This is a genomic window from Crenalkalicoccus roseus, from assembly GCF_004761865.1.
Lineage (GTDB): Bacteria > Pseudomonadota > Alphaproteobacteria > Acetobacterales > Acetobacteraceae > Crenalkalicoccus > Crenalkalicoccus roseus.
The window spans coordinates 57672-115342 of record NZ_SJDM01000009.1 but is presented as its reverse complement, the minus strand read 5'-3'; the positions used below and the strand labels follow the sequence as shown (position 1 = coordinate 115342).

Sequence of the window (57671 nt, the reverse complement as noted above, 5' to 3'; positions counted from 1 at the left end):
TCGGCCAGCGCCTCGCGGAACTCGTGCGCGAGCAGGCGCAGCGGCGCCAGCGCCTGCCCGCTCTCCGCCGCCGCCAGGCGGTCCAGCGCCAGGTGGCTCTTGCCGCTGTTGGTCGGGCCCGTAACGAGGGTGATGCGCCGGTCGAGCGCGCGGGCGGTGGCGAAATGCGCGGCGTAGCGGTCGAGCGCCGCGACGCGCGCCACCGCGGCATTGGCGGAGCGGCCGAGATGCAGCGCCGGGGCGGCGGGCCGGGCGGGCGGATGCCGGCGGTGCTCCGCCGCCCGCCAGTCCGCGACCGCGGCGCGCAGCGGGGCGAGGGCGTCCGGGTCGAATTCCAGCCGCTCCCGCCGCCCGGCGACGAGGCGCCGCGCCAGCGGGATCAGCCCGGCGGCGACCCAGCGCCGCGCCTCCGCCAACGAGCAGCCGAGCAGGCCGGGCAGCGCCTCGATGCCGACCAGGCCGCGCTCCCATGCGCGCAGGCGGCGCACCTCCTCGCGCCGGCGCTCGCGGGCGGCGCGGCGCGCCTCGCGCAGCGCCCGGCGGCGGTCCGCCTCGTCGCGGAGGGCGGCCTCGCCGAGGCGCTCGGCCGCCTCCGGGCCGAGGCCGTGCGCGGCGGCGACGGCGCGTGCCAGCTCCCCGAGGCGCTCGGCGGAAAGGGCGCCGCCCGCCTCGGCGATCTCCGCCGCCACCGCGCGCAGCGCCGCCTCCGGCGTGCGGCCGGCGGCGCGCAGCCGCTCGGCGACGGCGCCCTCCAGCGCCGCGCGCAGCGCCGCCTCCGGCGCCTCCGGGTCGGTGACCGCCTCGGCGGCGGCCCGCGCCTCGGCCGGCGTGATCCAGGGCCGGCCCTCCCGCTCCGCCTCCTGCAGGAGGCGCGCCGCCCAGGCGCGGCGGCGGATCCGGCACAGCGCCCCGGCCACCGCGGCCGCGTCGGCGGGCATCCGCCGCGCCACCTCGCGCACCAGCCGCCGCCGCTCGCCCGGCTCGACCCGGAGGCCGGCGGCCGCGATCGCCGCCTCGGCCCTGCTGTTCCTGTCCAGATCCATATCCCTTGCCCAGATCGGCCGCGGCGCCCGTGCGGGTGGCGCGATGCCGCCCCCGCGGCCAAGGGGCGCGGACTCGTCCCGCCCGAGATGGTGCCTCCACCCCCGCCTGCCGATACCCTGCGGGTGCGGGGCAGGATTGATCCGGCCCATCGCGCCCGGCGCGGCATCCGCGCTACAGCGTGGCCGCATCCATGGATCACGCTTCCGCCTGTGCCGGGCGGCCGATCCGCCACCCCGGCGCCGTCGCCTCCGCGGATCGGGCGCCTCTTGCCGGGCGGCCGATTCACTGCTCCGGCGCCGTCGCCTCCGCGGATCGGGCGCCTCTTGCCGGGCGGCCGATTCACCGCTCCGGCGCTTTCGCCTCCGCGGATCGGGCGCCTCTTGCCGGGCGGCCGATTCACTGCTCCGGCACTTTCGCCGCCGCGGATCGGGCGCTGGCCCATGCCGGTTCCGGCCACATCTCGCCATGGAACAGGTGAAGCCGAGGCCCGAAGCGGCTCCGCCCGGCGCGGGCAGGAGGGGGCTGCCGCGGACCATGCTGCGGGGATTGATGCGCCGCCTCCTCCTCGTCCTTCTGGCCGCCGGCGCCGCGGCCGCCCTCTGGGCCTGGCTCGCCCGTCCGCCGCGGCTCGAGACCGCGCCCGCCATGCTCGGCCCGGCGGTGGAGGCGGTCTATGCCACCGGCAGCGTCGAGCCGGTGCACTGGGCGCGGGTCGGCCCCGCCCTGCGCGGGCGCGTCGTCGCGGTGCTGGCGGAGGAGGGCGAGCGCGTCGCCGCCGGCCAGCCCCTCGCCCGGCTCGAGGACAGCACGGCCCGCGCCCAGCGCGAGGAGGCCGAGGCGCGCGCCCGCTTCGCCGAGGAGGAGCTGCAGCGCCAGCGCCTGCTGCTCGAGCGCCAGATCGCCCCACGCGCCCAGTACGAGCGCGCCGAGAGCGAGGCGCGCGCCACCCGCGCCCTGGCCGATGCCGCCGCCCGCCGGCTGGAGGACTACGTCATCCGCGCCCCCGCGGACGGCGTGGTGCTGCGCCGCGACGTGGAGCCGGGCCAGATCGCCGACCCGCTGGACGCGCTCTTCTGGGTGGGCGAGCCCCGGCCGCTGCGCGTCACCGCCGAGGTGGACGAGGAGGACATCCCCCGCGTCGCTATCGGCCAGGCCGCGCTGCTGCGCGCCGACGCCTTCCCCGACCGGGTGCTGGCGGCCGAGGTGGCGCAGATCACCCCGAAGGGCGACACGGTGCGCAAGGCCTACCGCGTGCGCCTCGCCCTGCCCGAGGACACGCCGCTGCTGATCGGCATGACGGTGGAGGCGAACATCGTGCTGCGCCGCACCCCCGACGCCGTGCTGGTGCCGCCCGCGGCGGTGCGGGAGGGGCATGTCTGGGTGGTCGAGAACGGCCAGGCGCGCCGCCTTCCCGTGCGCCTCGGCGTGCAGGGAGCGGAGGCGGTGGAGATCCGCGAGGGGCTGGCGCCGGGGCAGGCGGTGGCGCTCGACCCGCCCGCCTCGCTGCGCGACGGGCAGGCGGTGCGGGCGCGGAGGGCGTCGTGAAGCTGCTGCTCGACCTCGCGCGGGGGATGCTGGCGCGGCGGCGGCGCCAGACCCTGGTCTCGGTGGCCGGCGTTGCCCTCGGCGTCGCCTTCTTCATCGCCATCGCCGCGCTGATGCGGGGCTTCCAAGGCTACTTCATCAGCCAGATCATCGACGTCGCGCCGCACATCACCGTCAAGGACGAGCTGCGCGCCCCGCCGCGCCAGGCCGCCGAGCTCGCCCATCCGGGCGGTGCCGTCACGGTTTCCGGCGTCAAGCCGCGCGACCGCGTGCGCGGCATCCGCGCCGCCGGCGACAAGCTGGCGATGCTCGAGGCGATGCCGGGGGTGGCGGCGGCGCCGCTCCTCACCGGCCAGGCGCTGCTGCGCTACGGCGCGCGCGACGTCTCGGCGACGCTGCTCGGCATCGAGCCGGCGCGGCAGGCGCGGGTCTCCAACATCGGCAAGGACATGATCGAGGGCCGGCTCGAGGATCTGCGCGCCACCGCCAACGGCGTCATCCTCGGCGCCGGCCTGGCGCAGCGGCTGGGCGTGCGGGTGGGGGACACGGTCAGCGCCGTCTCCCCCGCCGGCACGGTGCTGCCGATGCGCGTCACCGGCCTGTTCCGCACCGGCCTCACCGCCCTCGACAACGCGCAGGGCTACACCCTGCTCAAGGTCAACCAGGTGCTGCAGAACCGGCCGAACGTGGTGAACCAGATCCACATCCGGCTGCGGGACGTGACGCGGGCGGAGCCGCTCGCGCGCCAGATCGAGGCGCGCTTCGGCGACCGCACCGAGAGCTGGGAGGAGCAGAACGCCAATTTCCTGACCGTGTTCGTGATCCAGAACGCGGTCATGTACTCCGTCACCGGCGCCATCCTGCTGGTCGCCGCCTTCGGCATCTACAACATCGTCTCCACCGTGGTGTTCGAGAAGACGCGCGACATCGCCATCCTGAAGTCGCTCGGCTTCACCGAGCGCGACATCCAGCTCCTGTTCCTGGCGCAGGGGCTGGCGGTGGGGCTGCTCGGCGCCGCGCTCGGCTGCGCCCTCGGGGCGCTGATGATCGAGGGGCTGGCCCAGATCCGCTTCGGGGTGGAGACGCCGGCCGGGCAGGACCGGTTCATGCTGGTGAGGGACTGGCGGATCTACGCCGCGGCCTCCCTCTTTGCCGTCGCCGCCGCCGGGATCGCCGCGGTGATCCCGGCCCGCCGCGCGGCGCGGCTCGACCCGGTGCAGGTGGTGCGCGGCGCGGCATGAGCGCCCCCGCCCCCCCGCTGCTCGCCGCCGAGGGCGTGACGCGGCGCCTGCCCGAGGGGGTGACGCTGGTGAGCGACGTCACCCTCGCCGTCGGGCGGGGGGAGTTCGTGGCCGTCACCGGCCCCTCGGGCTCGGGCAAGTCCTCGCTGCTCTACCTGCTCGGCCTGCTCGACCGCCCGAGCGAGGGGCGGATCCTGCTGGAGGGGCGGGACACCGCGGGGCTCGATGGGGAGGCGCTGGCGGCGCTGCGCCTCGCCCGCATCGGCTTCGTCTTCCAGTTCCACTTCCTGCTGCCGGAGTTCAGCGCCCTCGACAACGTGCTGGTGCCGATGCGCCGGCTCGGGCGCCTGCCTCTGGTTGAGGCGCGGAGGCGGGCGCTGGCGCTGCTGGAGGCGCTCGGGATGCGGGAGGCGGCGGGGAAGCTGCCCGAGCAGCTCTCGGGGGGGATGCGCCAGCGCGCGGCGATCGCCCGGGCGCTGGCCAACGACCCCGCGCTGCTGCTGGCCGACGAGCCGACCGGCAATCTCGACACGCGCAACGCCGCGGCCGTGTTCGACATCTTCGCCGGGCTGGCGGCGGAGGGGCGGACGGTGATCGTCGTCACCCACGACCTGGCGCTGGCGGGCCGGGCGAGGCGGCGGGTGCACCTGGTGGATGGGCGGGTGGTCTCCGACGGGCCGCCCTGAGGGCGCCGCTCTATCGGAAATGCGTCTGTCGGGAAATTTTACGCGGACCCGTTCCGGTCCAGTTTCTGATCCCCCATGCTGCGAGAAACACTCATGAATTTTTCGTGGCATGGCGTTTGCATAATCCAGCGCAGGCAGGGCGTGGCTCCTGCGAGACGAAGGGACCGGCAGCGGAATGCGCAAACTTCATCTGGGAGCGGCCGTGGCCGCCCTGATCCTGGCGGGGGCCATGGCGGAGGCCAGGGCCGGCACGCTCTTCACCATCACCTCCTCGGGCTACACGGTGGGGTCGGGCTTCGGCAACGGCAGCAACCTGCTCGGCGTGACCTTCGCCTCGTCGCTGTCCAACCCGACCAGCTTCACCCTGGCCAATCCGGGCGACAGCGCGAGCTACACCTTCGGCCAGGTCACCTTCGACGACAATGAGGGCGGGCCGAACGCCGCGATCAGCGCGCAGGAGGCGGCCGGCAATCTCGGCGTGACCGCCTTCCTCACCTTCACCAGCCCGCTCAGCAGCACGGTGCAGAACGTCGCCGTCACCGGCGCGGTGGTCGGGCCGATCAGCGATCCCGACGTGGACTTCTTCATCAATTTCAGCCCGACGGTGGTGAATTTCGGCAATGGCGGGTCCTTCACCGTCTCGCTGAACAACCTGAGCTTCACGCAGAACAACCAGACCCGGACCAACACGGTCACCATCACCCTGACCGCCGCCCCGGCGGCGACCACGCCGCCGACCACCCCGGTGCCGGAGCCCACCTCGATGGCCCTGCTCGGGGCCGGGCTGCTCGGTCTCGGCATCGCCGCCCGCCGCCGCAAGGCGGCCTGACCCCCGGCGGGGCCATACGGATCCCGCCGGGCACGCGGCCGAGGCCCCGCCGCCAATGCTCCCGCTCATCGACGGTGCGGGCCTCTTCGCCCGTTGCGGGGGGCCACTTGAACGGGATCTGCCCCGGCGCCCGATCCGCGAAGGGGGGGCGGCCAAGGCGGATCGGCCGCGATCTGCCTTCGGGCGCTGGTATCAGTCCACCGCCACCCCGGCGGTGCGGGCCTGCTCCACCAGCCAGGCGCGCGCCGCCTGCATGTCCTCGAGCGTGCCGAAGGCGTTGGTGTAGCGGCCGCGATAGCCGCGCCCCTCCAGCAGGCGGAACAGCCCGCCGAAATCGACATCGCCCCGGCCCGGCACCAGGTGCTCCTCATGGCCGTTGCGCCGGCAATCGGCGAGGCGGACCTCCCTCACCCGGTCGAGCGGGATCGCCGCGACGAAGCCCTCCACCCCCTCGGGCAGCAGATGCGCGTGGTTGGCGGTGAAGGAAAGCGCAAAGGCGGGGGAGGCGATGGCCTCGTAGTAGTAGCGCCATTCCTCGATCGTGTGCGCGAGGTAGCGGATCTCGGCGTGCGGCGGCTCGGGGTTCAGGTTCTCGAGCAGCAGCAGCGCGCCTTCCCGCTCGGCATGCCGGGCCATGCGGTGCAGCCGCTCGCGCCCGGCTTCCATGCGCATCGCCCGGTCGGCGGTGAAGTGGTAGCCGGCGTGCACGACGACCCATTCCGCGCCGAGGCGCGGCGCCACCTCGATATAGGCCCGCAGATAGGCATCCACGGCCTCGGACAGGAAGGGCGAGTATTCGGCGACATTCACCGCGGAGAGGGTGTGCAGGGCGAGCCGCACGCCATGGGCCGCGCAGGCGGCGCGGATGGCGCGGCAGCGCGCCGCGTCGAAGGTGGTGACGGCGTTGGCCCCGGTGTCGAGCTGGATGTCGATGTGCGGCACGCCGTGGCGCGCCGCCCATTCGATGGCGTCCTCCAGCCGCAGATGGCGGCCGACATCCACGCCGATCCGCCCGATCAGGGACGTGTGTCGGCGGGGGGACGGGCTCAGGACGCCGTCTCCGCCGCGGCTTGGCGGCGCGCCGCCTGCCCCCCTGCCCGGCCGGACAGCTCGGCGATCACCTGCCGGGCCTTGCGCACATAGACCCCGTCATTGAACCGCCAGGAACCGATGAAGTGCAGCATCGTCGCCTGGTCGGGCGCGACGCCGGGATAGAAGCAGCAGTATTTCGGCCAGGGCAGCGCCATGCCGCCCGGGGAGTTGCACACGAGGTAGTTCGAGGTGACCTGCTCGCTGCCCCATTCCTCCCAGCGGGCGCCCAGCATGGCCTGCATCGCGGCGGAGAAGGCCTCCGCCGTCTCCCGGGTGGCGCCGCCGCGGGCGAAGCCGGCGAAGCCGGCCGAGCCGCGCACATAGCGCCGCCCCATCGCGGCGGGCAGGCGGGGCAGCGCCCGTTCCGCCAAGATTTGCATGTGATCCGAGGGGTGGTCGGCCACCGCCGCCGCCGCGGCCTCGAGATCCACGATCGGCTGGCCGGGGCCGGAGTTCAGGGTGAAGGCCCGGTTGTCGCGCACCGCCGCGACCACCTCGGGCACCGGGCCGGTGGTCAGCGTGTCGGAATCCATCTGGATCACGTAGCTGTCGTGGCTGAGGTCGAGGATGTGCAGCAGCCGCTCCCAGCAGCCGCCCCTGGGGCAGGGGTCGGTGCGGATCGACTCCAGGCGGACGAAGCTTGGCCCCCCGAGGTGATGCCGCAGCAGCTCGCGGTCCCGCTCGGTCAGCGTGCCGTCATCGATGATGACGATCTCGCCGCCCGGCAGGTGGCGGTAGAAGGACTTGATCGCGACCAGATACATCATGCGGTCCTGGGAGCGGACCATGCTGACGATGCGCAGCGGCGCCGGCCGCGGGCGGATCGGCGGCGTGTCCAGTATGCCGCGGCAGAGCCAGCCGAACCTCAGCTTGCGGGTCTTGCGGAGAAGGGTCTGGAACACGCGGGTCTCCTGGCGGGCGTTGCTGTGGGTGGGGGCGGTTCAGGAAGACAGGATCAGGGAATGGCGGCGCAGCCTGCGCGCCAATTGCGCCGCGCCCGAGAGCAGGCGCTGCTCGGCACCGGCAGGCGCGCCGGCAAGGCGCCATAGAAGGAGTTGCGCGCCGATGTGCACGGAGGCGCCACAGGCCGCCAGCATCGCCAGCTCGAGCATGGCCCGCAGGAAGCCCGGCGGGCCGGCCGGCAGCCATCCCTGCAGGAGGATGACGGCCAGCGCCATGGCCGCGGCCGCCGCGAAGCTCCGCCACACCTCGGCCGCCACGGCGCGGAGGGAATGGCCGAGCAGGCGGGAAACCTGCCAGTGCCACACCAGCGCGTTCAGCACGGCCGTGGCCAGCATCACGGCGACAACCCCCGTGACGCCCCCGTGGAGCGCCGCCACGGCGACCGCCGGAAGGCGCACCAGCACCAGGAGGCCCAGGGTCTTCACATAGGGCCGCAGCCGGTCGAGCACGAAGAAGACGTTGATGGTGAAGGCGGCCAGGCAGTCGGCGAGGGAATACAGGGCGCAGAGCGCGATCAGGGGAGCGACGCCCGCCCAATTCGGACCGAGGGCGAGCCGCTCCACCTGCGGCGCCGTCAGGGCGATGCCGACCGAGAGCGGCACCATGATGGCGGCGAGGAAGGCGAAACCGCCGATGAAGTGGCGGCGCAGCAGCGCCATGTCGTGCTGCACCTTGGCATAGCCGGCGTAGATGGGGGTGCGCACCGGCACCGCGACCTCATGCACCGGAACGGCGGCCACATGGTAGGAAACCTGGAAGGCGCCGAGGGCCGGCAGGCCGACCCAGCGGCCCAGGATCAGGTTGGGGCCATGGGCATCGGCGGTGTTGAAGGCGTTGATCACCAGCATCCATCCCGAGAAGCGCAGCAGGCCGCGGGCATTGCGCAGCGAGAGGCGGGGCCGGTGCGGCGCCAGCCAGTAGCTGTAGGGGACGCTCACCACCTTGGCCGCCAGGTTGCCGAGGACCAGGCACCAGTAATTCTGCAGGATGATCGCCAGGATGAGCGAGGCCGCGAAGGCCACCACCTTGTTCACGACCTGGAAGCGGAACACCCGGTCGAATTGCAGCTCCCGCTGCAGGCGGTACATGCCGATGCTGGTGAAGCCGTCGAGGGCGATGGTCAGCGCCACCACCATCAGCACGGGGGCGATGCGGGGGTCGTTGAGGAAGGCGGCCTGCCACTCCGCCGTGGCGGCGATCAGCCCCGCCAGCAGCAGGCAGCGCAGGATGTTGAGGGTCCAGGCCGTGTCGTAGAGTTCCCGGGTCGGCTCCGGCTGGCGCACCAGGACCATGCCGTAGCCGGTCACGCTCAGCACCTCGATGAAGGCGATGGCGGCCCCGGCCAGGGCGACCAGGCCAAAATCCTCCGGCACCAGCAGCCGCGCCAGCACCAGCATGCTGATGATGCTGAGGCCGCGGATCACCAGCCGGCCCGCGATCATGAAGGCGGCGCCGACCGCCACCTGCCGGACGACCGACTGCCCGGGCGCGGCACCCGCCGGCGCGACCGGAGCCAGGCCTTCCGTCACCGCGCCGATGGCCCGGCCGGCATCCCTCTCTGTGCTCATCCGTTCCGCCGCTGGGCCCGCGCCGGGTCTGGCGAGGTGCCTGCCATACTCGCGCCCGCTTCTTCCATCGGAATCTTCCCTGGCGGCTTCCCCCGGGGGGGCGCCGGAGAATCGGCCAGCACCCCAAATCCTCGCGACGCCGCATCTGTTGAACGCAGGTGGACCTCAACCAAGACTTGTGGTAGCCATTTTATCTAGCGCTCCACGCTGGCGCCATCGTGCTGGCATCGTATCGTAGTTGCGCCACCGCCCGGGAGATATCCCATGGGGCCTGAGAACGGACGAGGTGCCGAGGGTGTGAAGGCGATCCCGAACCGGATCGCCCCGCTGCGCCTGCCCGAACGCTTGGCCTGGCCGGCTGCCGCCCTCCTCATCCTCGGGATTTCCCTGCTGCTCTGGACGCTTCTGGGCTTCCTCCTTGTCGCCCTGATTGGGTAAGGCGAGGGCCGATCAGGATCGGCGGGGTCCCAGCTTCCCCTGGAAGGGCCCCAGCAGCACACCGGCAAGGGCGCGATTCACACACTGGCTACCGCTGGTAGCACCTTCTTCCGTACCGGTGCGCAGCGAGGCGGCGCGTAACGAAAGAGAGGGAAGCGATGAACTTAGACGATGCGATCCAGAAGCACGCCGAGTGGAAGCTGAAGTTTCGCAATGCGATTTCTAAAAAGGAACAGATAGACATAGCCACTATCAGCAAAGACAATTGCTGCCAGCTTGGCCAGTGGCTCTATGGCGATGGTAAAGCGAAGTATGGAACGAAGCCTGAGTTCATAGCAGTGATCGAACGACACAGGGCATTCCACATCGAGGCAGGAAAGATCGCACGCTTGATCAACTCTGGTCATTACGCTCAGGCAGAAAAAGAACTCGGAAGTGGAACTAATTATGCGCAAGCTTCAAGTGCTGTCGGCACAGCTATCATTCAGCTAAAGCGCGTAGTTTCTAAGTAATGAATCCATTTACCAATAAGTTATTATCTCATCGATGGGCCTTCGTGCTGCTTGTTCGCCTTGGGACCAGCGATCTCTTCCCCGGCCAATGCCGTCAGGAATGATCAGCTTCAACCCGCGGCTCTGGCCGCGTAACCTTCGACGCGGTGCTTCACACACCGAGAGCGGTCCGGCCAGGGCCTTCCGGCGTTCCGTGCCGGGTCTTCTTGCCGCCGCGCTCGTGGCGGCTCTCGGGCTCCTGCTGCTCGGCCCAGGCCCGGCGGGTTTCGGCGTGGCCGCCCTGGCGCTCGGCGGCGGGCTCTTCCAGGTCCTGAGCCGTGCCGCCGGCAGCGTCGAGGGCTGGTTCCGCCGCGTGCCGCCCGCGCCGGCGCTGCTCGCCCTTGACCACCCCCTGATGGCCGAACTCGGCGGGCAGGTGGCGCTGTCCAACGCCGATTATGACCGGCTGGTCGGCTATTTCGCCGCCGGCCTCCGCGCCTATCGCAGCCCCGGCTGCGCCCTGGTGCTCTATCCCGGCGTGCCCGGCACCCGCGGCCTGCGCGTCGAGGGGTTGGAGGGCTTCGCCCGCACCGCGCCGCTGCTCGCCGCCTGGGTGACCACCCGCGGCGACGCGATCCCGCTGCCGGACGGCACGGCATTCGACGCCTTCGGCCATCTGGTGGCGGGGCTGCACGCCGGCACCGACCCCGCCTCTGCCGAGTATTGGGGCGCCGCCGAGGATCTCGACCAGCGCATCGTGGAGGCGGGCGACATCGCCCTTGTCGCCTGGATGCTGCGGGACCGTCTGCGCGCCGCCCTGCCGGCGCCCGCGCAGGCGGCCCTGCTCACCTGGCTGGGCCAGGCGCAGGCGCGGCGCATCTATGGCGGCAATTGGCACCTGTTCTGCGTCGCCATCGGCCTCGCCTGCGAGGCCTGGGGCGCCCCCGCCGCCGCGGCGACGCGCGCGCACTACCGGGCCTTCAAGGAGTCGCATCTCGGCGAGGGCTGGTTCAGCGATGGCGGAGAGGTGGACCACTACAACGCCTGGCAGATGCACTATTTCTTGTATTTCCTCGCGCGCATGGACCCGGCGTTGGACACGGACTTCATCGACGGGGCGCTGCGCCGCTTCGCGTCGGGCTATGCGCATTTCTTCGCCCCGCGGGGCTTCCCCATGTTCGGCCGCAGCGCCTGCTACCGCATGGCGGTGCCGACGCCGCTGGTGCTGGCCGCCTCGCTGCCCGACCCGCCCCTGCCGCCCGGCCAGGCGCGGCGGGCGCTGGATGCGATCTGGTCGCACTTCATCGCGCGCGGCGCGCTGGCCGCCGGCACCGTCACCCAGGGCTATGAGGGGCCAAGGCCCGAACTGCTCGAGAACTACTCCGGGCGCGGGAGCTGCCTCTGGGCGCTGCGCTCGCTGACCGCCGCCTATTGGCAGCCGCCCACAGCGCCGATCTGGGCCGCGCCGCCGGAGCCGCTGCCGGTGGAGCGCGCCTCCTACGACCTCACCATCGCCGCGGCGGGCCTGCGCGTGATCGGCGACCAAGCGGCGGGCAGGGTGGAGGTGCGGCCGCTGCGCAACGCCGGCGCGGCGGACCGGCCCTTCCGGCCGCTCGGCCCGCTGCGCGGTCTGGCCCAGGCGGCGCTGCGCCGCCCGCTGCGGCCGGCGAATTACGGCGCCAAGTACGGGCGCGCAGCCTACCGTTCGGATCAATCATTTGGACAATGATTGTTTCATTAAAAAGAATGAATTGCTTTTTTGCTGAAAGCGCCTTCTTTCCGATCATGCTGAAGGGTGCCCTCCCTGGGTTGGGGCGCAAAACCGGTGCCCGCAAGTAATAAGGACTTGGGAAAGATCGGTGAGGATCCTCTTCATCAACGACTATCATCTTCCTCAGGTGTATCGAGGCACTGAAGTCAATACCCATGCGCTCTGCACGATCCTGAGGGAGGCGGGACAGGAGGTGGCCGTGCTGGCGGCGCTGACGCCACGCGGCCTAGTGGGTTTCTGGAGCCGCGCCAAGCTGAAGCTCGACAGGCGGAAGGCCTGGGTCATGGATCGGGCAATGGGGTATCCCACTTATCGCGCCTGGCGGCCGCGGCTGGTGCTGGCCGAGGTGATAGGGCATTGGCGCCCGGATGTTCTGGTATACCAGGCTGGAGATCGAGCGCTTGCCGACACGGCCGTGGACACCGGCTTGCCCACTTTTGTCTATTTTCACGTCCGTCCGGACTGGGATGACGTTCCAGATCCAAGACGGGTACGGTTCATAACGAATTCCATATTCTGTCACGAAACAATAAAAGAAAAATTTCAAATAGAATCAAAAATTATAAGACCTCTCATATTAGACAATGAATACAGAACCCACGTTACCAGGAAATATGTCACATCCATTGGAGTTTCCCTTGATAAGGGAACTGATATCGTTCTGGACATAGCCTCCGCGCTGCCGCAGTTCCAGTTCAACGTGTTCTCCAACTACATCAGGCCCAGCGAGCAGCAGAAAGCCCTGCTTCACCGCGCGAGGGCGCTGCCGAACCTGCGGATCTCGCCGCCCCAGCGTTCCGGGAAGAAGATATACCGCAACACCCGCGTGCTGCTCGCCCCGAGCCGCTGGCTCGAGACATGGGGCCGCGTCGTCACCGAGGCCCAGGTCAACGACATCCCGGCGCTTGCCAGCAACCGCGGCGGGCTGCCGGAAGCGGTGGGACCGGGAGGGCTCTGCCTCCCCCTGGATACGCCCATCGGCGAATGGGCAGCGGCGCTGCGCCGCATGATGGAGGACGACGAGGCCTACGCCCAGTACCAGAGAGGCATAAGGGAGCATAAGACGTCCAGGGAGCTTTCCCCCGCAGGCATCACGGCGGACTTCCTGAAGACGATAGGCGCCTAGCCATTCCCGCCCGGGACTTGATAAGCCTGCGGAGGCAAGAGGCCGGTTGGCCTTGCGGGAAGGGCAGAGGACGATGCCGCAGCCATCCATCCCGGGCGGGATCAGCGTCGTCGTGCCCACCTACAACCGCGCCGCGCTGCTGCCGGCGACGCTCGATGCGATCCTGGCGCAGACCCTGCCGCCGCGCGAGGTCATCGTCGTGGATGACGGTTCGACCGACGCCACCGGCGCGGTCCTGGCCCGCTACGGGGGGCGCATCCGCAGCCTGCGCATCCCGAACTCGGGCGACCTGGTTGCCCGCAACGCCGGGCTCCGGGAGGCGCGGGGCGAGCTGGTCGCCTTCTGCGACAGCGACGATCTCTGGAAGCCGGATTTCCTCGGGGCGATGGCCGGGATCTGGCAGGCCGAGCCGCGCACCCGCGTGGCCTACGGCAATTTCCTCATCATCCGGGGCGAGGCCTGGCAGCAGCGGCCGAAATTCGACGATGCGCCGGAAGGCTACTGGTCCGGGCTGCGTGCCCTCGGGCCGGAGATCGCGGTGTTCGACCAGCCGCCGCTGCCGCGCCTGATCCGCTTCCAGCCCTTCTTCCCCTCCGGCATGGTTGCCGACCGCCGCTTCTTCCTGGACATCGGCGGCTGGGACGAGACGGTGGGCCGCACCGTCGGCACGGATTTCGCGACCGCGCTCCGCCTCGCCGAGCATGCGCCCTTCGGGGTGCTGCGGACGCCCCTGGTCGGCATCCGCAAGCATGCCACCAACTACTCGGGCGACGTGCAGGCCATGAACCTCGGCGATGCCGCGATCCTCGAGCACGTCCTCAGGACGCGCCCGGTCCTTGCTCCCTACGCCGCGGAGATCCGCGCCAGCATCGACCAGCGGCGCGCCCAGGCGCTGGATATCGCCTTCGCACGGCGCGATTTCGCCGGCGTGCGCCGGATCCACGCCATGCTCCCGCCCTCGGCCCGCTCGCGCCGGCAGCGGCTGAAGGCCGCGGTCGCGACACTGCCCGCGCCGCTGCGCCGCGCCGTGGCGGAAGCGCTGCTGATGCTCGGCACGCTGCGCAGCGGGCGGTCGCCGGCGGCGGAGCGCCGCCTCACCTGACCAGCCCCGGCCGCCCCGCCCGCTCCCAGGCGATCACTTCCGCCAGCCCCTCGCGCAGCCCGACCGGCGGCGGAAGGCCCAGCATCGCCCGCGCCCGCGCCGGCGCGCCGAGGGAGTGGCGGATCTCGCCGGCGCGCGGCGGGCGCCGGCGCAGCTCCAGCGGCACGCCGCACAGCGCCGCGATCGTCTCCGCCAGCGCCAGCACCGAGGTCGGCCGACCGCTGCAGACGTTGAGCACCGGCGCCGCGGTGGCGGCGGCGCGCATCCCCGCCAGCAGGGCGGCGACCACGTCGGTGACGAAGATGAAGTCCCGCGTCTGCTCCCCGTCGCCGAAGACGTCCACTGCCTCGCCGCGCGCCAGCCGGTCGCAGAAGATCGAGATCACGCCGGAATAGGGCGAGCGCGGGTCCTGCCGCGGCCCGAACACGTTGAAGAAGCGCAGGCCGAGCGTCGGCACGCCATGCACCACCCCGGCGACGCGGGCGTGCTGCTCGGTGCCGAGCTTGTCGGCGCCATAGGCCGAGAGGGGGCGCGGCACCGCCTCCTCGGTCAGCGGCAGCGTCGCCTGGTCGCCATAGACGGCGGCGGAGGAGGCGTAGACCACCGGGATGGCGGGGTACCCCTGGCGCGGCCGGGCGGCATCGAACACGGTGATGCTGCCCGAGAGGTTCACCCGGTGCGTGCCGAGCCAGTCCTGCACCCCGCGCTCGACCGAGGCGATGGCGGCGAGATGGAAGCAGCCATCCACCCCCCGCATGGCGGCGCGGACCGCCTCGGGGTCCGCGACATCGCCCCGGATGAGTTCGGCGCCGGGAGCGAGGTTCGCCTCCAGGCCGGTGGAGAGGTCGTCGAGCACCCGCACCGCGTCACCGCGGGCCCGGAGGGCGGCGCAGAGATGCGAGCCGATGAAGCCGCAGCCGCCGGTCACCAGGAAGCGCGCCACCGGGTGTTCCCTCCGCTCGGGCCGGCCGCTTGGCCTGCTCGTGGTGGAAGTGTAATAAAAGCGCGGCGATGGAGATGCAACCGAAGGCCGTGATATCTCCGCCCCGCGCGCAGGGAAATTGACCCTGCGCCCCCTTCTCGCCCAGGATCGCGCAAGCCCCGGCCCCGGCCGCCGCGTTCCGGGGGCCAGCCGCCGGAAACCGCCCCATGTCCCGCCCCACCGTCTCGGTCGCCGTCTTCGCCTACAACGAGGAGGACCGGATCGCCGCCTGCCTCGATGCCATCCGCGCCTGCGCGGAGGAGGCGCGGCTGCGCGTGCACGTGCTGATCAACGGCTGCACCGACGGCACCGAGCGCATCGTGCGCGGCTACCGGGCCCCGGAGATCGACCTCCGCCCCATCGTGATCCGGCGCGGCGACAAGGCCAATGCCTGGAACCACTACACCCACGAGGTGGCGCCGGAGGAGGCGGCGATCCACGTCTTCACCGACGGCGACATGCGAATCGGCCGCGGCTCGATCGCCGGCTTCCTCAAAACCTTCGACGAGCGGCCGGAGGCGCATGGCTGCGCCGGCCTGCCCGCCAGCGGCCGCAGCCGCGACGCCTTCCGCGAGAAGCTGATCCGGGAGCGGGAGATGGCCGGCAACCTCTACGCCGTGCGCGGAAGCTGCCTGATGGAGTTCCGCCGCAGGAACATCCGCCTGCCCTTCGGCATCTTCGGCGAGGACGGGCTCGTCACCACCCTGATCAAGTGGAACCTCGATACCAGGGGGGAGCGGGACGACCGCCGCATCACCGCCTGCGAGACGGCGACCTTCTCCTATGAGCCGCTCTCGCCCTTCCGCCTGCGCGACCTGCGCATCTACTACAAGCGCAAGATGCGCTACGCGGTGCGCCAGCAGCAGGTGAACATGCTCTGCCCCCTGCTCTGGGAGGGCGGGGTGGAGGCGATGCCGGCGCATGTCGTGGACCTCTACCGCGCCTGCAAGGATCGCGTGGCACTGCACTGGAACGGACTCGACACCTGGTTCGACTGGATCGCCTGCCGGCGCATCCGGCGCGATGTCGTGGCAGACGACAGCGTTCGGGAGGCCGAGCGGGCCCACCTCTACAGCTGAGCCATCGCAAGGCCACGGGCGCGCTTCCCCAGGGCGAAGTCTGAATGGGCGGCCGCAGACCGTCCTCCCTGGACCTTGTCGGGGTGCCGAACCGCCCCCGGCCGCCATCCCGTCACCCTCTGTCCCTTCCGGGTGGCTCACTCTGCGAGTGGCACGTCAAGCGGCTCGGCCATAGGCTTGCCTCGACGATGAGGATTCCGAAGGCAAGAGGCATGGTATCGTGTCTATACCACAATGAAATGGCGGTATCCGAAGCCTACCGGCCCGCATCCGTGGTCCGGATCGCTCGGTGTGCAATCCAGGAGTCGATTGAATGAGTGCTCCAGCCGTTCTGCCGGACCCTGCCCGGATCGAGCAGCGCAAGGCCGAGGTAATCCGCCTGTGGGGAGACTGGACGGCCCACAACATCCATCTGAAGGATGGGATCTATACGATTGGTCCTGATCGGGAAGCCGACAAGCTCAGGCGCATCGTCCAGATAGTTTCCGATCTCTCGTCAAAACCGATCGAACGGCTCCGCGTGCTTGATCTTGGCGCGCTGGAGGGTGGCTATGCCGTGGAACTGGCGCGGCGCGGAGCCCAGGTGGTGGCAATCGAAGGAAGGCGCGCCAATCTTGAAAAGATACTTTTCGTAAAGGACGTTCTTGGCTTGCAGAATCTGCAGGCTGTCCAGGATGATGTTCGCAACCTGCAGAAGCTGAACCTCGGAAGCTTTGATGTCATCCTGTGCCTGGGCCTCTTGTACCACCTCGATTTTGATGGAGTCATTTCTCTTTGCAGGCAAATATTTGATAGCTGCGACAGAATGGCCCTATTCGATACGTATGTAGGGATCGGCAATCTGCAAAGATTCGAGGCAAATGGAAAGGAATACTGGGGACGTGTGGTAAGGGAGCACTTGCCGCAGTCGAGCATGGAAGAGCGCTTGGCCGACAAGTGGGCCTCGCTTGATAACACAGAAAGCTTATGGATTACTCGGAATTCTCTTTATAATCTTCTTGGAGATCTGGGCTTCACATCAGCCTATGAGTGCCATCTTCCCACGGAGGTCGACAAGCTGGCAGACCGGCTAACCTTCGTGGCGATCAAGGGAACCCCTCAGAAGCTGCTGGCCATGCCTCGGACAAACGAGGATCCCATGGGCAGGCTGCCCAAATACAGCACGACGAGGATTTCACATAAGCAGCGCCTGCTTCCGATAATGCAGGAGCGGGCAACCAATCTGGTGCCGATCTCCTGGAGGCGGTCGCTGAAGGGCCTCATGCGGCGGAAGGACACCAAGCCTCGGTAGCCAGCTTCCTCCTGCTGACACTCGCCGTGCGAACTACAGGACATCTCGAATAGAGCATTTTACGGTCTGAATGCATCGGGGGCTTCCCCGACGCGAATGGGATTTGATTCAAGCTACTTGTCGGCGAGGAGGCCGACAAGGATATCCCAAGGCGCTGTCGGTTGACCTTCGGGAGCGGGTGGTGGCTGCGGTCGCGGCAGGGGCGTCGTGCCGCGCGGTGGCGGCGCGGTTCGGGGTCAGCGCCTTGCACGCTCCGCTGGTGCGCCAAGGTACGGGATAGCTGTTCGTGGTGCCTGGCCCGCTGGGAGGCGACCGCCGCTCGGCGCGCATCGAGGCGCATGCGGGGCTGCTGCTCGGCCTCTCGGAGCGGAAAGTCCGACATCACCCTGGCGGAGCTTGCCAGGGCAGGCGTGGCGGCGGGCATTGGCACGATCTGGCACTTCTTCGACCAGCACCGGATCACGCGCAAAAACAGACGGCGCACGACATCATGGTCATGGACAACCTTGACAGCCACACGCGGCCCGGCATCCGCGCTGCCATCGAGGCCGCCGGCGCGCGCCTGCTCTACCTGCCGCCCTACACAGCCCCGACTTCAACCCGATTGGGAACGCCTTCGCCAAGCCGAAAGCGGGCTGCGCAAGGCCGCCGAGCGCACCGTCGAGGACCTTTGGGCCACCATCGGCCGCGTCAGGACTTCGTAAGGTGAGTACAAGGCAGGCAAAAAGTTCACAGGAAGCGACGGGCAAGGGCAATGTACCCAAGGCCAACAATCGGCTTCGAGACCCCTGCCTTGCTGCCGCCCGATCGCACCCCCAGACGGCAACCTATAGCCCGCTTCACCACAACCAAACGGCAACAGAAATGAAACTCTCTTAAGCATTTTTATTACTTTATAATAACTGTTTTCGGATAACCTCCTTGTGCACAATAGATAGCAACGCGAGAAGGCTGCGAGGCTCTGATGCGCGACAATGGACCAATCACCGATCGCGAGGTGCCACTGCCCGAGGGGCAGCTTCTGGTTTCGCGCACCGACACGGGCGGCCGCATCCGCTTCCACAACAGCGCCTTCGTGGAAGTCAGCGGCTTCTCGACGAAGGAACTGGCCAACGCACCGCACAATATTGTCCGCCATCCGCACATGCCACGGTAAGCGTTCCGCAACCTCTGGCAGACCATCAAGGCTGGCCGCCCTTGGGAGGGATTGGTCAAAAACCACGCTAAGGACGGCGGCTTTTACTGGGTGCGGGCGAATGTCACGCCCATAGTCGAGGGTGGTCGGGTCACTGGCTTCTTCTCCATCCGCTTCAAGCCAGAACGGGAGGCGGTTGTGGCGGCCGAGGCGAGCTATGCCAGGATGCGAGCCGGCAAGGCACACGGCATCGGTCTACGCGATGGCGAGCTGGTCGCCACCGGCTGGCGTGCCCGTTTGGCCACCGTCGCGGCGAGTGTTGCCGGGCGGCTTGCCGCGACGGTGGCCATGGCTGCCCTGTTTCCGGCGGCCATCTTCATGGGCTTTACCTACATGCCGGAGAGCGGCCTGCCCATGGTAGCCGCTGTCGCTGCTTTTTGCGCCGCTGCGACCTTAGGATGGTTTACTCTCGACGCACTTCGGCAGCCCGTGCGCGCCCTGGAGGCACATCTGGCAGCCATCGCCGCCGGCGAGTTTGGCCGTGCGATTGAAACGCCGCCAACGCCAGAGTTTTGGCGCTTGACCTCCCTGCTGCGCGCTACACGCGCCAGATTCGCCTATGCAATGCAGGAACGCCAGGAACTCGACCGTCGGGCGCAGGAAGAGCGCGCCACGACGCAGCGTCTCATGTCTGGAGAGGTCGAACGTTCGATCGGTGGCATTGTCAATGCCCTCGCCAGCGCTGCAACCGCACTGCAGTCGTCGACCGACAGCCTGGCAGGAATTGCCCACAACACGGCAGAACAAGCCACTGCCGCGGCGACGGGTGCTGCCCATGCGAACGCCAACATGCAGACAGTCGCCGCCTCGGTTGAGGAGATGGCGAACTCGGTAGCCGAGATCTCACGCCAAGTGGCCGAGGCCGCTGGGATCGCACGCCGTGCTGCGGAAGAGGCGCGCGCCACTGATACCACCGTTCGCTCGCTCGCCGATGGCGCGCAGCGGATCGGCGACGTTGTGCGGCTGATCGGCGATATTGCCGGGTAGACCAATTTGCTTGCCCTCAACGCCACCATCGAGGCGGCGCGCGCCGGAGAGTCGGGCAAGGGCTTCGCCGTGGTGGCCTCGGAAGTGAAAACCCTCGCTGGTCAGACAACCAAGGCAACGGAGGAAATCGGGCGACAGATCGCCGAGATGCAGGCCGCCACCGCCGCGGCCGTAAAGGCCATTCGTGGCATCGGCACGACGGTGGAGCGATCGAGCGAGATCGCCGCGGCGATCGCCGCGGCGGTGGAAGAGCAGGACGCAACGACGCGCGAGATCGCCCGCAACGTGGCCGAGGCGGCCTCCGGTACAGGGGAGGTGTCAGCCCAGGTCGAGCGCGTCACCAGCGGAGTCGGCGAAACTACAGAAGCCTTGCGCAACCTGCGTTCTGGCGCCAACGGTGTCGCCCGCCAGGGTGAGGTGCTGCGCGCTGAATTGAGCGAGTTGGTCGCACGGCTGCGTAGCGAGGGTGGGAAGGGGGCGGCGTAAGCGGCACGACAACATGCCGCGGCGGAATCCGCTCCAGGCGGATGGGTCCGCGGCATCCCGGTTTGGAGCGTTGACGCCGCCGGGCGATCACCCCGCCTGCTCGCTCTCCGCAAACAGCGCGGCATAGGCGCCGACCATCGCCCGCTCGTCATACTCCCGCTCCGCCCTGGCGCGGTTGGCGGCGCCGATGCGGGCGCGCAGCGGCGCATCCTCGGCCAGGCGGCGCAGCCCTTCCGCCAGCCCGGCCTCGTCCCGCGTGGTGACGAAGGGCGCGTTCTCCGCCGCGAGCATGGCCCGCACGTCGCCGACATCGGTCGCCACCACCGGCAGGCCGGCGGCCATCGCCTCCAGCACCGAGAGCGGCATCTGCTCCGTGTCCGAGGAGAGGGCGAAGAGGTCGAACGTCCGGTAGAGCGGCGCCGGGTCCCCGACATGGCCCGTGAAGCGCACCCGCCCACCGAGGCCGAGCGCCACCGCCAGCGCCTCGAGCGACGCCCGCTCCGGCCCCTCCCCCGCGATCACCAGCCGCGCCCCGCCCTCCTCGGGCAGCAGGCGGAAGGCGCGCAGGAGGCGCGCCAGGTTCTTCTCCGACCGGAGCGCGGCGACGGTGCCGATGGTGACCGGCTGCCCGGCGGCGCGCTCCGCGGCGGGGGCGAAGCGGGCGAGGTCGATCCCGTTCGGGATGTAGCGCAGCCGCGCCTCCGGCAGCCGCCAGACCTCGGTGGCGATGCGCCACAGGGTGCGGGAGGGCACCACCACGGTGCGGCGGCGCAGGAAGGCGCGACGCATCAGCACCCGGCGGGGGAGCTGGGCGGATTGCTCCTCCGGCCCGAAGCCGTCCTCGACATGGACATGGCGCGCCAGCGGCCAGGCATTGGCCAGCGCCCATTCGATGGTGCCCCAATTGTAGGTCACCAGCACGTCGGGGCGGATCCGCCGCAGCGCCCGGCGGAAGCGCCAGGCGTTGCCGAATGTGTCGCCCTTGCGGATCGCAACCTCCGGCCAGGCGATGTCGAGGCCGGGGGCGAGGCGCTCGGCGCAGCCGAGATCGCCATCCATCGCCACGATGGCGTGGCGGAAGGCGGGGCCGAGCCGGTTGGCCAGGGTGGCGAAGCGCACCTGCGGGCCGCCGATCGCGAAGGTGGAGAAGACGCTCAGCACCAGCGGCGGTGCCCCGGCGGCGCTCATGGCGCGGCCGCGGCCTCCACCGGCGCCGGCCGGAAGACCCCCCGCGCCTCCGGTGCGGCTCCTGCCGCCCTCGGCGCATGCACGGCGATGGCCTGGCGCGCGAACTCCGCGGGGTCGCTGACCGGCCGCCAGCCGAGATCCCGCTTGGCGTCGCTGCAGTCGAAGCGAGCGAGGAGGCCGCGCGAGACCAGCTCGCGCCGGGAAGGCAGGGGGGCGGCCCGCCCGCCGATCCGCTTGACCAGCCACTTGCCCAGATCCTCGGCCCAGAGCCAGGTGGGGCGCTGCGGGTGGAAGCGCAGCGGCCGGCCCATGGCCTCGGCCAGCGCCGCCACATACTCCCGCGCGCTGGGGCGGACATCGCCGACCAGGTTGTAGCAGCGCCCCTCCACCCCCTCGGCGCGGCCGGCGAGCAGGATCGCCTCCGCCACGTCGCCGACCAGCACGAAGGGCAGCGGGTTGCGCCCGCCGTTCCAGCCGATGACGTGCTGGTCGTTGTTGAAGAAGCCGAGGCCGGCGTGCAGCGGCGCGCTGCCCTCGCCCACCACCAGACCGGGGCGGAGGATCACCACCGGCAGGCCCTCGCGCGCGTGCAGGTCGAGCAGCAGGCGGTCGCAGAGCGCCTTGGCGCGGCTGTAGTCGGCCCGCTCCTCGGCCCGCGGGTCGGAGGGGGTGGCGCCGGTCACCGCCTCCTTCTGCGGCCCGAGATAGAGCGAGGCGATGGAGCCGACATGCACCAGCCGGCGCACCCCCTGCGCCAGGCAGGCACGGGCGACCGTCTCCGCCCCGCCGACCATGGCCTGGCGCACCTCCTCGAAGCTCGCGCCGCCGCCGCCATGGGCGAGGTTCACCACCACCTTCGCCTCGCCGATCGCGCGCGCCACCGCCGCCGCGTCGCGGATGTCGCCGCGGTGCAGCATCACCCGCTCGTCGCCGAAGATGGCGGGCAGGTTGCGGACGGAGCGCGCCATCACCGAGACGCGCGCCCCCGCCGCCACGAAGCGCCGCACCGTCTCGGCGCCGATGAAGCCGGTGCCGCCGAGGATGGCGACCTCGCAGGGCGCCGCCTTGGCCCTGGCCAGGGCCGGGGCGCGCCGCGGCGCCGGCACGAAGGCCTGATCGCGCACCCGCTCGCATACCTCCACCAGCCCGGCGCCGAAGGCGCCGTCGGTCTCGAAGGCCGCCTCCCCGCTGAGGGCGGCGTGGAAGGCGGCGATGCTGCCCCGCATGCTGAGGAAGAAGGGATCGCTCCGCCCCTTCAGCCGCAGGGTGGAGAGACCGTAGTCGAGGGCGTTGCGCACCCCCTCGCCGAGGATGGCAGCGGCGCTGCGCCCGCTGGAGGCGAGGTTGTCCACCACCTCCAGCCAGCGGGTGCGGCCATGGGTGAAGACGCGGTTGGCGAGGATGTCCGCCACCGCCACCCCGTCGTCGCAGACCACGGAGAGCCGCCAGAAGGGGAAGGACTGCCCGACCGCGTAGCGGAGCTGCGCCGGCAGGCGCTCGCAGGCCAGGGTGATGCCGGTGCCGGAGTGGAAGGGCAGGCCGGGCGCGATCTCCACCGGCGGGTCGGCGAGCGCGCGGAGATCCCGCACCGGGCCGGCCAGCGCCACGATCTGCGACAGCGGATGCACCGCCTGCTCGAGCAGGATGTTGCCCGGCTCGTGGAACATCCAGTGCCCGAACTGCCGCACCGAGAGCTGGTGCAGCGGCACGTTGTAGACGCAGTCCACGAAGCGGGGGCGACCGAGGCGCCCTTCCGCCACCATCCGCCGCAGCCGGACGAAGGCCGGGTGGAAGACGAAATTCTGGTTCACGCCGAGCAGGACGCCCGAGGCCCGGGCCGCCGCCAGCAACTCCGCGCATTCGGCGCCGCTGACCGCCAGCGGCTTCTCGACCAGCACCGGCAGCCCGGCCTCGAGGAAGGGCAGGGCGGCGTCGCGGTGCGCGTCGGGCGGCGCCAGGATGTGCGCCGCCTCCACCGCCCCGGCCCGCAGCACCTCCTCGGCCGAGCCATGGGCCGTGCCCCCATGGGCCGCCGCGAGCCGGCGCGCCGCCTCGGGGTTGGGGTCGACCACCGCGGCGATGCGCACGCCCGGAAGGGTGCGCAGGGCCTCGGCATGGACCTGCGCGATGTAGCCCGCGCCGACGAGGCAAATGCGCGTCACCTGTTGGGCCCCCTGCCATGCGCTGCGCGGCAGCGGATAGCATGTGATTCGCGCCTTTCCTACGCCGCATGGTTGCCCTTCCGGGCCGATATGGCATGGTCGCGCCCGCGCCGCCTTCCCGCCGGGGTTGCGGCGCCAGGGCGCGCAGGGGGTGACGGATGGCAGAGGCGGCCCAGTGGGAAGCGCCGCCGCGGCGGCCCGCCGCCCTCCTGCCGCTCCCACCCCGCGCCGGCCTGCCCGGCTGGTGCGACCGCTTCCTCGAATCGCCTGCGACGGGCGACCTCTTCGCCAGCCGCCTCTGGTACGACACCACCCTGGCGCACGCCCTGCCGGCCGGCGCCGAGCCGGTGCTCGCCGCCACCGAGGCCGTGCTGCTGCCACTGCTGCGCGTAAAGGGGCGGCTGCGCGGCCTCGTCACCGACTACAGCCTCGCCTGGCGCCCCCTGCCCGCCCCGGGCGCCGGCGCGGCAGCGCTGCGCGAGGCGGGCCGCGCCCTCGGCCGGGCGCTGCGCCTCGGCCCGCCGGTGCTGCTCGACGCGCTGGACACGGCGGCGCCCGGGCTCGACGCCCTGCTCGGCGGGCTGCGCGCGGCACGCCTGCTGCCCGCCCGCTTCGCGCATTTCGGCAATTGGCATGAGCGCTTCCCGACGGGGATCACCTGGGCCGCCTACCTCGCCGCCCGGCCGCCGGCGCTGCGCACCACCATCGCCCGCAAGCTGGCCCGCGCCGGGCGGGAGATGCGCTTCGAGCCCCTCGCCGCGCCCGGCCCGGCGCTGGAGGCGGGCATCGCCGCCTACGAGGATGTCCGCGCCCGGAGCTGGAAGCCCTGGGAGCCCTTTCCCGATTTCGACCGCGCCCTGATGCGCGCCCTGGCGGCGGAAGGGGCGCTCCGCCTCGGCGTGCTGCGCGCGCGGGCGGATGGCCGGCCGGTGGCGGCGCAGTACTGGGCGCTCGACCGGGGCGGCGAGGGGGGCGCGCGGCGTGCCCTGCTGCTGAAGCTCGCCCATGCCGAGGAGAGCCGCGCCGCCTCCCCCGGCACCGCGCTCACCGCCCTGATGGTGCGGCGCCTGTTCGAGGAGGACGGGGTGCTGGAACTCGATCTCGGCCGCGGGGACGATGCCTACAAGCGGCTCTGGGTCGGGTATCGGCGCCAGCGCGTGGGCTTCGTGCTGGCCGACCCGCTGCATCCGGCGGGGCTTCTGGCGCTGGCCCGCCAGGCGGCGGGGGCGGCGCGGCGGCGCCTCCGGGCGGGATGACGCGTAGACGGACATGGCCGCGGCGGGGCGGGCTCGCGCATCCACACACCGGCATCTAAAACCGCGGAGCAGCACAGACCGGGAAGGCCGGGCCCTTGTCCCCGATCGAATTCGCCAAGTGGTTGCCGAATTATCTCAAGGCGTTCGGCCTGGTCGGCGGGCTGCGCTTCTTCTCGCGGGTTGCCGCCCTCGCCGCCGGAGGCAGCAGGGCGGCGGTGCCTGTACGCATTCCGGGGCTGGACCGGCCGGCCTGGCTGCGCCCCGGCCACAAGGACCTTTCGGTTCTCAAGCAGATCTTCGTGAAGCGGGAATACGATGTCAGCGGCGCCCCGCAGTTCCGGTGCGTGCAGGACGCCTACCGGCGCATGCTGGAACGTGGCGAGCGCCCCCTGATCATAGATTGCGGCGCCCATGTCGGCCTGTCCGTCCTGTGGTTCCGCCAGGCCTTCCCGCAGGCCCGGATCTTCGCCGTGGAGCCGAGCCCGGAGAATTTCGCCGTGCTGGAGCGGACGGTCGGCGGCCTCGAGGGGGTGACCCTGTTCCATGGCGGCGTGTGGAACGCTCCGGGCCGCCTGAGGATCACCAATGCCGAATCGGGGATGACCGCGTTCCGCCTCGAGAGGGCCGGTCCGGACGACGGCGGCGAGGTTGCCGCCATCACCATCGGGGAGATCCTGCAGCGCACCGGCAGCGCCGGCGCCCTGATCGTGAAGATAGACATCGAGGGGGGCGAGGCCGAGCTGTTCCGCAGCCATGCCGACTGGCTCGACCGGACCGAGCTCGTGATCATCGAATTGCACGACTGGCTCTATCCGTGGCAGGGCACCTCACAGGCCTTCCTGCAGCAGACCAGCCGCAGGGCCTTCGACTATCTGTTCCGGGGAGAGAATTTGTTCTGCTTCCGCCGAACGGGTACAAGCGGCGGGACCGCCGCCGGGTGAGGGCGGCCATTCGGGAGGCAGGGCCAGTGGCAAACGGGCGCGGGCGGCAGTGAGGATCCTCTACAGCCACCGCATCCAGTCGCGCGACGGCCAGGGCGTGCACCTCGATTCCATGGTCGCCGCGCTGCGCGCCGCCGGGCACGAGGTGCGCGTCGTCGGCCCCGCCGCCTACGAGCAGGCGAGCCTCGGCGGCGAGAGCCGCGCCGTCGCCCTGCTGCGCCGCTGGCTGCCCCCCGCCGCCGCCGAGCTGGCGGAACTCGCCTACAGCGGCCCCGCCTATCTCCGCCTGCTGCGGGCGGCGCGGGAGTTCCGGCCGGATGCGATCTACGAGCGCTACAACCTGTTCCACCTGGCCGGCGCCATGGTGGCGCGCCGCCTCGGCCTGCCCTTCCTGGTCGAGGTGAACGCCCCGCTGGCCGAGGAGCGCACGCGCTTCGGCACTCTCCGCCTGCGGCGCCTCGCCCGCGCCACCGAGGCCTTCGTCTGGCGCGCCGCCGACCGCGTGCTGCCGGTGACCGCGGTGCTGGCCGGGCACGTGGCCGCCGCCGGCGTGCCGCGGGAGCGGATCGTGGTGGTGCCGAACGGCATCGACCTCGCGGAATTCCCGGAACCCGCCCCGGAACCCGCCGCGCCGAAGGCGGAGCTGGTGCTCGGCTTCGTCGGCTTCGTGCGGGAATGGCATGGGCTGGACGCGGTGGTGCGCGCCATCGCCGCCTGGCAGGGGCAGCCGCGCCTGTCCCTGGTGGTGGTGGGCGAGGGTCCCGCGCGGCCGGGGCTGGAGCGGCTCGCCGCCGAGCTCGGCATCGCCGGGCGGGTGCGCTTCACCGGGCTGGCGGAGCGCGTCGCGATCCCCGGCCTGGTCGCCGGCTTCGACATCGCGCTGCAGCCCGCCGCCGTGCCCTACGCCTCGCCGCTCAAGGTGTTCGAGTACATGGCGGCGGGCCGCGCCATCGTCGCCCCCGACCAGCCCAACCTGCGCGAGGTGCTGGAGGATGGCCGCACCGCGCTGCTGTTCGACCCGGCCGCGCCGGGGGCGATGTGGCAGGCGGTGCTGCGCCTCGCCGCCGATCCGGCGCTGCGGGCGCGGCTCGGCGCCGCGGCGCGGGCCGAGATCCTGGCCCGCGACCTGACCTGGGCCGGCAATGCCCGCCGCGTCGTGGCGCTGGCCGAGGCGGAGATCGCACGGCGGCGCTGGCGGGGCGCGCCCGAGGTGGCGCCGGCGGCCTGAAGCCCCGGCCGCCCACGATCCGCTCTGGCGCCCGATCCGCAGAGGCGGAAGCGCCGCAGCGGCGAACCGGCCGCCCCATGAAGGAGGGGGCGGGCCTGGGTATCAGCGCACCATCCCCGGGCCGAGCAGCGGCAGCACCAGGCCGCGGAGAGTGTTGCCCTCGAGCTCGGCCGGCACGCCGCTGCGGTTGTGCACGAAGATGGTCGGCAGCAATTGCCGGTTCTCGAAGCGGTTGCCGAGGACGCGCAGGCTGTGCGTCGGCCGCGCCACCCCCTCGGCGCCGATCATCACCGCGGTGCCGAAATTGCCCGAGCGCGGCCCCTTCACGAGCGTGCTGCCCGCGAGCAGCAGGTCGCCGCCGTTCGGGATGTCGAGCAGGTAGCTCGCCTCCTCCTCCGGCCCGTCGGCGATGACGCTGTCCACCACCTCGGTGCGCGCCGCGCGCGACTTGACGTGGTGGCAGGCCCGCGTCGCCTCGAAGCGGCTGCGGCGGATCGAGACCAGCGCCCAGTGCCCGGCGTAGAAGCCGTGCCCGCCGCAGCCCTGCGGCAGGCGCCGGCCGTTGCCGATGAAGGCGCTGTCCTCCACCACCAGCCGCGCCTGCGGCATCTCGGCGCGGGTGAGCAGGCCGGTCTCGTTGTCCTCGAAGCGGCTGCGGCGGATGGTGAGGTCGCCGCCCTCGGCGCGGATGCCGGCGCCGTTGCCGGGCGGGGCGACGGCGCCGCGGAAGGTGAGGCCCTCGATGAGAACTCCCGGGCCGGCGACGACGAACAGCGCCTTGCCCTCGCAGACCGGCCCGTGGATCTCGACCGCGCCCTCCCCCGCCGCGGCGATGGTGAGGCGCGCGGCGCGCCAGACGGCGCAATCACGGTAGCGGCCGGGGGCGATCAGCACCCGGTCGCCGTCGCGCGCCGCGGCCGCGGCCTCGCTCGGCAGGCGGAAGCGCTCGCCGGGGCCGACGCGGAGCGTCTCCCCGGCCGCCGCGCAGCCGGGCAGCAGCAGGAGCAGCAGCAGGGCGGCGCGGGCGAGCATCCGCGGCGCGCCTCACGCCCCGCCGGCGGGCAGGGGGAAGCGGACGCGGCCCTCGGTGCCCGGCCCGTCGCCGCGCGGGAGGAGGGCGAGCTCGGCCCCGATCTGCCGCGCCAAGCCGCGCAGGAGCCGCGACCCGATCCCCGAGCCGCCGCCCGGCCGCGCCGTCCCGGCGAGCCCCACCCCGTCGTCCCGCACCGAGAGCACGGCGTGCCGCCCCCCGGGCTCCGCCGCGAGGGCGACGACCACGCGCCCGCCGCGCCCGCCGGGAAAGGCGTGCTTGAGGGCGTTGGCAAGCAGCTCATTGGCGATCAGCCCGAGGGGCACGGCGAGATCGGCGGGCAGGTGGAGCGGCTCCACCTTGGCCTCGAGGCGGATCTCCGGCCGCGCGTCGAGCCCGGCATGGGCCGCGGCCAGGTCGCGCAGATAGGCGTCGAAGGCCAGGCTGCGGTGGTCCGCGCCGCGATACAGGCGCGCCTGCGCCAGGGCGAGGACCTGGATGCGGCGGCCGAGCTCCTCCAGCAGCCGCCGCGCCTCCTCCCCCGGCGCGCGGCGCGCATGCATGTGCAGCAGGGCGATCACCGCCTGCAGGCTGTTGTGGACGCGGTGCAGCACCTCCTTCACCAGCGTCTCGCAGCCGGCCTCGGGGCGAGGCGGCGCCGGGGCGGCCCCGTCCCGCCCGAGCAGGGCGGCCGCGGCGGCGCGCAGCCGGGCGCGCTGCTGCGGGTGCTTGACGACGTAGTCCTCGAGGCCCGCCTTCACCGCCGCCACCGCCTGCTCCTCGCCGGGCGTGGCGGCGAACATCACCACCGGGCAGCGGGGCAGCGCGGCCCGGATGCGCCGGAACACCGCGATCCCGTCCGCCCAGCCGAGCCGCCGCTCCACCACGGCGAGGTCGAAGGGCGTGGCCGCCGCGTCGGCGAGGGCGGCCGCCAGGTCGGCCTCCGACCCCGCCTCCACGAAGCGCGCCTCCGGATGGTCCTGGCCGATCTCCCGCGCCGCCAGGGCGCGGGCGGCGGGGTCGTCGTCCACCAGCAGGATGCGGGGCGGAAAGGGCCGCGGCGCGGGCCGGGGGCTGGTCATCGGCGAGACGCGGCTCCGTTATGAGACGGGAAAGGAACCTCGCATTTATGTGATAAATGGTCGTCGCGCCAGACGATCGCAAGAGCTTGAGCAGCGTCGGAACAAGCCGCCCGCGCATTTTCGCGCACGGCCCGCACCGGGTGGCCCTTTGCTCAGGTGCCGCAGAAGGTCTGCAGTACCCGCTCCTCCGGCGCTGGCGGGGCGGCGTAGCGCGCAAGCCCCGGCCGCTCCTCGAAGGGGTGCGACACCACGCCGAGCAGCGCCTCGAAGGGGCCGAGATCCCCCTCCGCCACCGCCGCGCGGAGCGCCGCCTCGACCAGGTGGTTGCGGGGGATGTAGGCGGGGTTCGTGGCGCGCATGGCGGCCTGCCGCGCCGCCGGGGGCTCGGCCTCGGCCTCCAGCCGCCGCCGCCAGCGTCCGGCCCAGTCGCCGAAGGGTGCCGGATCGGCGAAGAGGGCCCGCACCGCCTCCTCGCCCTCCGGCCCCGCCGCCGCGTCGGACAGGCGGCGGAAGGTCAGGGTGAAGTCGGCCCCTCCCTCCGCCATGATCCGCAGCAGGTCCCGGACCAGCGCGGCATCGCCCTCGCGCTCCGTGGCAAGGCCGATCTTGCGCCGCAGCCCGCCGAGCCAGGCCGCCTCGAAGAGCGGGGCGAAGCCCGCCACCGCCTCCCGCGCCGCGGCCAGCGCCGCCGCCTCCTCCACATCCAGGAGCGGCAGCAGCGCCTCGGCCAGCCGCGCCAGGTTCCACTGCGCGATGCGCGGCTGGTTGCCGTAGGCGTAGCGGCCGAAGAGGTCGATCGCGCTGAACACCGCGGCCGGGTCGTAGGCGTCCAGGAAGGCGCAGGGGCCGTAGTCCAGCGTCTCGCCGGCGATGGAGGTGTTGTCGGTGTTCATCACGCCGTGGATGAAGCCGACCAGCATCCAGCGCGCCACCAGCGCCGCCTGGCGCGCCACCACCGCCTCGAGCAGCGCGCGGACGGGGTTCGCCGCCGCCGCGGCCTCCGGATAGTGGCGGGCGATCACGTGCCCGGCGAGCAGCCGGACCGCCTCGGTGTCGCCGCGGGCGGCGAAGTACTGGAAGGTGCCGACGCGGACATGGCTCGCCGCCACGCGCGTCAGCACGGCGCCGGGCAGCGCCGTCTCGCGCTGCACCGACTCGCCCGTCGCCACGGCGGCGAGGGCGCGCGTGGTCGGCACGCCGAGCGCGGCCATGGCCTCGCTCACCAGGTATTCGCGCAGCACCGGGCCGAGCGCGGCGCGGCCATCGCCGCCGCGGGAGAAGGGCGTCCGCCCCGAGCCCTTGAGCTGGAGGTCGCGCCGCATCCCGTCCCGCCCCACCACCTCGCCGAGCAGGATGGCGCGGCCGTCGCCGAGGCGCGGCACGAACTGGCCGAATTGGTGCCCGGCATAGGCGAGGGCGATGGGCTCCGCCCCCTCGGGCACGCGGTTGCCGGCGAGCACCGCGACGCCCTCGGGCCCCTCCAGCGCCCGCGGATCGAGGCCGAGCAGCCCGGCGAGCGGTGCGTTCAGCCGCAGCAGCCGCGGCGCGGCGACCGGCACCGGATCGAGCCGGGCGTAGAAATGCCCGGGCAGGCGCGCATAGCTGTTGTCGAAGGGAAGGTGGAGGGGCGCCACGGCGCCGGGGCTGGCCGTCGGTCGGGGCATCTCGCTCAGCATGCGCTCCTCGCTGCGTCCTGAGCCCGGGACAACGCCCGGCCGGCCTGCGGGGTCAAGACCGGACATGCGCGGCTTCGTGGCTTGCCGCCCGGCGTGGCGGCGGGCAGGCTGCGCCGCCACGCGCCCGCCAGGGGCCCCGCGCGGGCGGCCGGGGCCTCCGGTTCGGAAAGGGAAGACCATGTCGGACAGGCCGGGCGCCGTACCCGGGACCGGCGGGCCGCTCTCCACGGGCGTCGCCGGCCTCGACGAGATCCTCGGCGGCGGGCTGCCGGGGCCGCGCGTCTATCTCGTGCAGGGTGCGCCTGGCACCGGCAAGACCACCTTCGGGCTGCAATTCCTGCGCGCCGGGCTGCGGCGGGGAGAGCCCGTGCTCTATGTCAGCCTCTCCCAGTCGCGCGCCGAGCTCGCCCAGATCGCCGCCTCGCATGGCTGGTCGCTCGACGGCCTCATGGTCGAGGAGCTGGACGCGGAGGACGCCTTCGAGGGGGTGGGCGACCAGACCATCTTCCAGACCGCCGATATCCGGCTGGACCGCACCCGCATCGCGGTCGAGGAGGCGATCGCCCGCCACCGCCCCCGGCGCATCGTCTACGACAGCCTGCTCGAGGTCCGCCACCTCGCCGCGGATCCCGCGCGCTACCGGCGCGAGCTGCTCGGCTTCAAGGCCTACATCGCCGACAGCGGCGTCGCCGCCATGCTGCTCGACACCAGCGGCCCCTTCGGGGGCGACCTGCAGCTCGAGGGCCTGGCGCACGGCATCATCTGCCTGGAGAAGGAGCTGCCGGAATACGGGCTGGCGCGGCGGCGCGTCGAGGTGAAGAAGATGCGCGGCGTCGCCTTCGCCGACGGCTACCACGATCTCTCGATCAGGACCGGAACCGGCATCGAGGTCTATCCCCGGATCGTGCCGCGCCTCGCCCCCGAGGCGCCGCTCTCCGAGCTGATCCAGTCCGGCGTCGCCCCGCTCGACCGGATGCTGGGTGGGGGGCTGGAGGCCGGCACCACGGCGCTTGTCGTCGGCCAGGCGGGCACCGGCAAGTCCACCCTCGCCTCCCTCTACGCCGCGGCAGCGCTCAGCCGCGGCGAGGGGGTGGCGATGTTCCTGTTCGAGGAGCGGCTGGAGACCTTCTTCCGCCGCTCCGAGGGGCTCGGCGTCAACCTTCGGCCCCACCATGCCTCGGGCCAGCTCCTGGTCGCGGACTTCAACCCGGCCGAGATCGCGCCGGGGGAGTTCTCCCGCATCGTGCAGCGCGCGGTGGACGAGCGCGGCGTGCGCGTCGTGCTGATCGACAGCTTCACCGGCTATCTCAGCGCCCTGCCGCGCGGCGGCGAGGCGGTGATGCAGATCCAGACCCTGCTGCAGTACGTGGCGCGCCGCGGCGTGCTCTCGGTGCTGGTGGTGGCGCGGCACGGCCTGCTCGGGGAGGATGCCGGCGCGGCGCCGGTGGATGTGAGCTTCCTCGGCGACTGCGTGCTGCTGCTGCGCATGCGCGAGGAGGGGGGGCGCCTCGTGCGCACCATCACCGTGGTGAAGAAGCGCCACGGGCCGCACGACATGAACGTGCGCGCCTTCGAGATCCGCCCGGACGGGCTGGAGATCCGCCCCGTCGCGGATGGGGCCGCGTGAAGCCGCGCCGCGGCGCGGAGAGCATCCCGGCCCCGGAGACCCCCGCGGCCGAGCCCGTCCTCATCCTCGCGCCCTTCCGCCGCGACGCCGAGACGCTCACCCGCTTCCTGCACGCCCTCGGCGTCGAGACGGTGCTCTCCCCGGCCGGGGACGCCGCCTCCCTCGCCCTCGCCCTCGACCGCGGCGTCGGGCTCGTCATGGCGGCGCAGGAGGCGCTGACCGAGGAGGCGGTGCGGGCGCTGCGCCGGCATCTCGACGAGCAGCCGCCCTGGTCGAGCATCCCCATCATCATCCTGCTCGACGCGCGGCACGCGCGCGAGGACACGGCGGTGGCGGCGCGCGAGCTGCTGCCCGACCGCACCGCCATGCTGCTGCAGCGCCCGTTGCGCTCGGCCGAGCTCGCCTCGGCGGTGCGCAGCGCCCTCGCCTCCCGGCGGCGCCAGCTCCAGGTCCGGGACCACCTGGCGCTGCAGCGGGAACTGATGCGGGAGCTGCAGCACCGCGTGAAGAACATGCTCGCCAATGTCGGCGCGGTGTACAGGCTGACGGCGAAGCACGCGCGCGGCCACGAGGCCTTCCGCAGGGATTTCGAGGGGCGCCTCGAGGCGCTGACCCGGGTGCATGGCGCGCTGGCCGACCCCGGCACCGGCCCGGTCGGGCTGCGGGAGGTGGTGGAGGTGGTGCTCTCCATCCTCCGACTGTCCCGGCGCGACGCGATGCGCGTGGAGGGGCCGCCGCTGCGCCTGCGCGCGCCGGCGCTGGCGGTGCTCGGCCTGTGCGTGCACGAGCTGGCCGCCAACGCGGTGCGGCACGGCGCGCTCTCGGTGCCGGAGGGGCGGGCGGAGCTGCGCTGGGGGCTCGACTTCGAGGGCGGGGAGAGGAGCCTGCGCCTGCGCTGGGCCGAGGCCGGCGGGCCGCCCGTGGCCCAGCCCGAGCATCGCGGCTACGGGCACCGCTTCCTCGTCTCGGCGGTGCGCTCCTTCCGTGGCAGGACGGAGATCGAGTACGCCTCCGCCGGCCTGCGCTGCACCATCGTCGCGCCGCTCTCCGCGGTCGGCGAGGGGTAGGGCACCCTTAGGGGCAGGGAATTGCCGTTCCGGTCCGGCACCGGCCGTGGCAGCATGGCGGCCTCAGCCTCGGGGAGATGCCATGACGCCGCTCCGCGCTCCGGCCGGCCGGGCGGGGCTGCCGCCTCCCGAGGCGCCGGCGTTGCGGCCGCTGTGCTGGCTCTTCGCCCTCATGGCCGTCCTCTACTGCGCCGTCACGCCGCCCTTCCAGGCGCCGGACGAGCCCTTCCACTTCTTCAAGGCCTATCAGGTCTCGATGGGCAACATGGTGAGCGTCGCCGCCGAGGGCGGGCTCGGCCATGTGCTGCCCCGGGCGGTCGTGGATCTCGCCGAGCAGCGCTTCCCGCTGCCCGATCCGCAGGCCGCCTACCGCTACGACCCTGCCGCCGTGCTCGCCGCCTGGGAGCAGGGCGGCGGGTATGGCGAGCCGGTGTTCGTCTCCTTCCCCAACATGGCGCCCTACGCGCCGAGCATGTACGCCCCGCAGGCGCTTGGCATTGCCCTCGGCCGCGCGCTCGGCCTGCCGCCGATCGGGCTGTTCTATCTCGGCCGCCTGGCCAATGCGCTGGCCGGGGTGCTGCTGATCCTCGGCGCGGTGGCGCTGATCCCCTTCGGCAAGGGCGTGCTGCTGGCCTTCGCCGCCATGCCGACCACCCAGGCCCAGCTCGGCTCCCTCTCCGCCGATTCGACGATCATCGGGCTCGGCTTCCTGGTCACGGCCCTGGCGATGCGCGCCGTCGCCGCCCTGCCGCTGCCGCGGGGGGAGGCGCTGCTCTCCCCGCTGGCGGTGGTGGCGCTGGCGCTCGCCAAGGGGGTCTACTGGCCGATCGCCGCCGCCGCCTTCGCGCCCTTCCGGGGCCGCTTCGGGCCGCGGCAGTGGCTGATGGCCGGCGGCATCCTGCTCGGCTGCGCCGCCTTCCTCGCTTGGCTCGCCTATGGCCGCGGCGCCGAGATCCAGTTCTCGATCGTCTCGCGCAAGACCCTGCAGCCGGAGATGACGGCGCGGCCGGCCGAGCAGTTCGCGCTGATCCTGGCGGCGCCGCTGCACTACGCGCAGATCCTGGTGACCAGCGTCGTCGAGCGCCTGCCGGTCTATGTCGTGCAGGTGATCGGGCGCTTCGGCTGGAACGCCATCCTGCTGCCGCTGCCCCTCTACCTTCTCGCCTTCGCGGTCATCGGGCTCGGCCTGGTGGCGCCCTATGGCCCGACCGCCCGGCCGCGGCCGCTGCAGCGCGCCTGGTGGCTGGCAATCGGCCTCGGCCTGCTCGTCCTGGTCGAGACCGCGCTCTACCTGAGCGGCACGCCGCTCGGCGCCGACTACATCCAGGGCACCCAGGGGCGTTACCTGCTGCCCTTCCTGCCGCTCGTCGGGCTGGCGCTGCTGCTGCCGCTCGGTGCCGGAAGCCGCGCCGGGCGGGTGGCGAACGCGCTGCTGCCCGCCGGCGCCGCGGCGCTCATGCTGCTCGGCATGGCGGTGGCGGCGCACGCCTTCTGGATCGCGGGCTTCCGGCGCGCCCTCGCCTGGTGAGGCGGGGCGCCCCGCCTCACCTCCCCTGCGACAGCGCCACGGCCTGCGCGGCCAGGCCCTCCGCCTGCGCTTCCAGCACCGCCTGCAGCAGCGCGCGCTCCCGCGGCGGGCCAAGGCCGCCTGCCCCTTCCGGGCGCAGCGTCACCACCGCGAGCACCGGCGCGCCACCGCCGCCGCCGAGGCTGTTCCACGCCTGGGCGATGCGGCTGCGCAACCCGCCCCCTGTCGGCGCCCCGTTCAGCCAGGCAGCGGCCGCCATCGCCCCCGCCTCGCCGACATGCCGCCCATTCCAGGCGGCGGAGCCGGGCACGGCGATGCGGAAGGTCACGTCAGTGTCGCTGCCCTCCGCCATCAGGCGATGCCGCGTGGCGGCCACCGCGCCCCAGGTGACGCGCGGCGAGAAGGCGAGGAGCTGCGCCGTCACCACCGCCCCCTCGCAGCGCAACCCCGCCCCTTCCGGCATCGGCGCGCAGCCCTCCGGCGCCGCCAGCCGGGGCGGGATGGCCCGCGGCGCCTGCCCGCCGGCCGGGTCCAGCACGCCGGCCAGCGCCGGCCCCGCCGCCGCCAGCGCCAGCGCCAGCCCGGCCGCGCCGGCGAGCGCCGCGCGCCGCGGCGCGCGCACCGGCCAGGCGGCGTCGGGGCGCGGGGATGGGGCCGCATCCTCGCGGAAGGGCAGCCCGGCCAGGATCAGCAGCAGCATCACCACCGAGAAGAAGCCCCAGCCGTAGATCACGTGGTCGGCCGCCGCCGCCTCGGCGCTGCCGAGATAGCTGCCGAGCACCACGATGCCGAGGGCGCGCAGGCCGTTGGCGAGGACCGGCACGGTCACCGCCAGCACCATCACCACGATCCGCCGCCCCGGGCTGCGGAACATGACCAGGGCATAGAGCGCGCCGAAGGCGAGGGCGGCGATGATGAAGCGCAGCCCGGCGCAGGCCTCGGCGACATGGAACAGGCCGGCCGTGGTCTCGATCAGCAGCCCGTCCCGGTAATGCGTGATGCCGAGCAGCCGCAGGCCGAGCTCGATCATCCAGGCGGTGATGTCCTGCAGCAGCGGCGTGGCGAATTCGCCGAAGGGCACCAGGAACACCAGATAGGCGAGCGGCGCCGCCATGGCGCGGGCGACGCGCCAGCCCACCACCGCCAGGATGAACACCTCGATCAGCGCCAGCGCGGCGAGCTGCCGCCCCTCCATGATGCCGAGCCGCTCCGCCGCCAGCCAGGCGAGCGCCGGCGGGAGCGCCAGCAGCGCCAGCCAAGGCGCGGGGGCGGGCGACAGCCCCGCCAGCCGGTGGCGGCGGGTCCAGGCGAGCCAGGCGGCGATCGGCAGCACCAGCCAGCAGTGGTTGTAGGCGGTGGAGCTGTTCCAGACCCGCACCGCCGCCGCCGCCTCGGCCCGGAACAGCAGCAGCAGCGCGGCGACCCCGAGGCCGAGCGCGACCAGGACCGGCGCCCAGGCGCGGCCCGCGCGCCCCGGCTCCGTCCCGGTGGCGATGCCCGGCGCCTCGGCCGCGCCGCCGATCGCATTCATGCCGCTCCTCCCATTCCTGGGCCGTCGGGACATGCCGGCGCCCGGTCCGGCCGGGAACCATCGCGCAGGATAGGGGAGGGCATCCCCGCGTCCATGAGCGAAGGCGCCGGCCCCCTCATGCCGCCACCGGCGCCGCTTCGGCCGCCCCCTCCAGCAGCGGGTCCAGGCGCCGGAGCGTCGCCGCCCAGTCGTGGCTGGCCATCACCGCGGCACGACCTGCCCTGCCGAGGGCGGGATGCGCGCCCTCCAGCACCTCGGCGACGCGCTCGGCCGTCTGCGCCGCGCCTTCGGCCACCAGCAGGTCCCGCCCCGCCACGGCGCGCACCCCCTCGAAGGCTTCGGGGGAGGCGACGACGGGCCGGGCCATCGCCATCGCCTCCAGCACCTTGTTCTGGATGCCGCGCGCGATGCGCAGCGGCGCGACCGCGACCGCGGCGTGCGCGAGGTAGGGGCGCACATCTGGCACCGCGCCGGTGACATGCACGCCGGGCAGCCGCGCCAGCGCCCGTACCGCGGGCGCCGGCCGCGCGCCGACGATGTGGAACTCCGGCGCCGCGCCGCCGCGGGCGCGCAGCCGCGGCATCACCTCGGCGGCGAACCAGCACACCGCCTCGACATTCGGCCGGTAATCCATGGTGCCGGTGAAGACGATCGCCGGCGCCCCGCCGCGGTAGGGGTTGGGGTGGGGACGGGACGGGTCGAAGCGGGCGAGGTCCACGCCGTTGTCCACCCAGTCGAGGCGCGCGGCGCAGTCCGGGGCGAGGGCGGCGAAGCGCGCCGCCTCCTCGCGCGAGACGAGGAGGGTGCGGTCGAAGGCCAGGGCGGCGCGGCGCTCGAAGGCGAGCAGGGTGCGCGCCTCACGGGCCCAGACCTGGCGCATCGGCGCCCGCGCGGCGGCGGCGTAGGCCCGCCACTTCTCGGAATCCACGTCCACCATGTCGAGCAGGCGGCGCAGGCCCGGGCGGCGCGCCGCCCTGCCCATCGCATAGGGCGCCATGGCCGAGGAGTAGGCGAAGACCGCGTCGTAGCGCCCGGCGGCGAGCCCCGCCTCGGCCCAGGCGGCGAGGCCGGGGTCGTGGAACCAGCCGAGCGTCAGCGGCAGGCCGGGCCGGAGGCGCAGCAGCGCCCGCAGCGCCGCCCCGGCGCGGCCCGGCACCGCGCGCCACTCGACGGCGGCGCAGCGCGCGCGCAGCGCCGGCAGGTGGTCGAGATCGGCCCGGTCGTCCACCAGGCAGCCGAGTTCCACCTCCCACCGCCGCGCCAGGTGGTCGAGGATGTGCCAAGCGCGGATCTTCTCGCCCTTCTCGGGCGGGTAGGGGATGCGGTGGCAGAGGAAGAGCAGGCGGCGGCGCATGGCGCGCGTCTCAGCCGAGCCCGCGCACCAGCGGCGGGCCGAGCAGGTTGGCGACCGGCAGCGGCAGCCGCTTCCAGGCGGCGATGAACAGCCGGTATTTCGGGTTGTTGGGGTTGTTGTCGGGAATGCGAGCGCCGGGGGCGAGGCGGTAGCAGTAGTGCAGCGGCTCCGGCTCGAAGCCCCAATTGCGCTTGAAGGCGAAGGCGCCGGTGCCGGCCTTGCTGCGGCCGAAGTCGAACAGCGTCGCGCCGCGCTCGCGCCCTGCCCGGCGCATCACCTCCCAGTACATGAAATCGTTGGCCGAGAGGTCGCGCGCCGCGCGGGTGCCGCCGCCGTAATAGGGCAGCACCTGGTCGCGGAAGTGGAAGTTCAGCACCGCCGCGACCGGGCGGCCCTCGTGCAGCACCGTCGTGACGTCGTGCGCGCCGGGGAAGGCCTCGGCCAGCAGGCGGAAGTAGCGGCGCGGGAAGACCGGGGAGCCGAGGTTGCGCACGCTCTCGGCGTAGATGCGGTGCAGCCGGTCGGTGTCGCCGTCGGAGACGGAGGTGAGGCGGAAGCGCTCGATCGCCTTGCGCACCTCGGCGCGCTGCTTGCGCGGGATGTTCCGCTGCAGGTCCCGGGCGTCGTCGCCGCTCAGCACGATCGGCTTGCGGAAGGTGTAGTAGAGCGGCGGTCGCTCCTGCCAGCCCGGATCGGCCGCCTCGAGGCGGCGGAACTCCAGGCAGGGGGCGCCGAGGCGCTTCTGCAGGCCGAGCGCATGCGCCTCCAGCGCCGCCGCGGCCTCGGGCGTGGCGGCGGCGGTGCCGCCATAGACGCAGAAGGGGGTGGAGGCGAGGCTGTCGCCGAACAGCCGCGTCCTCATGCGCGCGAGCGGCAGCACGCCGACGATGGCGCCGTCCTGCTCGGCATAGGCGTAGTGGGTGGGGTGGCCGAACGCCTCCCGGATCACCCGCGCCCAGGGGCTGAGGTGGAAGAAGCTGGCCTGCGGCGTGGCCCGGACGAAGGCGTCCCAGGCGGGTGCCGCCGCCGCGTCCAGCATGCGGATCCTGACCGCCATGCGCCCTAGGCGGCCATGCGGCGCGGCGCGGTGGCGCCGAGCTCGGGGGCGAAGACCTCGTCCATGCGGCCCCAGGCGAAATCCCGCAGCAGCGCGCGCAGCCGCGGCGCCATGCGGCGCAGGCCGGTGTAGTGGCGGAGCCTCGCTAGGGCCGGCGCCTCCGCGACGCGCGGCTGGTCGGGGTCCACCTCCCAGGGGTGGAAGTAGAAGACGCCGCGCCGCCCCATGGCGTTGACCCGGCGCAGCCCGGCGCGGAAGGCGCCGTAGGGGGTCATGCGGAACCAGCCGCCGCCGGAGACCGGCAGGTCGCGCAGCGGGCTGCGCAGCACCGTCATCGGCACCTCCAGCACCCCGTCGGCCTGCCAGGGCAGCAGCGCCGCCGCCCCGTCGCCGCGCGCGGCGTGCCGGCCGGGGAAGACGGAGGAGCTGTAGCGGTGCCCCTCCTCGGCCAGGATGCGATGCGCCCAGGGCGTGGCCTGCGGGCTGATGGAGAAGGTCGGCGCGCGATAGCCCAGGACCGCGACGCCGCCGGCATCCTCCAGCACCTGCTTGGCGCGGCGGATGTCCTGGCGGAAGCCCTCGGGGCCGAGGCGGAAGACGGGGGCGTGGCCATAGCCGTGGCTTGCCAGCTCGTGGCCTTCGGCGAGGATGCGGCGGATCAGCGCCGGGTGGCGCTCGGCCACCCAGCCCAGGGTGAAGAAGGTGGCGCGCACCCCGGCCTCGGCGAAGAGGTCGAGCACGTGCCCGGTGCTCGCCACCACGCGCCGCTCCTTCCCCTCCCAGGCCTGCGGGGGGATGACTCCGGCGAAGGCCTGGACCTGGAACCAGTCCTCCACGTCCACCGTCATGGCGTTGCGGAGGCTCACCGGCGCCCCCCCATCTCGGCGAAGAGGTCCATCAGCCGGCGGAACACCCGCTCGCGCCGCTCCAGGGTGCGTTCCAGCGTCTCGACGCGGTGCGTCAGCTCCTCGAGCGTCTCCTGGAGCGCCGCCTCCCGCCCGACATGGCCGCGGGCGGGGGCCGCGCCCCGGCGCGCCTCGGGGCCGCCGCCCAGATCCTCCTCCAGCTCGAGCGCCGTCGCCTCGACCATCGGCGCGGTGAGCTCGGCGGCGCGTTCGAGCGCGCAGCCGAGCAGCAGGCGGGAGCAGAGGCGGTTGATGCGGCGCGGAATGCCGCCCGAATAGTGGTGCACCAGGTCGAGCGCCCGTTCCTCCCAGCGCGGCGTGCCGCTCCAGCCGACGGCGCGCAGGCGGTGCTCGACATAGGCGTGGGTCTCCTCCCGCGACAGGCCGCTGAGATGGAAGGAGGCGAGGACGCGCTGGCGGAGCTGGTCGAGGTCCGGGCTCGCCATCACCTGGCGGAGCTGCGGCTGGCCCATCAGGATGGTCTGCAGCAGCGCCCGGTTGCCCTCGGTGACGTTGGAGAGCATGCGCAGCTCCTCGAGCGCCGGCATCGGCAGGGCCTGCGCCTCGTCCACGATCAGCAGGTGGCGCCGCTCCGCCGCCCGCAGGCGGGCGATGATGCCGCGCAGCACCGTGGCCTTGTCCCCCTCCGCCGGGGCGCCGAAGCTGTCGGCGACGAGGCGCAGCAGGTCGTCGCCCGAGACCTGGGTGGTCATGATCCGCGCCACGGCGAAGCCGTTCGGGTCGAGCTCGGCGCAGAGCCGCTCGATCAGCGTGGTCTTCCCCGCGCCGACCTCGCCGGTGATGACGACGAACCCCTCCTGCTGCGCGAGGCCGTACATCAGGTGCGCATGCGCCCGGGAATGGACGGAGCTGGCGTAGAACAGCCGCGCGTCCGGCGTCATCAGGAAGGGGTGCTCGCGGAAGCCGAAATAGTCGATGTACATGGCTGCCCGCCCTAGAAGAATTTGCGCAGCGCGAGGACGACGGTGTTCTGCACGGCGCGGCCGGAATCGAAGTCGCTGCCCCGGTTCGCGTAGAGGTAGCGGAGGCTGCCGAACAGGCCCGGCGCCAGCTCCTGCGAAAGGCCGAGGCTGAGGCCATAGACGTCGGACGTCCCGAGCGCGGTCGGGGATTCCGTGCGCCCGTAGCGGACGGAGGCGAAGCCGTTCAGCACCGGCGTCAGCGCCCGCCCCCAGGTCAGGCCGACGAAGTAGCCCTTCTGCGCGAAGCCGACCGTGCCGGGCTCGGAGGTGAGGGGCGAGCGGTCCTCGTAGCTCGAGAACAGGGTGATGGTGTCGCGCGGCCAGGTCTGGCTGATCCCGGCGGTGGCGCGCTTCACCCGCTGCAGGCTGGACTGGGTGGCGAGCAGGGAGCTGCCGAAGGGCGCGGCGAGCGGCGCTCCCGTCAGGCCGCTCACCGGATTGCCGTAGGCGTCGAAGCTGGCGCCGGACAGCAGATCCCCCGCGAGCTGCCCCGGGGTGCCGAGCTGGTCCGCATAGGTGGCGAAGACGCGGGTGCGGACGCCGACATAGACGCTGGCGTCGAGGGAGAAGGATTCGTAGCCGTTGCGCCGGCCGTAGCGCAGGATGAGGATGCTGTCCGGCCCCGGCGTCAGGCGCACGCCGACCGACCAGATCGGCCCCTGGATGTCGAGCGGCCGCGTGCCGCCATAGTGCTGGTCCTCGTAGCCGCCTTCCGCCAGCAGGGCGACCTGCCGCGTCAGCGCGTAGAGCGCCTGCACCGAGGTGAAGAGCCGGTGCGCGCCGTCGAGCACGCCGTCGCCCTCGTAGACGGTGCCGACGGTGCGCGATTCCAGCACCAGGCGCCCGAACTCCTCGCCGCTGCGGATCAGCGCGTAGCCGGTGTGGGCGTTGGTCTCCTGGTCGGTGAAGTAGGGCCGCGCGCTGCCGGGCAGGAAGGCGCGCCGGCCCGAGACGGAGGAGTACTGGTAGCTGTAGCCGAGCTGCGCGACGGCGAGGGTGCCGAACCGGTGCACCAGATAGGGCGAGGCCTGCAGGTTGACGGTCTGGACCAGGTCGCGGCGGTTGGTGGCGAGGTTGTCCTGCGCCAGATAGCCGCCGCCGAGCGACTGCAGGCCGCCATAGCCGCGCAGGTCGAGGAACAGCCGGTCCTGCACCAGCGTCGCCAGCCCCTGCCCGCTGAAGCGGTGGTCCAGCCGGACCTCCCCGCTCTCGGCGTAGTGGCGCAGCAGGGGGGCGTAGCTGAGCCGCCCGGTCAGCCGCGCCGTCTCCGCCCGGGCATCCAGGGCGGGGGAGAGGGTGGTGACGAAGTCGGCGCGGCGGTCGCGGACGGTGCCGCGCGCATTGTCCGTGGCCAGCAGCTCAAGGCCGATGCTCGGGGTGAGGCTCCAGGCCGGAGCCGGGCCGGGCGCGGCGGCGGTCCGCCCGGTGGCGAGGGGAATGCCGCCGAAGGGCAGGCCGAGGCCGCCGAGATCGCCGAAGCCCTCATAGCCCGGCAGCACCGGAGAGGCGCGCGCGCCTTCGAGGCGCCCCTCGCGGAAGGGGCCCGGCGCCTCCGGCAGGAGCGGCTGGGCGGCGGCCGGCGCGGCCAGGGCGAGCCCGGCCCAGATCCCGGCCAGGAGGCGCCCCCACCGCCGGCCATGCATCGGCGGCTCAGCCACCGGGGCGGGGCGCGGGGGCGCCATAGGCGTCGTAGCCGCCATACGCGCCGAAACTGTCGCTGGCGCTGAGCTGCATCCTGTTGAGCAGGAGCTGCAGGTTCGGGCAGGCATCCACCAGGTCGAGCGCCGCCTCCACCTCGTCGCGCTGGGTGCGCTCGGCCTCCACCACCATCAGCACCTGGCCGACCACGGCGGCCAGGCTGTTCGGCTCGCTGGTGGCAAGGCAGGGCGGCGAATCGAGGATCAGGATGTGGTCGGGCAGCGCCGCGGCGAGGCGGAGGATCGCCGCCGCCACCATCGGGCCGGGTGGCACCGCCGGCTCGCCCTCCACCGGCGCGCCGTGGGGCAGGAAGAACAGCCCTGGCCGCGCCGTCGCCAGCACCAGGGAGGCGGGCGGCGGGGCCCGCCGGCTCGCCAGCAGCCGCAGCCCCGGAGCCTCCGCCTGGCCGAGCTGCGCGCTTATCGAGTCGCGCTTGCCGTCGGTGTCCACGAGCACGACAGGACTGACGTTGCTGGCGGCGAGGCTGGCGGCGAGGTTGAGAGCGGTGAAGGTCTTACCCTCGCCCGGGCGGGCGCTGGTGACCAGCACCGCGCGCGCGCAGCGCTCCGCCGAGGGCTCGATCTTGCGCATCGCCAGCAGGAGCTGCTGCTGGACGATGTTGATCTCCTCCGACAGCCGGCTGCGCGCCGCCTCCGGCTCGCCGATGGCAAGGCCGGCGCGCCGCAGCGCCTCCCAACCGATCGCCGGGGAGGGAGGAGGGAGCGGGGCCGCGGCGGGCTCGGCCGGCGCGGGGGCGCGGGGGGGCGGCGCCGGCGCGGCCGCGCCGTGGCTGGGCTGGCGGAGCAGGGCGGTGCCGCCGAGCGCCTCGACGGCCCGCTCGACCAGGTGCGGGCGGGGGGTTGGCGTGTAGGTCAAGCGATCATCCTTGCCACCAGCCGCGGCAGTTTTGCCGCCAGCGTCGAGCCTTCCGCCAGCACCGCGCCATAGGCGGCGAACAGCAGCACCACCCCGCCGGCGAAGGTGACCAGGGCCACACCCTGGCGCCGCGCCGGCTGCGTCGAGGAGAGTGCGCCGAGCACCGGCAGGCCGAGCCGGCGCAGGTCGTGGAGGGTGTAGAAGCCGCGGTCGAGCTGCACCAGCAGCAGGGCGAGCGCCGCTCCCGCGCCCAGGCCGGCCGCCAGCACCATCGAGGCGAACAGGAAGCGGTTGGGGCCGGTCGGGATAGTCGGCACGGTCGGCGGATCCACCACCTCGAGCCGCACCCGGTCCGCCCCGGTGCGGGCGGCGCCGGCGAGTTGCACCGATTCCCGACGCGCCAGCAGCTCCTCGTAGTTCTGGCGCAGCACGTTGTAGTCGCGGTCGAGGTTCATGAACTGCGCCTGCACATGCGGCGCGCTGCGGGCCATCTGCTCGAGCCGCGCGACCGCCTCCTCCACCTCGCGGATCTGCCGCTCGAGCGAGTTGATGACGGCGTCGGCGTCCACCAGGCGCAGCCGGAGCTGCTCGTGCAGCGGGTTGGGCTGGGCGGCGGCGGGCCGCGCCCCGGCCGGCGCCCGCCCGCCGCCGGTGCGGCGCAGCTCGGCGATCATGTTGCGCAGGGCGATGACGTCCGGGTGCTGGTCGGTGTAGCGCAGCCGCAGATCGCGCAGCGCCCGCTCGGCCTCGGCGAGCCGGCTCTCGCCGCCCGCCCCGCCGGCCCCGGGGGCGAGCATGGCCGGCGTCGCCTCGAGCTGCTGGCGGGTCAGCTCGCGGCGGTGCTGCGCGTCCTGCAGCTCGCCGCGCAGCCGGCGCAGGTGCTCGCGCGCCTGCTCGAGCCGGGTCAGGCCGAAAGGTCCTTCGGGCAGCAGCTCCATGTAGCGGGCGCGGAAATCGGCGCGGCGCTGCTCGGCCTCGCGGAGCTGGGCCTCGTAGGCGGCGATCTGCCGGTTCACGAAGGCGCGGGCGTTCTCCATCTGCTGGCGGTCGCTCGCGCTCGCCGCCTCGATGAAGAGGTCGAGCACCGTCTGCACCACGTCCCGCGCCAGGGTCGGGTTGGTGTCGCCGTAGCTGACGGTGAACAGGTTGCGGGTCTGCGGCGTGACGCGGATGTCCTTGGCCAGGCTCTGCAGCAGCGCCTCGCGCGAGGCGACGCTGTCCACCCGCTGGTCGAGGTCGGTGCGGGCGATCACCCGCTCGAGGTTGGGCCGGCTCAGCAGGGTGCGCTGCAGCCGCTCCACCTGGGCGGCGGGGGAGCTGTCCACGGCGATGTTCTGCAGCACCTGGCCGAGGACCACATCGGCATCGGCGTAGAGGCGGGCGCTCGCCCGGTACTGGTCGGGCAGGGTGTAGACCACGGCCCAGCCGAGGAGGCAGACCGCCCAGGCGAGCGCCAGCGCCTTCCAGCGATGCCGCCAGGCGGATTTGGCGTAGCGCCGCAGCTCCGCGACGATCTGCATGGGGCTAGAACCAGCCCTGCGGGATGATGAGCGTGTCGCCGGGCTGCATCGGCACGTCCTGGGAGATGTCGGCGCCGCGCAGCAGGTCGGCCAGGCGCACGCGGAAGCTCTGCGCCGTGCCGTCCGGGGCGCGGCGGACGATCTCGGCGCGGTTGCCGGCGGCGAAGCGGGTCAGGCCGCCGACCTCGATCAGCACGTCGAGCACCGTCATCCCCTCGCGGTAGGGGATCGCCTTGGGCTGCGCCGCCTCGCCGATCACGCGCACCTGGCGCGTGGTCGGGCCGACGAAGGAGCGCACCATGACGGTGACGTTGGGGTCGCGGACGTACTGCTTCAGCCGTGCCTCGATGTCGCGGGCGAGCTGGGTCGGGGTGCGGCCGGCCGCCTCGAGATCGGGCACGAGGGGAAGCGAGATGCGCCCATCCGGTCGCACGGGAAGATCCACGCTGAGCTCGGGGGCGCGATGGACGAAGACGCTGAGCGCATCCCCCGGCCCGATGATGTAGTCGGGCGCGGTGGCGCGGGCCTCCGGCACCGCCGGCGGCGGCCCGCCTCCGGCGCAGCCCGCGAGGGTGAGGGCAAGAAGAAGACCGACCACAACTTTAAGGCGGTGCGCCACCATGCCTATTCTCCCATGGCGCGCGGCAGCGGCGTGGACGCGCCTGGAACCGCTTGGCCGCACCAACCATCCAGAGTGCGCCACCGTAGATGTTCCACGTCGGGGGCGCAACAGGCTATTTGGTTAAAAAAGTTCCAAAAATGCGACACCGCCTGCGTCAAGACCCCCATCCCCGCTCACATGTCACAAATCTGTCTGACGATCCGCCTCGGCGCCGGAGGATGAGGCAAGGGTCGCGCGCAATCTAAGCTGGTGCCAGCGGAAGCCACTTTTGTCACGCTTTTTTGAACGTCCCCCTGGGGTCGCTCCGGTATGGTCTCACGACTGCGTTTCCAGGCTTTTCCACTCTGCACGCACTGGCGGCGCCGCGAAAGCCGCCAAGTGTGTTTCAATTTCTAGAATAGTTAAAAATTGATGATGGACAACGTGCCGGTTCTGTCGCAGAATAGTGGGGTTTCCGGTCTGGCTCTCCCTCCCCTGGCCATGGCGCCCTGGAAAACCTTCCATGACGAACCTCTTCGGCCACAGCGTCCGTTCGGAACTGCTTGCCCTCTACGTGGCGGAGACGCTCGCATGCTTCGTCGTCATCTATCTCCTGCTCGCCTGGGGCATCGCCGGGGCGTCGCCTAGCAGCGGCGGCACCATCGCCGCCGCCGCGGTGCTGGCGCTCGGCGCGGGCGCCGTCTCGGGCGCCTGCGGCCTCTACCAGCCGGAGGCGTGGTCGCGGGCCAACCGGCTGCTGCTCGGCACCCTCATCGCCGGCCTGCTCCTGCTGCCTCTCGCCTGGCCCGCCCTGGCGCTGCTCCGCCCTGCCCCCGCCGAGGGCGCGAGCGGGCGCATCGCCGAGATCCTGCTCGCCTTCGCCGCCGTCGTCGTCTCCACCCGCCTCGGCTTCGCCGCGGCGGTGCGCAGCGGCGTCCTCTGCCGCCGCCTCGCCGTCATCGGCGGCCCGGGCGCCGTCGCCCTGAAGGCCGATCCGGGGGAGGCGCGGCCCGAGCCCTTCGCGGTCGCCCTCACCCTGCGCCCCGACGGCCGGCTCGCCGAGGCGCTGGCGCCCGAGCGGCTGCGCGCGCAGCGCATCTGGGCCGTGCTGGTCGCCGACGGCGCGACGCTGCCAGAGCCGGTGCGCCGGCGCTGCGAGGCGGCGGGGGTACGCCTGTTCAGCGAGGCCGAGTTCCGCGAGCGCCGCCTCAGCCGCGTGGACCTCGACCGGCTCGGCCCCGGCTGGCTGGCCACCGCCCGCGCCACCCGCGAGGGGTGGCTCGAGGCCGCCATCCGCCGCGGCTTCGACATCGGCCTCAGCCTCGCCCTGCTGCTGCTGACCCTGCCGCTGCTGCTGCTGACCGCGCTGGCCATCAAACTCGACAGCCCGGGCCCCGTCTTCTACCGCCAGGAGCGGGTGGGCCGCGGCGGGCGCGTCTTCACCCTCTACAAATTCCGCTCCATGGTGGTGGATGCCGAGGCCAACGGCGCCCCCTGCTGGGCGAGCCGGGGCGATCCGCGCGTCACCCGCGTCGGCCGCCTCATCCGCCTCACCCGCATCGACGAGATCCCGCAGGCGCTGAACGTGCTGCGCGGCGACATGGCGATCGTCGGCCCGCGCCCCGAGCGGCCGGCCTTCGTCGAGCAGCTCAACCGCCTGATCCCGCACTACCGGGACCGCGCCTGCGTCAAGCCCGGCATCACCGGCTGGGCGCAGGTTAACTATCCGTACGGCGCTTCCGTCGAGGATGCGCGCATGAAGCTCGCCTACGACCTTTATTATGTGCGCCGGCGCAGCCTGTTCCTCGACCTGCTGATCCTGATTGCCACCGTCCGCGTGGTGCTGTTCCAGGAGGGGGCGCGGTGAGCCCGGCCGGCGTGGCGGAGCCGGGGTGACGGGCGCCGTCTCCCCGCTGCTGCACGCGGGCGCGGCCGCGGTCTGCCTGGTCTGGGCCGCGCTGGTGCTCGGGGTCGGGCGCAACCGGGCGGCGCTGCTGCCCGCCGCCGCCTGCGCCGGCACCGCCCTCTGGGCGGGCGTGCTGGCGCTGACGCCGGAGGCGCCGCTCACCGGCCCCGCCGGCGTGGCGGAGATCCTGCGCAACGGCCTCTGGCTCGTCCTGCTGGTCGCGCTCTGCCGGCGCGCCGGCGGCCCGCGCGCCGCCCCGCTCGCCCGCCGCTTCGCCATCGGTGGCGGCATCGCCGCGGCGCTCACCCTCGCCGCGCTGCTGCCCGCCGCCGCCCTCTCCCTGCCCACTCTCGGTTCGCCGGCGCTGCTGGCGCGGCTCGGCCTCGCCCTGCTGATGGTGCTGCTGGCCGAGAACCTCTACCGCAACGCCGACGAGGCGGCGCGCTGGCACGTCAACCTGCCGGCCATCGCCCTCGGCGGCCTCTCCGTCTTCGACGTCCTGCTCTACGCCGACGCGGCGCTGCACCGCGAATTCTCCCCCGCCCTGCTCGACGCCCGCGCCGCCCTCGCCGCGCTGGCGATGCCGCTGCTCGCCCTTGCCGCGGTGCGCGACCGGCGCTGGCGGCGCGACCTGCCGGTCTCGCGCGAGGTGGTGTTCCACGGCGCGACGCTCGTGGTCGCCGGCGCCTTCCTGCTCGGCGTCGGCGCCGCCGGCGAGGCGCTGCGCCATCTCGGCGCCGACTGGGCGCGGGCGGCGCAGGTCAGCCTGCTCGCCGGGGCGGTGATGGTGCTCGCCGTCGCCGCCGCCTCGCGCACCGTGCGCTCGCGGGTGCGGCGGCTGGTCGTGGACCACTTCTTCGCCGCTCGCTACGACTACCGTCGGGAATGGCTGCGCTGCGTCGCCGCCCTCTCCGCCTCGGACGCCGAGGCGCCGGCTCCGGTGCGGGCGATCCGCGCCGTCGCCGACGCGGTGGACAGCCCGGCCGGGGTGCTGCTGCTGCGCGAGCCGGGCGAGGCGGGGCTGCACTGGGCCGGCTCCTGGAACCTGCCCACCGGCCCGCTCGCCCTGCCCGGCGGCCACCCCCTGCTCGCGGCGCTGCGCGAGGGCGCCTGGGTGGCCGAGCTCGGCGCCGCGGCGCCGGCCGATCTGCGCGCCGCCTACGGGCCGCTCTGGCTCGGCGTGCCGCTGCTGCACCACCGGGAGGGGCTGCTCGGCGCGGTGCTGCTCGCCCCGCCGCGCGCGCCCTTCCCGCTGGATGGGGAAGTGTTCGACCTGCTGCGCACCCTCGGGCGCGAGGTGGCGATGTTCCTCGCCGAGCGCCGCGCCGCCGAACGCCTGGCCGACCAGCGGCAGCTGCAGGACTACGCAAAACGCTTCGCCTTCGTCGCGCACGACGTTAAGACCGTGGCGAGCCAGTTGACGCTCCTGCTCGCCAACGCCGACGAGAACATCGAGGATCCGGAGTTCCAGCGCGACATGCTGCTCACCGTCCGCGCCTCGGCGGACCGGATCAACGCCCTGATCGCCCGGCTGCGCCAGCCGGGGGACGAGCCGCTTCCCGGACCGGCCGAGGCCGCCGTCGCGCCGCTCGCGCGGCTGCGCGCCCTCGCCGCCGCCCGGGCGCACCCGGTGGCGCTGGAGGAGGAGGGCGCCGGGGCGGCCGAGGTGGCGATGGCGCCCGAGCGCTTCGACGCGGCGGTGACGCATCTGCTCGACAACGCCATCGAGGCCTCCGCCCCTGGCGAGCCGGTGCGCATCCGGCTGCGCCAGGAGGGCGGGCGCGTGGTGGTGGACATCATAGACCGGGGCGAGGGCATGACGCCGGAGTTCATCCGCGACGAATTGTTCCGCCCGCTCAGCACCTCCAAGCCGCGCGGCAGCGGCATCGGCGCCTGGCAGGCGCGGGAGCTGCTGCGCGAGGCGGGGGGCGATCTCACCGTGCTGAGCCGGCCGGGCGCCGGCACCACCATGCGACTCACCTTGCCGGTGCGACCGGGCAGCCGGGCGGGCGCAGCCCCCCTCGCGGCGGCGCAGGGGATGCCGGCATGAGCAAGCCGAAGCTCCTGGTCATCGAGGACGACCCCGGCCTCTGCGCCCAGTACCGCTGGGCCTTCCCCGGCTGCCGGGTGGTGATCGCCAACGACCGCCGCCAGGCCGAGCAGCTCCTGCGCCGCGAGCAGCCGGCGGCGGCGCTGCTCGACCTCGGCCTGCCGCCCGACCCGGAGGGGGTGAGCGAGGGCTTCGCCACGCTCGAGGCGCTGCGCGCCGCCTGCCCCGACCTGCCGGTGGTGGTGGCCACCGGCCAGGGCCAGCGCGAGAACGCGCTGCGCGCGGTCGGCCTCGGCGCCTATGATTTCTGCGAGAAGCCGGTGGATCTCGCGGTGCTGCGCACGGTGGTGGACCGCGCGCTCCGGCTGCGCGAGCTCGAGGAGGAGAACCGCCGGCTGGCCGAGGCGCCGCGCAGCTCCCCGATCCAGGGCATCGTCACCGCCGATGAGGGGATGCTCAAGGTCTGCCGCACGGTGGAGCGCCTGGCCGGCGTCTCGGTGCCGGTGCTGCTGCTCGGCGAGAGCGGCACCGGCAAGGAGGCGCTGGCGCGCGCCCTGCACGAGCTGGGCCCGCGGGCAGGCAGGCCCTTCGTCGCCATCAACTGCGCCGCCATCCCCGAGACGCTGCTGGAATCCGAGCTGTTCGGCCACGAGAAGGGCGCCTTCACCGGGGCGGTGCGCCAGGTGATCGGCAAGGTCGAGGCGGCAAACGGGGGCACCCTCTTCCTCGACGAGATCGGCGAGATGCCGGTGACGCTGCAGGCCAAGCTGCTGCGCTTCCTGCAGGACCAGGTGATCGAGCGCGTCGGCGGGCGCAGCCCGATCCGCGTGGATGTGCGCGTCGTCTCCGCCACCAACCAGCCGCTGGAGACGCAGGCCGAGGAGGGGCGCTTCCGCGGCGATCTGCTCTACCGGCTCAACTCCGTCACCGTGCGCATCCCGCCGCTGCGCGAGCGGGGCGGGGACGCGCTGCTGCTGGCACGCTGGTTTCTCGCCCGCCACGCGCGCGAGTTCGGCCGCCGGCTGCGCGGCTTCGACCCCGAGGCGACGGAGGCGATCGCGGCGCATCGCTGGCCGGGCAATGTGCGCGAGCTCGAGAACCGCGTCCGCCGCGCCGCCCTGATGACCGAGGGGCCGCTGGTCGGCGCCGCCGACCTCGAACTCGCCGCCCCCGCCGCGCCGGCACCGGCAGAGGCGGATTTCGACCTGCGCGCCGCCCGCCTGCGCGCCGAGCGCGAGACGATCGAGCGCGCGCTGGCGCACAGCGGCGGCAGCCTCTCCGCCGCCGCCCGCCTGCTCGGCGTCAGCCGCCCCACCCTCTACGGCCTGCTGAGCACCCACGGCATGGCCGCGCCCCGCCCGGGACCGGATGCCCCGGCCCTGACCGACCAGGACGCCGTATAGCGAGGCTCCCCATGGCATCCCGCTCCATCCGCCTGCTGACCTTCGCCGCCGCGCTGCTCGCGGCGAGCCCGGCCTCCGCCTCCCTGGAACGCGCCCAGGCGGCGCAGGCGCGCGGCGACCTGCGCGCGGCGCAGATCGAGCTGCGCAACGCGGTGCGCGCGCGGCCGAACGACGGCGTGCTGCGCGCCGCGCTCGCCGCCGCGAGCCTCGACCTCGGCGACGGCGACACCGCGGAGAAGGAGGCGCGCGCCGCGCTCGAGCGCGGCTACGACCCGGTCGCGGGCACCGCGCTGCTGCTGCGCGCCTACCTCATGCTCGGGCGCAGCCGCGACCTGCTGCGCGACTTCCCGGTGCCGGCGGAGCCCGGCAAGGCCGCGCTCGGCGGCCAGATCGCGGCGGCCCGGGCGCTCGCCCAGCTCGCGCTCGACGAGCGCGAGGCGGCGAAGGAGTCGGTCGCGACCGCGCTCCGCCTGGCGCCGGAGGCCGCCGAATCGCACCTCGCCGCCGCCATCCTCGCGCAGACCGAGAACGACCGCGCCGGCGCCGAGGCGGCGCTCGACCGGGCGCTGGCCGCCGATCCCGGCAATGTCGAGGCGCGGCTGCGCAAGGCCGGCCTCGCCTTCGCGCGCGGCGAGCCGGCGGCGGCGGTCGAGGCCCTCGACCCGCTGCTCGCCCGCGCGCCCGGCAACGTTCCGGCGCGGCTGTTGCGGGCCGAGGCCCATCTCCGCCTCGGCAGGGAGGCCGAGGCGCGCCAGGACGTGGAGGCGGCGCTGCGCACCGCGCCGGGCAACGCGCCGGCGATCTACATGCGCGGGGTGCTGCTGCTGCGCGCGCAGGACTGGCGCGCCGCCGACGAGACCTTCCAGCGCCTCGGCGCCGCGCTCGGCAATTTCCCCGACGGCTTCCTGTTCGCCGCCGTGGCCAAGCGCGCGCTCGGCCAGGCGGCGCAGGCGGAGGACCTGGCGCGGCGCCACGTCGCCCGCCGCCCCGAGGATCCGCGCGGGGCCAAGCTGCTGGCCTCGATGGAGCTGGCCGACGGGCGGCCGGACGCGGCGGCAGGCACCCTCTCCCGCCTCGCCGATCGCGGCGCGGCGGATGTCGAGGCGCTCGACATGCTGGGCCGCGCCCATGCCGCCGCCGGGCGCCCGCGCGAGGCGGCGGCGGCGTTCGAGAGGGCGGTCGCGCTGGCGCCGAACGATGCCGGCCTGCTCGCCCGCCTCGCCGCCGCGCGGCTCGCGGCGGGGGATCCCGCGGGCACGGCGGAGGCGGCGCAGGGCTCGCTCGAGCTGCGGCCGGACCAGGCCGGGGCGCGGGAGATGCTGGCCATGACCGCGCTCACCCGCGGCGACCTCGCCGCCGCCGAGGCGGAGCTCGCGAGGCTCGACCCGGCGGCGCGCGCCGGCGAGGCGGCGGGGGTGCTGGAGGGCACCATCCGCCTCGGGCGCCTCGACCTGGCCGGGGCGCGGACCAGCTTCGAGACGGTGCTGCGCAGCCACCCCGAGAGCGTCACCGCCCGGCTCGGCCTGGCCCGCGTGCTGCTGGCGCAGGGCGAGCCGGCGGAGGCCGAACGGCTGCTCGTCGAGGTGCTGGAGCGCCAGCCCGCCAATGCCGAGGCGCTCGGCCGGCTGGGCGCGCTCGCCCGCTCCGGCGGGCCGCGTGCCGCCTCGGCCCGCGCGGCGCTGGAGCGCGTCCAGGCCGCCGCCCCCGCCGAGCCGGCGCCGGCCCTGGCGCTCGCCAGCGTGCTCGCCGGCGCCGGCGAGACCGCCCGTGCCGTGGCGGTGCTGGAGGCCGAGCCGCTGCGCGCGCCCGGCCGGGGCGCGGCGCTGCCGCTTGCCCGCTCCCAGGCCTATGCCGCGCTCGAGCGCTGGGAGGAGGCGGAGGCGGCGGCGCGCGCCGCGCTCGCCGAGGAGCCGCAGAACGCCACAGCGCGGCGCCAGCTCGCCCTGCTGCTGAACCGCGCCGGCAACGTCCAGGGGGCGGAGGCGCTGGTGCTGGAGGGGCTGCGGCTGCAGCCGGGCAACGTCCTGCTGCAGCAGACCCTGGTCGGGCTGGTGCAGCAGGCGCGCGGCTTCGAGGCGGCGCTCAACGTCGCCGAGCAGCTCGCCCGCCAGCCGGCGGCGCAGCCCGCCGCGCGCCTGCTGCCCGGCGACCTGCTGCTCTCCGCCCGCCGCCCGGCCGAGGCGGCGCGCGCCTTCGCCGCCGCCTATGCCGAGGCGCCTTCCGTCCTGCTGGCGCTGCGCCAGGCCACCGCCTGGGTCGCGGCGGGGCAGCCGGCGGAGGCCGAGGCGGCGCTCAAGGCCTGGCTCGAGCGCGAGCCGGACAGCCCGGAGGCGCTCGACCTTCTCGCGCAGTTCGACATCGGCGCCGGGCGCTATGCCGAGGCGGAGCGGCGGCTGAACACGGTGGTGGAGCGCATGCCGCGCAACGCGGTGGCGCTCAACAACCTCGCCTGGATCCTCGGCGAGCGGGGCGGCCCGGAGGCCGCGGCGCGGGCACGGGCGCTCGCCGAGCGGGCGTATTTCCTGATGCCGACCGCCGAGACCGCCGACACGCTCGGCTGGATCCTGGCCCGCAACGGCGAGGCCGAGCGGGCGCTGCCGCTGTTGCGCGCCGCCGCCGCCGCGCCGCGCGGCGCCCAGGGGCCGGACCCGGCGAAGGCCTATCGCCTGGCCTACGCGCTGCGCGAGGCGGGCAGGCCCGCGGAGGCGGCGCAGGTGCTGGAGCCCCTCCTCGCCACGGAGGCCGCCTTCCCCGAGCGGGCGGAGGCGGAGCGGCTGCTGGCCGCGCTGCGCGCGGGACGGTAGGCAGCGTTGCGCGACATCGGCCTCACCGCCTTCATCCTGGCGCTGCTGCCGCTGGCGGCGGCGCGGCCCTTCGTCGGCGTGCTGCTGTGGTCGTGGGTCTCCTTCATGAACCCGCACCGGCTGGCCTGGGGCTTCGTCGGCTCCCTGCCGGTGGCGGCGATGGCGTTCTGCGTCACCATCGTCGGCTGCATCATCGCGCGCGAGCCGCGGCGGCTGCCGGTCAACGCGGTGACGGTGCTGCTGGTGGTGCTGATGGCCTGCGTCACCGTCACCTCCTTCACCGCCCTCGCCCCGCCCGCCGTCGTCTGGGGGAAGTGGGAAAGCGTCATCAAGATCATTCTTGGGCTGCTGCTCACCGCCTGCCTGCTGACCGACCGCTGGCGCATCCACGCCCTGGTGTGGCTGATGGTCATCGCCATCGGCTATTTCGGGGTGCGCGGCGGCCTGTTCACCCTGCTCACCGGCGGGCAGCACATCGTGCTCGGCCCCCCGCACACGATCATCGCCGACCGCAACCACCTCGCGGTCGGGCTGCTCGTGGCGCTGCCGCTGATGAACTACCTGCGCCTGCAGTCGCCGCACCGGCTGGTCCGCTGGGGACTGGTCGCCGCCATGGTGCTGTCGCTGTTCGCGGCGATCGGCAGCCAGTCCCGCGGCGCCCTCCTCGCCCTGGCCGCGACCGCGCTGTTCCTCTGGCTTCGTACCAAGGGCGGGATCCTTACCAAGCTCCTCGCCGGCATCGTCATCGGCATCACCCTCGCCGGGGCGATCAGCTTCATGCCCGAGAGCTGGACCGAGCGCATGCGCACGATCGAGACCTATGAGGAGGACCAGTCGGCCATGGGCCGCGTGCGCATCTGGCAGGCCGCCTTTGCGATCGCCATGGAGCGGCCCATGATCGGCGGCGGCTTCAAGGCCGTCTACCAGCAGGACATCGTGGACCGGGTCGCGCCCGGCGTGCGGGCGCGGGCCGACCACAGCATCTGGCTGGAGGTGCTGAGCGAGCACGGCTTTCCGACCTTCCTGGTCTGGCTCGGCATCCTGTTCGCCGGTGTCTTCTACACCCTGCGCATCACCCGCCTGGCGCGCGGCCGGCCGGACCTGCAATGGGCTTCCGATCTCGCGCGCATGACGCAGGTCGCATTCGTTCCTTATCTGGTGGGAGGAACGTTCCTGTCGTTCGGGTACTGGGACTTCTTCTGGACGCTGCTCGTCGTGGTGGCGGCCACCCATGCGCTGGTGGCGCAGGCGGTCCGGCAGGAGCGCGGGGCGAGGCTCCCCGCCCTGGGCTTGGCGGCGCGGCCGCGCGCCGTCGCCTACCCGTGACGCCCCTGGAGCTGCCGCGGGATGCAGACGCTCTACTTCATCGCCATGGTCATCGGGGTCGGATGGCTGATGCTCTGGAGCATCCTGCCCAAGCCCCCCGATGGGCGCTTCTGGTCGCCCTTCGACATGCGGGAAGATCTCGAGGCTGCCGCCCGTGCCGGAGAGGCGGAGGGGAAGGACGGGCCGCGGGAGCCGGCCCCGCCGGCGCGCTCCTGGCGGGCACGGGCGGAAGCCGCACGCACCGCCCCCCGTCCGCTGGCGGAGCCGGTGCGCCGGGCCATCCCTCCACGCCAGGGCGCGGGATGGCCGCACAGCAGGGAGAAGCGGGGATGACCATCTGGTGCCGGCACGCCCTTCCTGCCCGCGCGGCGGGGAAGCATGGCGCAGGGTCCCGCCCGGGGGCGCGGGCATGAGCCGCTCGCTCGGCCGCCGGCAGGCCGGGATGCTGGCCGCCTCCTTCCTCGCGGGCTGCGCCGGCCCGCTGCCGGCCCGTGCCCGGGGGGAGGCACCGCCGGCGCGCCCTCCCTCCGGGCCGGCGCCTGCCGGTGTGGTGCTGGCCCGGCCGGTGCCCTGCGCCGACCGACCGGGAGACCTGACCGGTTTCCTGCTCGAGGGCTTCGGCTCCCCCGCCGGTACCATCGCGGTGCTCGGCCAGGCCTTGCGGCCCGGCGACCTGCCGCGCGGGACGCGGCCGCAGGCCCGGCTGACCGATGGGCGGGCGATCCCGACGCAATTCGACGTCTCGGTGCGCCACCCCGACGGTTCGGCGCGCTTCGGCGTGCTCAGCCTCGCCCTGCCGGCGCTGGGCCGGGGGCAGAGGCTCGGCGTGGTGCTCACCCGCGCCGGAGAGACGGAAGCGGAGGCGCCGCTCGACCTCGCCGCGGCCCTGGCCGGACGGCAGGCGGTCGTCACCCTGACCCCGGCCGGCGGCGGCCAGCCCTGGCAGGCCGACCTGCTGGCGCTGCTGCGCACGGCGCCGGGCGAAGCCCCCTGGCAGGCGGGGCCGCTCGCGGCGCAGCGGCGGGTCACGGCGCCGGTGCCGCCCGACGCGGTCGGGGGCGCCACCTCGATGCGGCTGGTGGCGGACATCGCCGCGCGGCGGGACGGCACGCTCTGGGTGGATCTCTGGCTGCGCAACGACATCGCCATGCGCCCGGGCGGCGGCACGGCGACCTACACCCTGCGCCTTGCCCTGGATGGGCGGGAGGTGATCCGCACCGAGGAGCTGCGCCACTTCCAGTATCAGGGCTGGGGCCGGCTGGTCGGTGCCCTGCCGGGCGGGCAGCCCCCACCCCCCCAGCCGCTGCTGCGGCCGGACACCGCCTATCTGACCGAGACCGGCGCAATCGCCCATTACGACCTCTCGATCGGCGTATCGGCGGGGGTGCTGGAACGCCTTGCGCGGATGATCGCGGAGCCCGACTGGGCGGCGCCGCTCGGCGCGCGCGGCATCACCCGCTACATGCCGACGGCGGGGGGGCGGGCCGATATCGGGCCGACGACGCTGCAGCAGGCGGCCTGGCTGGTCAGCGGCGATCCGCGGGCCGCGGCCTTCGCCCTCGGCCAGGCCGAGGCGGCGGGCTCCGTGCCCTGGCACATGTGGGACCCGCGCGGCGGCTGGATGGACGAGCGGCGCTGGCCCGATTTCTGGTTCGATGGCCGCAACGGCCCGCCGCCGCGCTCGCTGCTGCAGCAGATCCCAGTACATGAGAGCGGCTGGTTCCCCGAGGAAGCGCACCAGCCGGACCTCGCCTTCGTGCCCTACCTGCTGAGCGGGAGGCGGGCCCTGCTCGACGAGCTGCAGGCGCAGGCGGCGTGGAACGTGCTCTCGGTGTGGCCACTGCCGCGCCGGGAAGCGGGCGCCGCCCGGGGCGTCAACATCATCTGGCGCAGGCAGGTGCGCAGCGCCGCCTGGGCGATGCGGCAGCTCGACGAGGCGGCCTGGATCAGCCCGGACGGCGATCCGCAGCAGGGCTATTTCCGCGACGTCGCGGCGCGGAACTGGGCCTGGATGCGCGAGCGCATCCCGGTCTGGACCGAGTGGCAGGGCGAGGCGCATGGCTGGCTGCCCAACAGCATCGACCACATCGCCCCCTGGCAGCAGGACTACCTCGCCTCCTCCGTCGCCGCCGCGGCGCGGCGCGGCAATGACGATGCCCGTGCGGTGCTGGGCTGGATGGCGAATTTCCTGGTCGGGCGCTTCCAGGCCGGGGACAGGGGCATGAACCCGCGCGACGGCATCGCCTTCACGATCGCGACCGCGCCGAGAGGGGCGGAGCGCCCCGAGCAGCTTTACAAGAGCTGGGCCGAGATCGGGGCGGCGACGGTGGAGACCGGCCGCTCGAACGGCGACGGCTGGAAGAAGAGCGAGGGCGACTATGGCCGCCTGGCCCTGCAATCCCTCGCCCTGCTGCAGAACGTGCTCGGCCATGAGGGGGCGAGGCGGGCCTATCTGTGGCTGCTCTCCGCCGGCGCGCCCGGCACCGCGCCGGAGAGCTACGCCTCCAACCCGACGCACAGCATCGGGCCGCGCGACATGCCGCGGGTGCCGGGCCGTGTGGTGCGGTGCCAGGCATGAGCCCCGGGCGCGGCCCGCACCCTCCACCCTCGCCCGCGCGGGGGCCTGGTGTAAGGTGCGGGCCAATCGTTCCTTTTTCGGGATGACCTGAGCGGATGTGCGGCTTCGTAGGCTTCCTCGTCCCCGGCGGCACCGACGGCGCCGCGGCCTCCTCCCTGGTCGCGGCGATGCGCGACCGGCTGGAGCATCGCGGCCCCGACGACGCCGGCGCCTGGGTGGATGCCGAGGCGGGAATCGCCTTCGGCTTCCGCCGCCTCTCCATCATCGACCTTTCGCCCGCCGGCCATCAGCCGATGGCATCGGCCTGCGGCCGCTTCATGGTGATGATGAACGGCGAGATCTACAATTTCGCCGACATCCGCGCCGAACTCGAGACGG

47 protein-coding genes and 1 pseudogene (2 of these 48 cut by a window edge) are annotated in these 57671 nt (G+C 73.3%); 29 read left to right on the top strand and 19 right to left on the bottom strand.

Annotated features, from left to right (window positions below):
- Window positions 1–1043, bottom strand: partial view of a helicase-related protein gene (locus tag ET526_RS09790; protein WP_135467511.1) — the beginning only. The gene continues 1279 nt to the left of window position 1, outside the view; the window shows 1043 of its 2322 coding nt (coding positions 1–1043); it begins with the start codon at window positions 1041–1043; the stop codon falls past the left edge of the window.
- A gap of 550 nt (window positions 1044–1593) precedes the next feature.
- On the opposite strand from ET526_RS09790, the gene ET526_RS09785 reads away from it, so the two are divergent.
- The 4 genes from ET526_RS09785 (at window position 1594) to ET526_RS09770 (ending at window position 5345) form a co-directional block, all read left to right on the top strand.
- A complete protein-coding gene (locus tag ET526_RS09785) occupies window positions 1594–2589 on the top strand; it encodes an efflux RND transporter periplasmic adaptor subunit (RefSeq protein ID WP_135467510.1) in 996 nt (331 codons plus the stop codon).
- Window positions 2586–3830, top strand: a complete 1245-nt coding sequence (locus tag ET526_RS09780) for an ABC transporter permease (protein WP_240048338.1) — start codon at window positions 2586–2588, stop codon at window positions 3828–3830. Before ET526_RS09785 ends, ET526_RS09780 begins: the two co-directional genes overlap by 4 nt.
- Window positions 3827–4516 (top strand): ABC transporter ATP-binding protein, encoded by a 690-nt coding sequence (locus ET526_RS09775; RefSeq protein WP_135467509.1) that lies wholly within the window; start codon window positions 3827–3829, stop codon window positions 4514–4516. Before ET526_RS09780 ends, ET526_RS09775 begins: the two co-directional genes overlap by 4 nt.
- 202 nt (window positions 4517–4718) lie before the next feature.
- Window positions 4719–5345 (top strand): PEP-CTERM sorting domain-containing protein, encoded by a 627-nt coding sequence (locus ET526_RS09770; protein WP_135467508.1) that lies wholly within the window; start codon window positions 4719–4721, stop codon window positions 5343–5345.
- 192 nt (window positions 5346–5537) lie between these two features.
- On the opposite strand, the gene ET526_RS09765 is transcribed toward ET526_RS09770, so the two are convergent.
- Genes ET526_RS09765 through ET526_RS09755 form a run of 3 tightly spaced genes read right to left on the bottom strand, consistent with a single transcriptional unit; the run spans window position 5538 to window position 8968 of the window.
- Window positions 5538–6347, bottom strand: a complete 810-nt coding sequence (locus ET526_RS09765) for a sugar phosphate isomerase/epimerase family protein (RefSeq protein WP_240048337.1) — start codon at window positions 6345–6347, stop codon at window positions 5538–5540.
- A gap of 44 nt (window positions 6348–6391) precedes the next feature.
- Window positions 6392–7339 (bottom strand): hypothetical protein, encoded by a 948-nt coding sequence (locus ET526_RS09760; protein ID WP_135467506.1) that lies wholly within the window; start codon window positions 7337–7339, stop codon window positions 6392–6394.
- 39 nt (window positions 7340–7378) lie between these two features.
- Complete coding sequence (locus tag ET526_RS09755) at window positions 7379–8968, bottom strand: lipopolysaccharide biosynthesis protein (RefSeq protein WP_135467505.1); 1590 nt, start codon at window positions 8966–8968, stop codon at window positions 7379–7381.
- A 264-nt stretch (window positions 8969–9232) separates the two neighbouring features.
- Here ET526_RS09755 and ET526_RS21245 point away from each other — a divergent pair, with 264 nt between their 5' ends.
- The 5 genes from ET526_RS21245 (at window position 9233) to ET526_RS09735 (ending at window position 13896) form a co-directional block, all read left to right on the top strand.
- Window positions 9233–9406 carry a hypothetical protein gene (locus ET526_RS21245; RefSeq protein ID WP_158295549.1) on the top strand — a complete coding sequence of 58 codons (174 nt, stop codon included), beginning with the start codon at window positions 9233–9235 and terminating at the stop codon, window positions 9404–9406.
- Window positions 9407–9564: 158 nt separating this feature from the next.
- Entirely contained in the window at window positions 9565–9918 is a 354-nt protein-coding gene (locus ET526_RS09750; protein WP_135467504.1) for a CZB domain-containing protein, read from the top strand.
- Between the two features lie 193 nt (window positions 9919–10111).
- A complete protein-coding gene (locus ET526_RS09745) occupies window positions 10112–11626 on the top strand; it encodes a DUF2264 domain-containing protein (RefSeq protein ID WP_158295548.1) in 1515 nt (504 codons plus the stop codon).
- Between the two features lie 130 nt (window positions 11627–11756).
- Complete coding sequence (locus ET526_RS09740; protein WP_135467502.1) at window positions 11757–12794, top strand: glycosyltransferase; 1038 nt, start codon at window positions 11757–11759, stop codon at window positions 12792–12794.
- Window positions 12795–12867: 73 nt separating this feature from the next.
- The gene (locus ET526_RS09735) at window positions 12868–13896 is read left to right on the top strand and encodes a glycosyltransferase family 2 protein (RefSeq protein WP_135467501.1); all 1029 of its coding nucleotides are present in this window, start codon (window positions 12868–12870) and stop codon (window positions 13894–13896) included.
- On the opposite strand, the gene ET526_RS09730 is transcribed toward ET526_RS09735, so the two are convergent.
- The gene (locus ET526_RS09730; RefSeq protein WP_135467500.1) at window positions 13889–14839 is read right to left on the bottom strand and encodes an NAD-dependent epimerase/dehydratase family protein; all 951 of its coding nucleotides are present in this window, start codon (window positions 14837–14839) and stop codon (window positions 13889–13891) included. The genes ET526_RS09735 and ET526_RS09730 overlap by 8 nt on opposite strands.
- A 206-nt stretch (window positions 14840–15045) precedes the next feature.
- On the opposite strand from ET526_RS09730, the gene ET526_RS09725 reads away from it, so the two are divergent.
- From ET526_RS09725 to ET526_RS21975, 6 genes and pseudogenes are all read left to right on the top strand, one after another.
- On the top strand, window positions 15046–15957 hold the full coding sequence (locus tag ET526_RS09725) for a glycosyltransferase (protein ID WP_135467499.1): 912 nt from the start codon (window positions 15046–15048) through the stop codon (window positions 15955–15957).
- Window positions 15958–16270: 313 nt separating this feature from the next.
- Window positions 16271–17248 (top strand): class I SAM-dependent methyltransferase, encoded by a 978-nt coding sequence (locus ET526_RS09720; protein WP_135467498.1) that lies wholly within the window; start codon window positions 16271–16273, stop codon window positions 17246–17248.
- A 475-nt stretch (window positions 17249–17723) separates the two neighbouring features.
- Window positions 17724–17940: pseudogene (locus tag ET526_RS09710) on the top strand (transposase); the annotation flags it as partial.
- Window positions 17941–18212: 272 nt separating this feature from the next.
- Window positions 18213–18404 (top strand): hypothetical protein, encoded by a 192-nt coding sequence (locus ET526_RS09705; protein ID WP_135467496.1) that lies wholly within the window; start codon window positions 18213–18215, stop codon window positions 18402–18404.
- 51 nt (window positions 18405–18455) lie between these two features.
- Window positions 18456–19430 (top strand): methyl-accepting chemotaxis protein, encoded by a 975-nt coding sequence (locus tag ET526_RS21980; protein WP_240048336.1) that lies wholly within the window; start codon window positions 18456–18458, stop codon window positions 19428–19430.
- A 6-nt stretch (window positions 19431–19436) separates the two neighbouring features.
- Window positions 19437–19916, top strand: a complete 480-nt coding sequence (locus tag ET526_RS21975) for a methyl-accepting chemotaxis protein (protein ID WP_240048335.1) — start codon at window positions 19437–19439, stop codon at window positions 19914–19916.
- A gap of 87 nt (window positions 19917–20003) precedes the next feature.
- On the opposite strand, the gene ET526_RS09695 is transcribed toward ET526_RS21975, so the two are convergent.
- The gene (locus ET526_RS09695; protein ID WP_135467495.1) at window positions 20004–21104 is read right to left on the bottom strand and encodes a glycosyltransferase family 4 protein; all 1101 of its coding nucleotides are present in this window, start codon (window positions 21102–21104) and stop codon (window positions 20004–20006) included.
- Window positions 21101–23266 (bottom strand): NAD-dependent epimerase/dehydratase family protein, encoded by a 2166-nt coding sequence (locus ET526_RS09690; protein WP_158295547.1) that lies wholly within the window; start codon window positions 23264–23266, stop codon window positions 21101–21103. Before ET526_RS09690 ends, ET526_RS09695 begins: the two co-directional genes overlap by 4 nt.
- 158 nt (window positions 23267–23424) lie before the next feature.
- On the opposite strand from ET526_RS09690, the gene ET526_RS09685 reads away from it, so the two are divergent.
- The 3 genes from ET526_RS09685 (at window position 23425) to ET526_RS09675 (ending at window position 26691) form a co-directional block, all read left to right on the top strand.
- Window positions 23425–24522: a GNAT family N-acetyltransferase gene (locus tag ET526_RS09685; RefSeq protein WP_135467493.1), complete on the top strand. Its 1098-nt coding sequence runs from the start codon at window positions 23425–23427 to the stop codon at window positions 24520–24522.
- Window positions 24523–24617: 95 nt separating this feature from the next.
- Window positions 24618–25463 (top strand): FkbM family methyltransferase, encoded by an 846-nt coding sequence (locus tag ET526_RS09680; RefSeq protein WP_135467492.1) that lies wholly within the window; start codon window positions 24618–24620, stop codon window positions 25461–25463.
- Window positions 25464–25512: 49 nt separating this feature from the next.
- Complete coding sequence (locus tag ET526_RS09675; RefSeq protein WP_135467491.1) at window positions 25513–26691, top strand: glycosyltransferase family 4 protein; 1179 nt, start codon at window positions 25513–25515, stop codon at window positions 26689–26691.
- A gap of 102 nt (window positions 26692–26793) precedes the next feature.
- Here the strand turns inward: ET526_RS09675 and ET526_RS09670 are convergent, their stop codons facing one another.
- The 3 genes from ET526_RS09670 to ET526_RS09660 all read right to left on the bottom strand — a co-directional run bounded on the left by ET526_RS09670 (window position 26794) and on the right by ET526_RS09660 (window position 30467).
- A complete protein-coding gene (locus ET526_RS09670; protein WP_135467490.1) occupies window positions 26794–27723 on the bottom strand; it encodes a right-handed parallel beta-helix repeat-containing protein in 930 nt (309 codons plus the stop codon).
- 12 nt (window positions 27724–27735) lie between these two features.
- Window positions 27736–28803: a histidine kinase dimerization/phosphoacceptor domain -containing protein gene (locus ET526_RS09665; RefSeq protein WP_135467489.1), complete on the bottom strand. Its 1068-nt coding sequence runs from the start codon at window positions 28801–28803 to the stop codon at window positions 27736–27738.
- A gap of 152 nt (window positions 28804–28955) precedes the next feature.
- Window positions 28956–30467, bottom strand: coding sequence for a protein adenylyltransferase SelO (locus ET526_RS09660; RefSeq protein ID WP_135467488.1), 1512 nt, complete (start codon window positions 30465–30467; stop codon window positions 28956–28958).
- Window positions 30468–30657: 190 nt separating this feature from the next.
- Here ET526_RS09660 and ET526_RS09655 point away from each other — a divergent pair, with 190 nt between their 5' ends.
- The 3 genes from ET526_RS09655 (at window position 30658) to ET526_RS09645 (ending at window position 34701) form a co-directional block, all read left to right on the top strand.
- Window positions 30658–32106, top strand: coding sequence for an ATPase domain-containing protein (locus ET526_RS09655; RefSeq protein WP_135467487.1), 1449 nt, complete (start codon window positions 30658–30660; stop codon window positions 32104–32106).
- The gene (locus tag ET526_RS09650; protein ID WP_135467486.1) at window positions 32103–33173 is read left to right on the top strand and encodes an HWE histidine kinase domain-containing protein; all 1071 of its coding nucleotides are present in this window, start codon (window positions 32103–32105) and stop codon (window positions 33171–33173) included. The genes ET526_RS09655 and ET526_RS09650 overlap by 4 nt, the downstream gene beginning before the upstream one ends.
- Window positions 33174–33255: 82 nt before the next feature.
- Window positions 33256–34701, top strand: coding sequence for a DUF2142 domain-containing protein (locus ET526_RS09645; RefSeq protein ID WP_158295546.1), 1446 nt, complete (start codon window positions 33256–33258; stop codon window positions 34699–34701).
- A 16-nt stretch (window positions 34702–34717) separates the two neighbouring features.
- On the opposite strand, the gene xrtA is transcribed toward ET526_RS09645, so the two are convergent.
- The 9 genes from xrtA to ET526_RS09600 form a co-directional block, all read right to left on the bottom strand.
- Window positions 34718–36232, bottom strand: a complete 1515-nt coding sequence (xrtA, locus tag ET526_RS09640) for an exosortase A (protein WP_158295545.1) — start codon at window positions 36230–36232, stop codon at window positions 34718–34720.
- Between the two features lie 115 nt (window positions 36233–36347).
- Window positions 36348–37586, bottom strand: coding sequence for a TIGR03087 family PEP-CTERM/XrtA system glycosyltransferase (locus ET526_RS09635; RefSeq protein WP_135467483.1), 1239 nt, complete (start codon window positions 37584–37586; stop codon window positions 36348–36350).
- Between the two features lie 10 nt (window positions 37587–37596).
- Window positions 37597–38625, bottom strand: a complete 1029-nt coding sequence (locus ET526_RS09630; protein ID WP_240048334.1) for a FemAB family XrtA/PEP-CTERM system-associated protein — start codon at window positions 38623–38625, stop codon at window positions 37597–37599.
- Window positions 38626–38648: 23 nt separating this feature from the next.
- Complete coding sequence (locus ET526_RS09625; RefSeq protein WP_240048333.1) at window positions 38649–39509, bottom strand: XrtA system polysaccharide deacetylase; 861 nt, start codon at window positions 39507–39509, stop codon at window positions 38649–38651.
- Window positions 39506–40492 (bottom strand): AAA family ATPase, encoded by a 987-nt coding sequence (locus tag ET526_RS09620; protein ID WP_135467481.1) that lies wholly within the window; start codon window positions 40490–40492, stop codon window positions 39506–39508. The genes ET526_RS09625 and ET526_RS09620 overlap by 4 nt, the downstream gene beginning before the upstream one ends.
- Before the next feature lie 11 nt (window positions 40493–40503).
- Window positions 40504–42174: a TIGR03016 family PEP-CTERM system-associated outer membrane protein gene (locus ET526_RS09615; protein WP_135467480.1), complete on the bottom strand. Its 1671-nt coding sequence runs from the start codon at window positions 42172–42174 to the stop codon at window positions 40504–40506.
- Between the two features lie 7 nt (window positions 42175–42181).
- Window positions 42182–43105: a P-loop NTPase family protein gene (locus tag ET526_RS09610; protein ID WP_135467479.1), complete on the bottom strand. Its 924-nt coding sequence runs from the start codon at window positions 43103–43105 to the stop codon at window positions 42182–42184.
- On the bottom strand, window positions 43102–44625 hold the full coding sequence (locus ET526_RS09605) for an XrtA system polysaccharide chain length determinant (protein ID WP_135467478.1): 1524 nt from the start codon (window positions 44623–44625) through the stop codon (window positions 43102–43104). Before ET526_RS09605 ends, ET526_RS09610 begins: the two co-directional genes overlap by 4 nt.
- A gap of 4 nt (window positions 44626–44629) precedes the next feature.
- The gene (locus ET526_RS09600) at window positions 44630–45247 is read right to left on the bottom strand and encodes an XrtA/PEP-CTERM system exopolysaccharide export protein (protein WP_135467477.1); all 618 of its coding nucleotides are present in this window, start codon (window positions 45245–45247) and stop codon (window positions 44630–44632) included.
- A gap of 502 nt (window positions 45248–45749) precedes the next feature.
- Between ET526_RS09600 and ET526_RS09595 the strand changes: the two genes are divergently transcribed.
- The 8 genes from ET526_RS09595 to asnB all read left to right on the top strand — a co-directional run.
- A complete protein-coding gene (locus ET526_RS09595; protein ID WP_135467476.1) occupies window positions 45750–47093 on the top strand; it encodes an exopolysaccharide biosynthesis polyprenyl glycosylphosphotransferase in 1344 nt (447 codons plus the stop codon).
- Between the two features lie 25 nt (window positions 47094–47118).
- A complete protein-coding gene (gene prsK / locus ET526_RS09590; protein WP_135467475.1) occupies window positions 47119–49182 on the top strand; it encodes an XrtA/PEP-CTERM system histidine kinase PrsK in 2064 nt (687 codons plus the stop codon).
- The gene (prsR, locus tag ET526_RS09585; protein ID WP_135467474.1) at window positions 49179–50585 is read left to right on the top strand and encodes a PEP-CTERM-box response regulator transcription factor; all 1407 of its coding nucleotides are present in this window, start codon (window positions 49179–49181) and stop codon (window positions 50583–50585) included. The genes prsK and prsR overlap by 4 nt, the downstream gene beginning before the upstream one ends.
- An 11-nt stretch (window positions 50586–50596) precedes the next feature.
- The gene (prsT, locus tag ET526_RS09580) at window positions 50597–53389 is read left to right on the top strand and encodes an XrtA/PEP-CTERM system TPR-repeat protein PrsT (protein WP_135467473.1); all 2793 of its coding nucleotides are present in this window, start codon (window positions 50597–50599) and stop codon (window positions 53387–53389) included.
- Between the two features lie 6 nt (window positions 53390–53395).
- Entirely contained in the window at window positions 53396–54715 is a 1320-nt protein-coding gene (locus tag ET526_RS09575) for a putative O-glycosylation ligase, exosortase A system-associated (protein ID WP_135467472.1), read from the top strand.
- A 21-nt stretch (window positions 54716–54736) separates the two neighbouring features.
- Window positions 54737–55048, top strand: a complete 312-nt coding sequence (locus ET526_RS09570) for a hypothetical protein (RefSeq protein ID WP_135467471.1) — start codon at window positions 54737–54739, stop codon at window positions 55046–55048.
- Between the two features lie 76 nt (window positions 55049–55124).
- Window positions 55125–57293: a hypothetical protein gene (locus tag ET526_RS09565; protein ID WP_135467470.1), complete on the top strand. Its 2169-nt coding sequence runs from the start codon at window positions 55125–55127 to the stop codon at window positions 57291–57293.
- Between the two features lie 95 nt (window positions 57294–57388).
- Window positions 57389–57671: the beginning of an asparagine synthase (glutamine-hydrolyzing) gene (asnB, locus tag ET526_RS09560; RefSeq protein WP_135467469.1), read on the top strand. It continues 1676 nt past the right edge of the window; the window shows 283 of its 1959 coding nt (coding positions 1–283); the start codon lies at window positions 57389–57391; the stop codon falls past the right edge of the window.

Coding starts and splice junctions, on each gene's coding strand:
- ET526_RS21245 (WP_158295549.1), top strand. CDS start 9,233: ATGGGGCCTGAGAACGGACGAGGTGCCGAGGGTGTGAAGGCGATCCCG.
- ET526_RS09645 (WP_158295546.1), top strand. CDS start 33,256: ATGACGCCGCTCCGCGCTCCGGCCGGCCGGGCGGGGCTGCCGCCTCCC.
- ET526_RS09660 (WP_135467488.1), bottom strand. CDS start 30,467: ATGCCCCGACCGACGGCCAGCCCCGGCGCCGTGGCGCCCCTCCACCTT.
- ET526_RS09705 (WP_135467496.1), top strand. CDS start 18,213: ATGCGCGACAATGGACCAATCACCGATCGCGAGGTGCCACTGCCCGAG.
- prsT (WP_135467473.1), top strand. CDS start 50,597: ATGGCATCCCGCTCCATCCGCCTGCTGACCTTCGCCGCCGCGCTGCTC.
- ET526_RS09750 (WP_135467504.1), top strand. CDS start 9,565: ATGAACTTAGACGATGCGATCCAGAAGCACGCCGAGTGGAAGCTGAAG.
- ET526_RS09595 (WP_135467476.1), top strand. CDS start 45,750: ATGACGAACCTCTTCGGCCACAGCGTCCGTTCGGAACTGCTTGCCCTC.
- ET526_RS09775 (WP_135467509.1), top strand. CDS start 3,827: ATGAGCGCCCCCGCCCCCCCGCTGCTCGCCGCCGAGGGCGTGACGCGG.
- ET526_RS09720 (WP_135467498.1), top strand. CDS start 16,271: ATGAGTGCTCCAGCCGTTCTGCCGGACCCTGCCCGGATCGAGCAGCGC.
- ET526_RS09735 (WP_135467501.1), top strand. CDS start 12,868: ATGCCGCAGCCATCCATCCCGGGCGGGATCAGCGTCGTCGTGCCCACC.
- prsR (WP_135467474.1), top strand. CDS start 49,179: ATGAGCAAGCCGAAGCTCCTGGTCATCGAGGACGACCCCGGCCTCTGC.
- ET526_RS09635 (WP_135467483.1), bottom strand. CDS start 37,586: ATGCGCCGCCGCCTGCTCTTCCTCTGCCACCGCATCCCCTACCCGCCC.
- ET526_RS09670 (WP_135467490.1), bottom strand. CDS start 27,723: ATGCTCGCCCGCGCCGCCCTGCTGCTGCTCCTGCTGCTGCCCGGCTGC.
- ET526_RS09570 (WP_135467471.1), top strand. CDS start 54,737: ATGCAGACGCTCTACTTCATCGCCATGGTCATCGGGGTCGGATGGCTG.
- ET526_RS09630 (WP_240048334.1), bottom strand. CDS start 38,625: ATGCTGGACGCGGCGGCGGCACCCGCCTGGGACGCCTTCGTCCGGGCC.
- ET526_RS09655 (WP_135467487.1), top strand. CDS start 30,658: ATGTCGGACAGGCCGGGCGCCGTACCCGGGACCGGCGGGCCGCTCTCC.
- xrtA (WP_158295545.1), bottom strand. CDS start 36,232: ATGAATGCGATCGGCGGCGCGGCCGAGGCGCCGGGCATCGCCACCGGG.
- ET526_RS09600 (WP_135467477.1), bottom strand. CDS start 45,247: ATGGTGGCGCACCGCCTTAAAGTTGTGGTCGGTCTTCTTCTTGCCCTC.
- ET526_RS09665 (WP_135467489.1), bottom strand. CDS start 28,803: ATGACCAGCCCCCGGCCCGCGCCGCGGCCCTTTCCGCCCCGCATCCTG.
- ET526_RS09620 (WP_135467481.1), bottom strand. CDS start 40,492: ATGTACATCGACTATTTCGGCTTCCGCGAGCACCCCTTCCTGATGACG.
- ET526_RS09695 (WP_135467495.1), bottom strand. CDS start 21,104: ATGAGCGCCGCCGGGGCACCGCCGCTGGTGCTGAGCGTCTTCTCCACC.
- ET526_RS09685 (WP_135467493.1), top strand. CDS start 23,425: ATGGCAGAGGCGGCCCAGTGGGAAGCGCCGCCGCGGCGGCCCGCCGCC.
- ET526_RS09755 (WP_135467505.1), bottom strand. CDS start 8,968: ATGAGCACAGAGAGGGATGCCGGCCGGGCCATCGGCGCGGTGACGGAA.
- ET526_RS09565 (WP_135467470.1), top strand. CDS start 55,125: ATGAGCCGCTCGCTCGGCCGCCGGCAGGCCGGGATGCTGGCCGCCTCC.
- ET526_RS09605 (WP_135467478.1), bottom strand. CDS start 44,625: ATGCAGATCGTCGCGGAGCTGCGGCGCTACGCCAAATCCGCCTGGCGG.
- ET526_RS09615 (WP_135467480.1), bottom strand. CDS start 42,174: ATGCATGGCCGGCGGTGGGGGCGCCTCCTGGCCGGGATCTGGGCCGGG.
- ET526_RS09725 (WP_135467499.1), top strand. CDS start 15,046: ATGTCCCGCCCCACCGTCTCGGTCGCCGTCTTCGCCTACAACGAGGAG.
- ET526_RS09785 (WP_135467510.1), top strand. CDS start 1,594: ATGCGCCGCCTCCTCCTCGTCCTTCTGGCCGCCGGCGCCGCGGCCGCC.